Annotated in this window: 47 protein-coding genes (1 of these 47 running past the window's edge); 27 read left to right on the forward strand and 20 right to left on the reverse strand. The window is 40.6% G+C overall.

Annotated elements, in window-relative coordinates; translation table 11 throughout:
• Positions 1 to 88 precede the first annotated feature (88 nt).
• From GARC_RS13010 to yaaA, 3 genes are all read right to left on the reverse strand, one after another.
• Positions 89 to 484 (reverse strand): DUF3718 domain-containing protein, encoded by a 396-nt coding sequence (locus GARC_RS13010; protein WP_007620787.1) that lies wholly within the window; start codon positions 482 to 484, stop codon positions 89 to 91.
• A 211-nt stretch (positions 485 to 695) separates the two neighbouring features.
• On the reverse strand, positions 696 to 1886 hold the full coding sequence (gene zapE / locus GARC_RS13015) for a cell division protein ZapE (RefSeq protein WP_007620789.1): 1191 nt from the start codon (positions 1884 to 1886) through the stop codon (positions 696 to 698).
• A 253-nt stretch (positions 1887 to 2139) separates the two neighbouring features.
• Positions 2140 to 2916: a peroxide stress protein YaaA gene (gene yaaA / locus GARC_RS13020; protein WP_007620790.1), complete on the reverse strand. Its 777-nt coding sequence runs from the start codon at positions 2914 to 2916 to the stop codon at positions 2140 to 2142.
• Positions 2917 to 3135: 219 nt separating this feature from the next.
• On the opposite strand from yaaA, the gene GARC_RS13025 reads away from it, so the two are divergent.
• The 4 genes from GARC_RS13025 (at position 3136) to GARC_RS26385 (ending at position 7753) form a co-directional block, all read left to right on the forward strand.
• Positions 3136 to 3696 carry a DUF2799 domain-containing protein gene (locus GARC_RS13025; protein WP_226989154.1) on the forward strand — a complete coding sequence of 187 codons (561 nt, stop codon included), beginning with the start codon at positions 3136 to 3138 and terminating at the stop codon, positions 3694 to 3696.
• A 355-nt stretch (positions 3697 to 4051) separates the two neighbouring features.
• Positions 4052 to 5005 carry a transaldolase gene (tal, locus tag GARC_RS13030; protein WP_007620794.1) on the forward strand — a complete coding sequence of 318 codons (954 nt, stop codon included), beginning with the start codon at positions 4052 to 4054 and terminating at the stop codon, positions 5003 to 5005.
• 353 nt (positions 5006 to 5358) lie between these two features.
• On the forward strand, positions 5359 to 7002 hold the full coding sequence (gene pgi, locus GARC_RS13035; RefSeq protein WP_007620796.1) for a glucose-6-phosphate isomerase: 1644 nt from the start codon (positions 5359 to 5361) through the stop codon (positions 7000 to 7002).
• A 580-nt stretch (positions 7003 to 7582) separates the two neighbouring features.
• Complete coding sequence (locus GARC_RS26385) at positions 7583 to 7753, forward strand: DUF3545 family protein (RefSeq protein ID WP_007620798.1); 171 nt, start codon at positions 7583 to 7585, stop codon at positions 7751 to 7753.
• A 330-nt stretch (positions 7754 to 8083) separates the two neighbouring features.
• On the opposite strand, the gene GARC_RS13040 is transcribed toward GARC_RS26385, so the two are convergent.
• The 5 genes from GARC_RS13040 to thrA all read right to left on the reverse strand — a co-directional run bounded on the left by GARC_RS13040 (position 8084) and on the right by thrA (position 15366).
• The gene (locus tag GARC_RS13040) at positions 8084 to 9721 is read right to left on the reverse strand and encodes an FMN-binding glutamate synthase family protein (protein WP_007620801.1); all 1638 of its coding nucleotides are present in this window, start codon (positions 9719 to 9721) and stop codon (positions 8084 to 8086) included.
• Positions 9722 to 9868: 147 nt separating this feature from the next.
• On the reverse strand, positions 9869 to 10528 hold the full coding sequence (gene ung / locus GARC_RS13045) for a uracil-DNA glycosylase (protein WP_007620804.1): 660 nt from the start codon (positions 10526 to 10528) through the stop codon (positions 9869 to 9871).
• 9 nt (positions 10529 to 10537) lie between these two features.
• On the reverse strand, positions 10538 to 11821 hold the full coding sequence (gene thrC / locus GARC_RS13050; protein ID WP_007620806.1) for a threonine synthase: 1284 nt from the start codon (positions 11819 to 11821) through the stop codon (positions 10538 to 10540).
• 87 nt (positions 11822 to 11908) lie between these two features.
• Complete coding sequence (gene thrB / locus GARC_RS13055; RefSeq protein ID WP_007620808.1) at positions 11909 to 12904, reverse strand: homoserine kinase; 996 nt, start codon at positions 12902 to 12904, stop codon at positions 11909 to 11911.
• Positions 12904 to 15366 carry a bifunctional aspartate kinase/homoserine dehydrogenase I gene (thrA, locus tag GARC_RS13060; RefSeq protein WP_007620810.1) on the reverse strand — a complete coding sequence of 821 codons (2463 nt, stop codon included), beginning with the start codon at positions 15364 to 15366 and terminating at the stop codon, positions 12904 to 12906. Before thrA ends, thrB begins: the two co-directional genes overlap by 1 nt.
• Positions 15367 to 15872: 506 nt before the next feature.
• On the opposite strand from thrA, the gene GARC_RS13065 reads away from it, so the two are divergent.
• Both GARC_RS13065 and GARC_RS13070 read left to right on the forward strand, forming a co-directional pair.
• On the forward strand, positions 15873 to 17354 hold the full coding sequence (locus GARC_RS13065) for a methyl-accepting chemotaxis protein (protein ID WP_007620812.1): 1482 nt from the start codon (positions 15873 to 15875) through the stop codon (positions 17352 to 17354).
• A 3-nt stretch (positions 17355 to 17357) separates the two neighbouring features.
• On the forward strand, positions 17358 to 17891 hold the full coding sequence (locus GARC_RS13070) for a DUF6436 domain-containing protein (protein WP_007620814.1): 534 nt from the start codon (positions 17358 to 17360) through the stop codon (positions 17889 to 17891).
• Here the strand turns inward: GARC_RS13070 and soxR are convergent.
• Entirely contained in the window at positions 17874 to 18317 is a 444-nt protein-coding gene (soxR, locus tag GARC_RS13075) for a redox-sensitive transcriptional activator SoxR (RefSeq protein WP_007620816.1), read from the reverse strand. The genes GARC_RS13070 and soxR overlap by 18 nt on opposite strands.
• Positions 18318 to 18541: 224 nt before the next feature.
• On the reverse strand, positions 18542 to 18928 hold the full coding sequence (locus tag GARC_RS13080; RefSeq protein WP_007620817.1) for an MAPEG family protein: 387 nt from the start codon (positions 18926 to 18928) through the stop codon (positions 18542 to 18544).
• Positions 18929 to 19002: 74 nt separating this feature from the next.
• Here GARC_RS13080 and GARC_RS13085 point away from each other — a divergent pair, with 74 nt between their 5' ends.
• From GARC_RS13085 to GARC_RS13115, 7 genes are all read left to right on the forward strand, one after another.
• Positions 19003 to 19920, forward strand: coding sequence for a 1-aminocyclopropane-1-carboxylate deaminase/D-cysteine desulfhydrase (locus GARC_RS13085; protein WP_007620819.1), 918 nt, complete (start codon positions 19003 to 19005; stop codon positions 19918 to 19920).
• Positions 19921 to 20093: 173 nt separating this feature from the next.
• A complete protein-coding gene (gene pnuC, locus GARC_RS13090) occupies positions 20094 to 20714 on the forward strand; it encodes a nicotinamide riboside transporter PnuC (protein WP_007620821.1) in 621 nt (206 codons plus the stop codon).
• Positions 20711 to 21256, forward strand: coding sequence for an AAA family ATPase (locus GARC_RS13095; protein ID WP_007620823.1), 546 nt, complete (start codon positions 20711 to 20713; stop codon positions 21254 to 21256). The genes pnuC and GARC_RS13095 overlap by 4 nt, the downstream gene beginning before the upstream one ends.
• Positions 21257 to 21355: 99 nt before the next feature.
• The gene (locus tag GARC_RS13100; RefSeq protein ID WP_007620825.1) at positions 21356 to 22558 is read left to right on the forward strand and encodes a saccharopine dehydrogenase family protein; all 1203 of its coding nucleotides are present in this window, start codon (positions 21356 to 21358) and stop codon (positions 22556 to 22558) included.
• Between the two features lie 233 nt (positions 22559 to 22791).
• Positions 22792 to 23931, forward strand: a complete 1140-nt coding sequence (gene nspC / locus GARC_RS13105) for a carboxynorspermidine decarboxylase (protein WP_007620827.1) — start codon at positions 22792 to 22794, stop codon at positions 23929 to 23931.
• Between the two features lie 111 nt (positions 23932 to 24042).
• Positions 24043 to 24456 (forward strand): hypothetical protein, encoded by a 414-nt coding sequence (locus GARC_RS13110; protein WP_007620829.1) that lies wholly within the window; start codon positions 24043 to 24045, stop codon positions 24454 to 24456.
• On the forward strand, positions 24453 to 24653 hold the full coding sequence (locus GARC_RS13115; protein WP_007620830.1) for a helix-turn-helix transcriptional regulator: 201 nt from the start codon (positions 24453 to 24455) through the stop codon (positions 24651 to 24653). Before GARC_RS13110 ends, GARC_RS13115 begins: the two co-directional genes overlap by 4 nt.
• 77 nt (positions 24654 to 24730) lie before the next feature.
• Here the strand turns inward: GARC_RS13115 and GARC_RS13120 are convergent, their stop codons facing one another.
• Positions 24731 to 26587 (reverse strand): serine hydrolase, encoded by a 1857-nt coding sequence (locus GARC_RS13120; RefSeq protein WP_007620831.1) that lies wholly within the window; start codon positions 26585 to 26587, stop codon positions 24731 to 24733.
• A gap of 149 nt (positions 26588 to 26736) precedes the next feature.
• On the opposite strand from GARC_RS13120, the gene GARC_RS13125 reads away from it, so the two are divergent.
• From GARC_RS13125 to GARC_RS13135, 3 genes are all read left to right on the forward strand, one after another.
• On the forward strand, positions 26737 to 28488 hold the full coding sequence (locus GARC_RS13125; RefSeq protein WP_007620832.1) for a histidine kinase: 1752 nt from the start codon (positions 26737 to 26739) through the stop codon (positions 28486 to 28488).
• Entirely contained in the window at positions 28485 to 29177 is a 693-nt protein-coding gene (locus GARC_RS13130) for a LytR/AlgR family response regulator transcription factor (protein ID WP_007620833.1), read from the forward strand. Before GARC_RS13125 ends, GARC_RS13130 begins: the two co-directional genes overlap by 4 nt.
• A gap of 115 nt (positions 29178 to 29292) precedes the next feature.
• Positions 29293 to 30699 (forward strand): M20/M25/M40 family metallo-hydrolase, encoded by a 1407-nt coding sequence (locus tag GARC_RS13135; RefSeq protein ID WP_007620834.1) that lies wholly within the window; start codon positions 29293 to 29295, stop codon positions 30697 to 30699.
• Positions 30700 to 30916: 217 nt separating this feature from the next.
• Here GARC_RS13135 and GARC_RS26940 read toward each other — a convergent pair whose 3' ends face one another.
• Entirely contained in the window at positions 30917 to 31096 is a 180-nt protein-coding gene (locus tag GARC_RS26940) for a hypothetical protein (protein WP_007620835.1), read from the reverse strand.
• A gap of 357 nt (positions 31097 to 31453) precedes the next feature.
• On the opposite strand from GARC_RS26940, the gene GARC_RS27320 reads away from it, so the two are divergent.
• The 8 genes from GARC_RS27320 to sodC all read left to right on the forward strand — a co-directional run bounded on the left by GARC_RS27320 (position 31454) and on the right by sodC (position 41703).
• On the forward strand, positions 31454 to 32194 hold the full coding sequence (locus GARC_RS27320) for a PEP-CTERM sorting domain-containing protein (RefSeq protein WP_007620836.1): 741 nt from the start codon (positions 31454 to 31456) through the stop codon (positions 32192 to 32194).
• A 400-nt stretch (positions 32195 to 32594) separates the two neighbouring features.
• Positions 32595 to 33746: an iron-containing alcohol dehydrogenase gene (locus tag GARC_RS13150; RefSeq protein WP_007620837.1), complete on the forward strand. Its 1152-nt coding sequence runs from the start codon at positions 32595 to 32597 to the stop codon at positions 33744 to 33746.
• Positions 33747 to 33777: 31 nt separating this feature from the next.
• Positions 33778 to 35160 (forward strand): hypothetical protein, encoded by a 1383-nt coding sequence (locus GARC_RS13155; protein WP_007620838.1) that lies wholly within the window; start codon positions 33778 to 33780, stop codon positions 35158 to 35160.
• Complete coding sequence (locus GARC_RS13160; RefSeq protein WP_007620839.1) at positions 35157 to 36533, forward strand: sigma-54 interaction domain-containing protein; 1377 nt, start codon at positions 35157 to 35159, stop codon at positions 36531 to 36533. Before GARC_RS13155 ends, GARC_RS13160 begins: the two co-directional genes overlap by 4 nt.
• A complete protein-coding gene (locus GARC_RS13165; protein ID WP_007620840.1) occupies positions 36530 to 37975 on the forward strand; it encodes an NAD-dependent succinate-semialdehyde dehydrogenase in 1446 nt (481 codons plus the stop codon). Before GARC_RS13160 ends, GARC_RS13165 begins: the two co-directional genes overlap by 4 nt.
• 85 nt (positions 37976 to 38060) lie before the next feature.
• Complete coding sequence (locus GARC_RS13170) at positions 38061 to 39119, forward strand: cyclase family protein (protein ID WP_007620842.1); 1059 nt, start codon at positions 38061 to 38063, stop codon at positions 39117 to 39119.
• Between the two features lie 167 nt (positions 39120 to 39286).
• A complete protein-coding gene (locus GARC_RS13175; protein ID WP_007620844.1) occupies positions 39287 to 40450 on the forward strand; it encodes a porin family protein in 1164 nt (387 codons plus the stop codon).
• A gap of 716 nt (positions 40451 to 41166) precedes the next feature.
• On the forward strand, positions 41167 to 41703 hold the full coding sequence (gene sodC, locus GARC_RS13185; RefSeq protein ID WP_007620849.1) for a superoxide dismutase family protein: 537 nt from the start codon (positions 41167 to 41169) through the stop codon (positions 41701 to 41703).
• Between the two features lie 264 nt (positions 41704 to 41967).
• Here the strand turns inward: sodC and GARC_RS25970 are convergent, their stop codons facing one another.
• The 6 genes from GARC_RS25970 to GARC_RS13215 form a co-directional block, all read right to left on the reverse strand.
• Positions 41968 to 43458: a pentapeptide repeat-containing protein gene (locus tag GARC_RS25970; protein ID WP_052151506.1), complete on the reverse strand. Its 1491-nt coding sequence runs from the start codon at positions 43456 to 43458 to the stop codon at positions 41968 to 41970.
• Between the two features lie 315 nt (positions 43459 to 43773).
• Positions 43774 to 45072, reverse strand: coding sequence for a ribonuclease J (locus tag GARC_RS13195; RefSeq protein WP_007620862.1), 1299 nt, complete (start codon positions 45070 to 45072; stop codon positions 43774 to 43776).
• A gap of 146 nt (positions 45073 to 45218) precedes the next feature.
• On the reverse strand, positions 45219 to 45698 hold the full coding sequence (locus GARC_RS13200) for a thioredoxin domain-containing protein (RefSeq protein ID WP_007620865.1): 480 nt from the start codon (positions 45696 to 45698) through the stop codon (positions 45219 to 45221).
• Between the two features lie 165 nt (positions 45699 to 45863).
• Complete coding sequence (locus tag GARC_RS13205; RefSeq protein ID WP_007620867.1) at positions 45864 to 46277, reverse strand: VOC family protein; 414 nt, start codon at positions 46275 to 46277, stop codon at positions 45864 to 45866.
• Between the two features lie 30 nt (positions 46278 to 46307).
• Entirely contained in the window at positions 46308 to 47129 is an 822-nt protein-coding gene (locus GARC_RS13210) for an MBL fold metallo-hydrolase (RefSeq protein WP_007620870.1), read from the reverse strand.
• 11 nt (positions 47130 to 47140) lie between these two features.
• Positions 47141 to 49813 (reverse strand): ATP-binding protein, encoded by a 2673-nt coding sequence (locus GARC_RS13215; RefSeq protein WP_007620872.1) that lies wholly within the window; start codon positions 49811 to 49813, stop codon positions 47141 to 47143.
• A gap of 338 nt (positions 49814 to 50151) precedes the next feature.
• On the opposite strand from GARC_RS13215, the gene GARC_RS13220 reads away from it, so the two are divergent.
• The 3 genes from GARC_RS13220 (at position 50152) to GARC_RS13230 (ending at position 56058) form a co-directional block, all read left to right on the forward strand.
• Positions 50152 to 51630, forward strand: coding sequence for a metallophosphoesterase family protein (locus GARC_RS13220; RefSeq protein WP_007620874.1), 1479 nt, complete (start codon positions 50152 to 50154; stop codon positions 51628 to 51630).
• A 133-nt stretch (positions 51631 to 51763) separates the two neighbouring features.
• A complete protein-coding gene (locus GARC_RS13225) occupies positions 51764 to 52876 on the forward strand; it encodes an efflux RND transporter periplasmic adaptor subunit (RefSeq protein ID WP_007620876.1) in 1113 nt (370 codons plus the stop codon).
• A 14-nt stretch (positions 52877 to 52890) separates the two neighbouring features.
• Positions 52891 to 56058: an efflux RND transporter permease subunit gene (locus GARC_RS13230; protein ID WP_007620878.1), complete on the forward strand. Its 3168-nt coding sequence runs from the start codon at positions 52891 to 52893 to the stop codon at positions 56056 to 56058.
• A 53-nt stretch (positions 56059 to 56111) separates the two neighbouring features.
• On the opposite strand, the gene GARC_RS25975 is transcribed toward GARC_RS13230, so the two are convergent.
• Together GARC_RS25975 and GARC_RS13240 are read right to left on the reverse strand one after the other, a co-directional pair.
• Positions 56112 to 57233 (reverse strand): pectin acetylesterase-family hydrolase, encoded by a 1122-nt coding sequence (locus GARC_RS25975; RefSeq protein ID WP_007620881.1) that lies wholly within the window; start codon positions 57231 to 57233, stop codon positions 56112 to 56114.
• Between the two features lies 1 nt (position 57234).
• A protein-coding gene (locus GARC_RS13240) for a MarR family winged helix-turn-helix transcriptional regulator (RefSeq protein ID WP_161603932.1) crosses the window boundary here: on the reverse strand, positions 57235 to 57671 show its 3' portion. Its footprint extends 10 nt past the window's final position; 437 of the gene's 447 nt are visible here — the last part of the coding sequence; the start codon falls outside the window, past its right edge; it ends in the stop codon at positions 57235 to 57237.

A 57671-nucleotide genomic window follows, 5' to 3' on the forward strand; every position in this document is an offset into this window, starting at 1 on the left:
TTTTATGGGGGATAGCATTCTAAATCAAGACTACTACTCACCTTTCCATGTTGAACTGGTGGTTCGTTAGGAACAATTTTTTATATACTTAAATTCTATCTTTAAGTGCAGTAACAATTGGTGAGGCATCTAATCCATTTTCTGAAGCCCAAGCAATAACTGTTTTGCCGTCTTGCTCAGGTGCGCCTAAGTCACCTTTAGACATTTTCTTAACCATTAAGGTGCCGGTTTCAATAGCATTGTTAAGCATAGCCGTGCGGATAAGACTGTTGCCGCCACATGATATACCTGGATAATAATCTTTAAGCTTAAGTTTAAAATCAGATTCAACAAGTTTCATTTTTTTACGTAACTCGCCTTTATCATCCGCTTTAACGATAGTACAAATATTTTGTAGTGCTTCGTTTACATCGGCTTGCGCATTGCCCACAGTGAATAAAGAGATAGTAGCGATGGCGAGTGTGGTTTTTACTAATTTCAACATTGTTTAATTCCTAAGAGTAATATTCGAGCAAGGGGGTAGAAACGGTTTTATTTCGATAATGACTATTAGATAGCAGTTTGTGTGCTCAAAAAACCTTCATAGTGATACTTAGGTATGAGATCCGATAACTTTTTTGTTGATATTATTTAAAACATCTTGTGTTGAAGGTTTAAATCTAAAACATAAACTCACAACTTCCATGCTAACTCACTTAGTTGTGACTCATTTCAATTAAACGACTATACGTGCGCCGAAATTCAAATATCAGTGCGCCTTCTAGATAAAGTTCTGCTATTGGTACATCACTGCCTAAATACAGCCTAACTTTTTGATCATATAACTCATCGATTAGGCTGATAAAACGTCTAGCCATATCATCGTTAACCGCATAGGATAAAGTACGCTCTCCAGTGACTGTAGCTTGGTTATCACCTACCCCATCCTCGGTTCCACGTGCCTTGATCCATCCCCTTATTTGACCACCTAATTGCGGTACACCACTTAATATTATGATGTTAAAGCTAGTGGCAATCTCCATGTAGTCGAGTTGCGAACGCGGGCCCTCGCACAAATCGTAGAAGTCGAACCATACAACTGAGTTTGAGATGTTGATGTCAGTGGCGCTGATCACCTTGATGTCTCGGTGGCAAATTTTTATACTGGAAGTATTGATTTTTTCTGGGTTAGTAACCTGCGTTTGCTCTGCAAAAATAGCCGCAAAATCCATGTCTAAGGTATTGCCTACATACTTAGATGCAGCAATAAATGCTGTTTCATTTTGATCTGCAAGTAAATGATGTAGACGATGATCTTGCTCACCTGAAAGATGCAAAAGTTGCGTATGTTGTTGTAGTAAGGCAATACAAGGCAAAAACTTATGTCGAGCTAAGCCATTTTCGTATAGGCGCTCGATTGGAATATTCGAAGTTGCCACTAACACTACGCCTTGTTCAAATAAACATGCAAACAAACCTGCCAGTATCATGGCATCGCCAATATCGGAGACAAAAAACTCATCAAAACACAAAATACGACATTCTTTCGCTAAGTCTTTAGCAACAATCACTAAGGGATCCTGTTGACCTGATTGCTCTTTAAGGGCGTGATGAATACGCGCCATAAAACGATGAAAATGTAATCTCAATTTACCTTTTTGCGGTAAACAATCGTAAAACAAATCCATTAAAAATGTTTTACCGCGCCCCACGTCACCCCATAAATAAAGCCCTTTGATTGGCTCAGATGAGATTGTATTTTGCCTAGATAATTTCCAAAACAATGTATCCAAAGCCATTATTGCTTGTAGTTGAGAGGGATCTTCAACAAGCTTACTGCCCAATTGCGATTGATATACAGCAAGAGGAGAATTAAGTTTTGGTGTATGGTTTAACCCATCAGGCATAGATAATATTTTCAACAAAGGACTAAATTTAGACCAGAACTTTAGCTATTTTTAACGTCACAGCCAAATCTAATTTGCGATTGACGCAGATTTACCTTTCCCAAACCTGCTTATTTTATAAACTAGAAGCATAGCGAATCTTATAAGTGCAACCATAACGTTTTCCGATTTGCCCCCTGTGTTAAAAGGTTTACTTTTTACCTAGAGTTGCAAAAGGCAAGTCCCACAGCAAGATGTAGTTTGAGATAGAAACCTAAGTTAGCTCTTCACGCGTAAACACCAACTCATTCCCCTTACTTTGTTGTGCAGAAAATCTATATCCAGCCGTATCAAATTTTTGCAATTGGCAAATATCAGTCACACGATTTTGAATAATATATCTCGCCATCATTCCCCGCGCCTTTTTGGCAAAAAAACTAATCACTTTGTATTGGCCGTTTTTACAATCTCGAAACACCGGAGTATAAATTTCTGCATTTAAAAATTTAGGTTTTACGGCTTTAAAATATTCATTTGACGCAAGATTAACCAACACATTATCACCTTGTGAATCAATCGCTTCGTTTAACTTATGACTGATACGTTTATCCCAAAACTGATATAGGTTTTTGTCTTTGCCTGTGTCCAATTTGGTACCCATCTCCAATCGATACGCTTGCATCAAATCTAGGGGCCGTAACACACCATATAAGCCAGACAAAATACGTAAGTGTTGCTGTGCATAGTTGAAGTCATCTTGGCTGAATGAACTGGCATCTAGCCCTGTGTACACATCACCGTTAAAAGCCAATAGCGCTTGTTTGGCATTATTGGTATCAAATGGAGTGTGCCAACCAGCGTAACGGTCTGCATTGAGTCCAGCTAACTTATCGCTGATTTTCATTAACGAGCCAATTTGGGCAGGGCTTAACTTACGACAATGTTTAATTAAAGTTTTTGAATCTTCCAACATGTCTGGCTGAGTGAATGTGTCTGTTGCTGCTGGGGTATCATAATCGAGGTTTTTGGCTGGTGAGATAACAACTAACATTCAATAAGATCCTGTAATGATAAAAATAAAATAAAAAACTACTGCTGTGATATGTGGGATAGCTTACCAAATACAAGTTGGATTTTTATTTTCTTTGTATTTCAAAAACGCTTAAGCCAGAATTGAGCTACAAGAACCAATCTGCAGTTAAGGATAAATATGTACCTAAAAGTTTTAGGCTTCATTAGCATCATTTTATTGTTATCAAATTGCGCCAACATGAATAAATCAGATTGTTTGACAGCGAATTGGCAATTAATAGGTTTTGAAGACGGTAGTTTGGGTAAAAACGAATCTCAAATTTCACAGCACAGAAAAGAATGCTCTGAGCACGGTGTCACCCCAGATTTAAGTGCCTATCGCAAGGGCCACTTTGAGGGTTCGAAACTTTTTTGCACTACAAACAACGGTTTTACTCGAGGCAGTCAAGGCAAAGATTATGATCGTAGTTGTCCTCAACAATTTGAAGCAGCTTTTTTAATAGGGTTCTCCGAAGGTCAAACCCTGTATGGGCTAAAAAAGGTATTAAATCAAAGAGCTGCCGATCTTGAAAGCGCCTATAAAGAGTTAGATTGGCTTGAACACACTATTGCTGAAAAAAGTGAACTCATGATTGCCGATGGTCTTAACCGAAAGCAGCGAATAGTTGTTAGAGATGAAATTGCGCAATATCAGCAGCAGCAAGTTGAGTTGTATGATTTGTTACCGGAATTAAAATATGAATTTGAAAACGCTCATCAAGCTTATGAGCAAGGAAAAGATGCGTTTTCTGGCTATTAGCTAATTGAGTAGCAGTTCCATCAACATAAGGCATGTGAAAATTAAAGAGTATATAATCCGAGTTCAGGTTATTTAGGCAACTACTTTAGAATTGACCACAACATTTATACACTTTTAAGATCACCTTTTAGTTACGTGATTTCATATAGTCGTTATTTTTGTTAGCAAACTTGGCCTTTTACTGGCGTCTGCTATTTAACGGTTATATCCTGTAGCGATTCAATTTAATCAATTACAAGTAAGCATTAAGACATAAGATAGTCAGCTTACTTCTTTGAATTCCGATACATTTTTGCCAAGCTATACGTATTACAATGTGATAGCCAATACAGCGTCATTACTTACAGAGGATTATATGTCTAACCAATTACAAGCATTACGAGAAATCACCACAGTTGTGGCTGACACAGGCGATATTGAAGCCATTAAAAAATACCAACCGGTAGACGCTACCACTAATCCATCATTGTTGCTTAAAGCCGCAGAAATGCCTCAGTATAAGTCTCATCTTGAAGCGGCTGTGGCATGGGCTAAAGAACAATCATCTGACGCTGAACAACAAATCCTTGATGCTGGCGACAAATTATCTGTGACTATTGGTACTGACATAGTGAATATCGTACCTGGTCGCATTTCTACAGAAGTAGACGCACGTTTGTCATTTGACACCGCGGCTAGTATCGAAAAAGCCCACAAGTTGATCGCCCTTTACAAAGAAGCCGGGATCGATAAAAGCCGTATTTTAATTAAGTTGGCTTCTACTTGGGAAGGTATTCGAGCTGCAGAAGTGTTAGAAAAAGAAGGCATTAACTGTAATCTAACTTTATTGTTTGGTTTTGCTCAGGCTCAAGCATGTGCAGAAGCCGGTGCATTCTTAATTTCACCTTTTGTTGGACGTATTCTTGATTGGTTTAAGAAAAGCACTGGTAAAACTGACTACAGCTCTGCTGAAGATCCGGGTGTGGTATCTGTTACTAAAATTTATAACTACTACAAAGACCATGGTTATAAAACCGTTGTTATGGGTGCAAGCTTCCGCAACACAGGTGAAATTACAGAACTTGCCGGTTGTGACCGTTTAACTATTGGTCCTAGCTTATTAGAAGAATTATCACAAACTGATGCCCCTTTACCTATAAAACTAAAAGATAACGGCGCGACCAAAACACCGGGGGCTCCTTTAACAGAAGCTCAGTTCCGCTGGGATATGAATCAAGACGCCATGGCAACTGAAAAGTTATCTGAAGGTATCCGTAACTTCGCAGCCGACCAAGTTAAACTAGAAGCCATGTTAAGAAGCTATCTGTAAGCTAAGCTAATAGTTATACCCACACCACCTCAAAATGACGGATTCAGCGGGAGTTTAAAGCGATTTAGGCAAGGCGGACATTTGCAGGCTTAGCAATCTAAGTCAAAAATGGCCAACGCAGCATAAATCGCTTTAAAACCCGCCCACCAGGGAACGGCTGGGGCACTCCACTTCTGCGTTGCGCCAATTCAGAATGTGGTATATTGACGCGCCTTGAATTGAAGCGCCCCAGTCGTTCTGAAACGCGCATTTTGAGGTGGTATGGGTATATAAGCGTCGAATTCGGCGCTTTTTTATTTTATAACCCTTTTTTAAGGCCAGACCTAATCTTTACCCTACATTGAGAACCTATTATGACCGCACTAACTGCATCCCCCGCGTGGCAAAATCTTGAAAACTTAGCGACAAAAATAAAAACTCAACACATGCGTGACTGGTTTGCTGCAGACCCACAACGTGCTGAAAACTTTACCCAATCCGCCTGTGGTATTGAATTAGATTTTTCAAAAAACCTTATCACTGATGAAGTGATGCAAGCCTTACAAACACTTGCCAGTGAATGTCAGGTAAGTGAAAAAAGTCAGGCTATGTTTGCCGGCGAAATAATCAATCACACCGAAAAACGCGCAGTATTACATACCGCACTGCGTAACTTTTCAGGTAAACAAGTCTTGGTAGATGGTGAAGACGTGATGCCAGAAGTGTTGGCCTGTCAGAAAAAAATCCAAGACTTTGTTGCCAGCGTACACAGCGGTGAGCGTAAAGGTTATACCGGAAAACCATTAACCCAAATTATTGCCATTGGTATTGGCGGCTCTTTTCTTGGTCCTAAAATCATGTCAGAAGCTCTTAAACCTTATTGGTTTGAAGGAGTGAAAGTGCATTATGTAGCCAACGTTGATGGCTGTCATATTCAAGATGTATTAGCCAGTGTTGACCATCAAGAAACCTTAGTAGTCATGTCATCTAAATCGTTCACGACACAAGAGACCCTACAAAATACCCTTACAGCTAAAGCTTGGTTTTTGGGGGCCGGTGGTTCACAACAAGACATTGCTAAACACTTTATTGCCGTTTCTTCTAATATTAAAGCCGCCACTGAATTTGGTATGGCGGAAGACAATATATTTCCTTTATGGGATTGGGTGGGTGGGCGTTATTCACTTTGGTCAGCAATTGGTTTACCTATTGCACTAACAATAGGTTACGAAAACTACCGTGAATTATTGCAAGGTGCATTTGAAATGGATGAACATTTCCAAACAGCACCCATAGAGCAAAACTTGCCGATGATCTTGGCCTTGTTAGGCGTATGGTATGTGAACTTCTTTGGTGCACAAAGCCATGTGTTATTACCTTACTATCACTATTTACGTGGTTTTCCAGCTTATGTACAACAGCTAGATATGGAAAGTAACGGTAAACGTATCTCAGGTTCTGACACAGCAGTAGACTATGCCACTGGACCTATTATATGGGGCAGCGAAGGGACTAATGGTCAACATTCATTCCACCAGCTTATCCATCAAGGTACAGTGTTAGTACCCGCTGACTTTATGTTACCTCTTAAGGTACCGAATCAAGATAATACTCATCACGCCATGTTGGCCTCGAACTGTTTTGGCCAAACTCAAGCCTTAATGCAAGGTAAAACCTTTGCAGAATGCAAAGCGGACTTAGCTGCAAAAGGCTTAGACGATGCCACGCTTGAGTCACTTGCCACCCATAAAACTATGCCAGGTAATAAGCCAAGCAATACCTTGCTGTTTAAGCAAGTTGATCCTAAAACCTTAGGTGCGTTAGTTGCTATGTACGAACATAAAGTATTCGTGCAAGGAGCCATATGGGGCGTGAACTCCTTCGATCAATGGGGAGTGGAACTAGGCAAAGAGTTAGGTAATCAAGTACTAGATAAACTTGTTAACACCGATGCGGACTTAAATTTTGATGCATCAACCAATCAGCTAATCAGTAAATTTAGACAAGCAAACGGATAAACCTTTTAGCCAGTTGTATAGCAACTGGCTTTTTAAATTCCAAATTTGTAAATCAGCACATTAAAGATTTTGAACCACAGAGGTCACAGAGCGCTTCGCTGCACAGAGAAATAGATTGTTAAGAATTCAGTCTTTACTCTGTGCTCCCCTTTTTCCTCTGTGGTGATAAGCTTTTGATTTTTGTTTAGCTACGAGCTACGAGCTACGAGCTACGAGCTACGAGCTACGAGCTACGAGCTACGAGCTACGAGCTACGAGCTACGAGCTACGAGCTACGAGCTACGCAAGTATCGTTGTCCCCTAACTTTTATTGTCAATCAAAAAGGGGGTCATTTTAATCAAATGACACCCTTTTTTTATCATTCCTCGAAGCTCGCTGCTCGATGCTTGTAGCTCGTAGCCGCTTGTTCTGTGTCACAAAATGTTCATATTTTGTTAATAAATAGTACAAATATTTATTCTATTTTAGGTGTTCCTATGGTACATAGTCATTAAGCTATTGTTTTATTGTAGAAAATCACAAAAGCTTAAAGAGTATCGTTGTAATCAGTGCGCTAAAAAAATAATAAAGGAGATCAACATGGATAAGTCCGAATTATTGTCTACCTTAGATTCAGAAACCAAGTCATCTAAAAGCAAAGCAAACAAACGTAAATGGCGAGAGATTGAAGCCATCCACGACAGACACCGACTCAAACAAGAATTACGCGATCTGGGAATGTCACCCGAAGATGCATTAGAGTTTTTGTAAATGTAAAAGCCCTGTAGATTCAGGGCTTTTTTATGTGTGTACATAAGACAGATCTAATTGTCATTTGATTGGCAAGGCAGCTTCGAGCTTCGTAAAATGAGAGGCCTTTAAGCCAGTTGTATATCAACTGGCTTTTTAATTCCAAATTTGGAAATAAACACATTAAAGAATTTGGACCACAGAGGCACAGAGCGCTTCGCTGCACAGAGGAATACATTGTTAAGAATTAAGTCTTTTTCTCTGTGCTCTCATTTTCCTCTGTGGTGATAAGCTTTTGATTTTTCTTTTGTTTTTCTAGTAACTCGTAGCTAGTAACTCTTCTTGGCCAAGTTAACTCGCTACTTTTTCTAATCCAGATTGCCCTTCGACTACATACTGTTTGGGCATAAAACTTTCAGCTGATGATTCTTTCATTTCTTGGGCAAAAAGATCAGACTGACAATTTTCTTGTAATAAACAACCCCCGCTTAAATTCGGATAGATTTCGTCATAACGTTTTATTTCAGTTTGACTCACTCTTCTGTAGATATGAGAACGATTTAACTGGTTTGGATTTGATAAGCCAGCAGAAGATACCAAATCAAACGTAGAGAACACTGTCTCTTTATGAAAACGAGCTATACGTGTTGCTTTATCGCCCACCACCAAGCCAGAAGCTAAGGCTGGGTTTTGAGTAGCAATACCTGTTGGGCACTCATTGGTATGGCAAATTAGAGACTGAATACAACCAAGAGCCACCATCATGCCTCTAGCGCTATTACACATATCAGCACCCAAAGCTAAATTTTTAACTAAGTGAAAACCAGTAAAGGTTTTACCACTAGCAATCACTCTAATGTCTTTTTTCAAACCAAAACCGACCAGTACATCAACCACAAATACCAGCGCTTCGCGAAGAGGCATACCCACTGAGTTAGAATATTCTAAAGGCGCTGCACCTGTACCACCCTCCCCACCATCAACAGTGATAAAATCGGGTTGTATTTTGGTTTCTACCATTGCCTTACACAGAGCAATAAATTCACTTTTTCGACCAATACATAATTTAAAACCTATTGGTTTGCCACCTGACAACCCTCTAAGTTGCTTAATAAAATGCATCATTTCCAACGGAGTAGAAAATGCTGAATGTACTGGTGGTGAATCAACTCGAGTGCCAGGCTCTACCTGCCGGATTTGAGCGATCTCTATGGTATTTTTATCAGCGGGTAAAATCCCCCCATGGCCAGGCTTTGCACCTTGAGATAATTTAATTTCAATCATCTTAATATTATCTTTTATCGCAGTTTTGGCGAAACTATCGCCATCAAATCCGCCATCTGCTGTTCGGCAACCAAAATAACCTGTTCCTATCTGCCAAACCAAATCGCCGCCATGTTTTAAATGCGATGGGCTAACACTACCTTCACCAGTGTTGTGGTAAAAACCGCCTTTTTTGGCACCTTTGTTTAGTGCTTCGATGGCATTACCACTTAACGAGCCGTAACTCATAGCTGATATATTAAAAACACTGGCAGAGTATGGCTTAAGACAATCAGGACCACCCACGTCGATACGCTGTCTTGGCGTCTCTTTATTTGCATGAATAGCGGCCAATGAATGACCAATCCATTCATAGCCTACTGCCTGGGTATCGAGCTTAGTACCATATGGTACGGCATCCTGTGCGCCTTTAGCCCGCTGATAAATTACCGATCTGAACATACGGCTGACGGGTACGCCATCGGTTTCAGACTCGAAAAAGTACTGACGCAGAAATGGCCGGAGATATTCCATTACCCAGCGTCCACGACCTACAAAAGGAAAGTTTCGCCTAATAGCATGTTTAGTTTGATTCATGTCGTATAAACCAACTAAGGAAATCGGAAGGAGCAATAGACTGAACCAAATAATATTCGGCCATTTAAAACTTAGTAATAACATCACTACCCAAGCTGTGACATTCACTATGACAAAAATGTTTCTCATTTCATGACCTTATTTAGATGAATAACAAATACGTTTTCAAACATTGGTTGCTAGCCTCATAAGAACAACATAGCCACCGATCTCTTTCAATATAAATATGGATAGTCTGGAGATCATTAAAAGATATTCAGTTAAACGCTTGGAAAATCAAAGCTGCCAATTAATTGGGCTTTTATTCTGTAGTTTTAAAAGGTCATTGGTTTGAGTGAAATGTTTACAACCCAAAAAACCTCTATACGCTGACAGCGGAGAAGGATGAGGTGCACTAAGCAGATGATGTTTTTTGGTATCGATCACCGCGCCTTTTTTCTGAGCGTGGCTGCCCCACAGCAAAAACACCAATCCATTACAATGGTCACTCAGTTGTTGAATAACAGTATCGGTAAATTGTTCCCAGCCTATTTTTGCATGAGAGTGAGCTTGGGCTTGTTCGACAGTAAGTACGGTATTAAGCAACAATACCCCCTGTTCTGCCCAGCTTTGTAAAAAACCATGTTGTGGGATAATAAAATCGGGAATATCAATGGCTAACTCTTTGTATATGTTAACTAATGAGGGTGGCGTTTTAATCTTAGGTAATACCGAAAAACATAAACCGTGAGCTTGGTTAGGCCCGTGATAAGGATCTTGACCTAATATCACCACCTTAACGTTATCCAGTTTAGTTAAATTGAAGGCATTAAACACATCTTGACTAGGTGGGTAAATCGTCTTGCCAGCAGCTCTCTCACTTTCAACAAATTGCATCATTCGTTGAAAGTAAGGCAGCTGTTTTTCTTGACCTAAAAGATCTTCCCAAGTGGTCATCAAGTATCTTTAGCTTAATATACTAAATAAGTGCGCTTTTAACGCTTGATAATCACAAGGTAATTCCGCTGACAATCCCTCTTTACCGGCGCAATCTGCCAAAGGTTTAGGTAAACTGATGGGTTGCCCTAAGACATTTTCCACAGTTTCCCGAAATTTAGCTGGGTGAGCAGTACCTAGGAAAATACCTGTTTGCCCTTCTTCCATTTTTCTCACCAATGCTTTGTAAGCAATGGCAGCGTGGGGCTCACTTACGTAGCCTAACTGGGCCAATTGACGCATGGAAACTTGAGTATACTCTTCGTCAACTGTATCGCCTGAAATAACAGACTTATCGACTAGGCCTAGCTCAATCATTGCTTCAATACGCGGCCAGTTGTTTGGTTGACTCACATCCATTGCATTAGATAACGTTGCTACTGTATCGTGAGGTATCCACTCGCCAGTTTTTAAATAACGAGGCACAGTATCGTTTAAGTTAGTGGCGGCAACAAAATGTTTGACTGGTAGGCCCATCACTTTTGCAATTAAACCCGCGGTTAAATTACCAAAGTTACCGCTGGGTACTGAAATCACTAAGTCTTCACGCTCTGCTGGTGTCAACTGCGACACGGCTTCAAAGTAATAACACACTTGGGCAGCTAAACGACTGATATTAATAGAGTTTGCAGAATTTAGGTGTAAGCCGTCACGTACATCAGGATCATCAAAAGCACTTTTAACTAATTGCTGACAAGCATCAAAATCATCTTCAATGGCGACTGTATGGATATTGTCACCCAGAGTGGTAAATAATTTCTCTTGTAGCAGGCTGATTTTACCTTTTGGATACAAGATCACCACATTGATATTTTCAATACCATGAAATGCATGAGCAACTGCAGCACCAGTATCACCGGATGTAGCGGTCAAAATAGTGATAGGTTGGCCATCGGAGATTGCAACTAAGCACTGGGCCATAAAACGGCCACCAAAATCTTTAAATGCTAATGTAGGGCCATGGAACAGCTCCAAGGTATACACATTATCTGTAACTTTGGCCAAAGGCGCGCCAAACACAAAAGCACGTTCAACTATGCCAGCAACAGTTTCACGAGGTAACTCATCACCAATTAAGGTGCTTAAAATCTCTACGCTTCGCTCAACAAAAGGCATAGCTAATATTGATTCTACATCATCAAACTTGGGTATTTTTTTAGGAAAAAACAAACCTTGGTTTTTGCCTAAACCTTTTTTTACCGCTTCCGCAAACGTTACTTGCTCAGAGGCGTCTTTTAAATTAACAAGTTCCACTTTACTACCTTTTTAATACTATAAATTTTGCGCTAGTTACAGGCCGTGATAGCCCTAGATTACTAGCTCCTATGAAAGCGTCTGCTTTCAAGAGTGGCTTACGGATGCACCACTCGTGTCTAACTGACAAATATGACTAAAACCCGTGTCATTTTGAATATAGTTATCAGTTAACCATTGATTAATTATTTTAGCATTTTCTAAATTATCGCATACTGCAAACACTGTTGGGCCAGAGCCTGAAATACCAAAAGCCAGTGCTCCATGTTGTTCTGAGAACGTACGCGATTCATCAAATTTTGGCAACAGTGACTTGCGGTAAGGTTCAGCAATGACATCTAACATCATGGCTGCTGCAAGTTTTTCATCCTTTCGGTACAAAGCATCAACAAACACAGCCAACTGACGACCAAACTGAATGGTGTTAGGCATAGCAACCTGTTTCGGTAAAATATCCCGCGCAGCTGCTGTAGATACGTTTATGCCAGAATAACAAGACACCCAATACCAGTTTTCAAACATAGGCAATTGTAATGCTATTTGCTCTTTATGTTCGGCCATTAAGGTTAGACCACCTAGGAAACATGGCGCAACATTATCGTAATGCACACTACCACTTATTTGCCCTTCAAGCTCTCCCATAACCAACAACAACTCATTATCGGTAAATGGAGCTTTGCCAAAGTACTCAGCAAAAAATTGATTCAGACCAAACAATGCTGCCACGATAGAGCTAGCACTAGATCCTAATCCACTGCCTATAGGTAAATGTTTATGCAGTGTCATTTTAAGAGCTGGGATAGCATTTTTTGGATGCCCTTGTTTTTCCAATTCGGCAATAAAATGCTGGTAACAACGTGTGACTATATTACTGTCTGCATCAGGCGGCAATTTGTCAGCAAAACGTCCTTTGACGACTAAACTAAATTGCTCTGCAATTTCGATATCAACTTCATCGCCTAATAAACTACCGTCTATTGGTTTTAATGCTGCGCCAAGTAAATCAAAACCTAAACTGACATTACCAATAGAGGCAGGTGCATAGGCTCTTAGGATAGAATTTTTCATATTAACATCTGACATTAGATAGATTGTTTCCATGGCATAGTGCGCATAACGTCGGCGAATACGCCTGCCGCAGTCACCGCAGCTCCTGCACCATAACCTCGAATAACATAAGGTATAGGTTGGTAATAGTGACTGTGAATAGCCAAAGCATTTTCACCCTCTTTTACCATATATAGTGGGTGCGACTCATTAACAGCTTCGATACTGACTACACATTTACCATGTTCAATCGAACCGACATAACGTAACACTTTACCTTCGTCTTTCGCAGCAGCTACTTTCTGGGCATAGAGACTATCTAATTCAGGCAAACGCGCCATAAAGTCTTCGATACTGCCACTGGCATCAAAAGATGAGGGTAATATTGGTTCTATAGTGATATCGGCTAACTCTAGGGTTAAACCAGACTCACGAGCCATAATCAGTAGTTTTCTGGCTACATCCATGCCACTCAAATCATCACGAGGATCAGGTTCAGTAAAACCATTCTTTTTAGCAATTTCAGTTGCTTCAGATAAGCTCAAACCTTCATCTAACTTGCCAAACACAAAAGATAATGAGCCTGACAAAATGCCCTCAAACCGAACCAATTCATCGCCAGCATAAAACAAATTTTGTAGATTATCGATAACCGGCAAGCCTGCACCTACTGTAGTTTCGTACAAAAATTGGCGATTAGTCTGCTGAGCTGTATCTCTTAACAGCTTATAAAATTCAGTGCTCGCTGTATTAGCTTTTTTGTTCGGTGTAACAACATGAAAGCCATCTAGCATCATCTGAGGGTATTGTTCAGCAATTTGTGAGCTACTGGTACAATCGATAATAACCGGGTTAACCAAACTATTATTATGTACAAAATTTATCAAATTTTCGATAGATAGTTGTTTATCACTTTGGCCTAAGGCTTCTTGCCAATATGCATTCAAGTCTATGCCATTGGATTGCAGCAATAATTTCTTACTATTGGCAATGCCGTATACTTTTAAACTTATATTTTTTTCAAGTAAGGAAGCTTGTTGGCGAGCAATTTGAGCTAAAAGCTCTTTACCAACACTACCGCAACCTACTAAAAACACATCTATAGCATGTAAGTTAGAGAAAAAATTCTGATGCACTACTTTCACCGCTTTTTTAGCTTTATTGGATTCGATTACAGTGGAAATGGAACGTTCAGAGGAACCTTGAGCGATAGCTACGTTGTTCACTCTTGCTTGTGCCAAGGAGCTAAAGAATTTAGCGGCCAAACCTTTAGAATGACGCATGCCATCGCCGACTAAGGTTATAATGGCTAATTCATGGCGCACTTCAATAGGCTCAAGTAACTGGTTGCTTAGTTCTAGTGCAAATGAATCTTCTAATAAATCTTGTGCACGACTCGCATCTTTACTGTGAATACAAAAACTAATGCTGTATTCAGACGACGATTGAGTAATCAAGCTAATCGAAATATTCGCGTTAGACATAATTTCGAACACGCGGCTAGCCATACCAACCATGCCTTTCATACCAGGCCCTGCCACGTTAAACATGGTCATATCATCTAAATGCGATATGCCTTTTACGCTAGTCCACTTAGTACTGGCTTCGTTACTGATTAAGGTACCCGGAGCAGCTGGATTTAAAGTATTGCGAATTAAACATGGGATATGGTGCTGAGCAATGGGACCAATCGTTTTTGGATGTAACACTTTTGCACCAAAATAAGACAACTCCATAGCTTCTTGATAAGTTAACTTATCGAGTAATACTGCGCCTTCTACTTGGTTTGGATCGGCATTATAAACACCATCTACGTCCGTCCAAATTTCACAACACTGTGCATCAATACAAGCAGCCAATATAGCAGCGGAATAATCTGAACCATTACGACCTAAGGTGACTTTTTCACCGGCGTCATTTACAGCTACAAATCCAGGCATAATTAAGATTTGTTTACCTGAAATATCGACATCACTAAAGCGAGCTTTACTGGCAGATACATCGGCGATACTGTCTAAGTAGTCGCCTTCAGCGATAATATATTTAACCGGATCAATAATGCAGTTGGCATGCCCTAAAGTGCTTAGGATCTCACTGAAAATATTTACACTTATATATTCGCCAATACTCAACACTTTAGCGACAACTTGCTCAGGCGCACAACGTAACAATGCAAAACCTTCTAGATGCTGATTAAGGTCGTTTAACGTGTGTTGAATGTAGTCAGCTAGTTTAGTTTCAGAAAAGTTAGGTACGTTGATTTTTAAGTCATCCAAGATGCCAAACAACACCATATTTAATTTGGCAAACAACTCACCGTAATCTTTACCTGATGCTGCTTCATCACATAATAGTGATAAAGCATTGGTGACGCCTTTTGGAGCAGACAATACAACAGCAGCACCTGTTTCGGTGTGACATGCGATACAAATGTCTTTTACTCTTAAGTAACGTTCTGCATCAGCGAGAGACGATCCGCCAAACTTCAATACCTTCATTTTTTAATTCCTTAACAGTTTCGACACACTATGTTTATTACATTTATCATGTATTTTTTGAGCAACAAAAAAGCCCGCGGTGGTTGCGGGCTTTTTATGTGTAATACTTTTGCACTAGCCAGCGACCACCCTATTGAAGGTGATAATCATCATACCGGTGGTGATCGTAATTATTTTTTTCATGTGCGCAATTTGCCGTATAGACGTCTATATGTCAACCGACACTTAACGATGTTTTGTTATTTGATATATCAGCATGATTCAAACCATGTGATATGGTCATACTTATTATTCCCATCGGCCCGCTGTTTCTAACTCCTAATAGGGAAAACAAGAAAATTAAAGGCCCTAACACAATGACAACAAATACATTTGGTGAACAGATAAGAGTTAACAACAATAGAATATACAATGTTTGGAATTATTGAAAACTAAGACCCTTTGCCTATTCTAAAATTGCTTAAATGGTCGATAACACTTTTAGAAGTAAATAATTAGGAAAGCTTATGAATTATCCTTGGGTACAAAGCGCAAATAAAATTTTTAGGATCGCAATAATTGTTCAATGGCTAATATCACTAGGTATTGCTTTTTTTACATCAAGCTGGATTGAGCCATTTTTGTTAGGGCTGCCTATTTTAGCGCTGCCGATTATCCTAAGTTATACTCACGCATCTAAACCTATCAGTCGATATGCTTTCGCAATAGCTGTGCAACTTTTTGCGGCGCTGCATATTCAACAAGCTTATGGCATGACCGAGCTGCATTTTGAAATATTCGTCATGTTGGCATTTTTATCCTATTTTCGTGATTGGAAAACCATAGCCATTGGCACTGGCACTGTTGCAGTGCATCACATCCTTTTTTACTTCGTGCAAAGCAGTGGCGGAGGCCTAGTAATATTCGAAGAAGGTAAAGTAGCTTTTTACATATTAGCCATTCATGCAGCATTTGCTGTTATTGAAGGTGTCATACTTGGATTTATGGCCAAAAGCAGTTACAACGAGGCTAAAGGTGCGATCATACTAAATAAAGCAGTATCCGACATTATGCATCAAAAAGACGCTTTAGATTTGAAGGTTGAGATACCCAGTGATATTCCAAGCATTGAAGAGTTTAGAACCTTAATTGAGGCATTTAAGTCTTTAATTAAAGAATCGAATTCCCTAAGTAGCAACGTGTCAGCTGTAGCCCAAAGAGTTAATAACTCGTCAGGGACATTAAATACATCTGTGTCACTCAGTGCAGAGCAAGTGAAATTAATTTCTACTTCGATAGAAGAAATAAGTCACTCTATCGAAGATATCGCCACTCGTTCCAAAGAATCCAATGTTCACGCAGAGGAAGCAAAAAGTAGTACGGTGGAAACTAAAACCTCGATAGAAGGCTCCAGTGAGAATGTTTCTCAACTAAGGCAAACATTGACATTAGCATCAGGCGCAATCCAAACTTTAAGCGACAAATGCAATAATATTTCAGAGGTGATGCAATCAATCAAATCTGTTGCTGAACAAACTAACCTGTTAGCACTGAATGCCGCCATTGAATCTGCGAGAGCTGGCGAACATGGGCGTGGGTTTGCTGTGGTTGCCGACGAGGTCAGAAACTTAGCGATTAAATCCAAAGAGAGTGCTGAAGAAATAGAACAAATCACCGTGAGTTTAATAACCAGTGCAAATGCTTCAGTCACACAAATGAATGATTGTGTAACTATGGTTGACGAAGCCGTTAACTCGTCGAACGTCGCCATGCAGAATATGGACAGCGTTATCAATAGTTTCCAGCTGGTATCAGACAATATAACCACTGTTGCAACATCTGCTGATAAGCAGTCTACAAGTGTCAAATCCATAAATGATTCCACAAATTTATTACTTGAACTATCTGGAGAAGAACAAAACAACGTCAATATCGTTAAAAACGAAGCGATAGAATTGGCCGAGTTATGCAAAAAGCTTGAGCAACAGCTGCAACAATTTTCGGTGTAATCCTTGTCTGCTAAATGGATTGTTGGTGTGTGGTGTGCAAGCTGTCTAGCTGGATTGTTATTTCTGTCTTTCAGTCAGCTAGACGATTTCGATCCTGAATCGAAACTCTCTATGGCTATCACTGATATCGAATTTGAACAAAAATTCATTTCTCAATTACAAAAAAATCACAGCTCAATTGGTCAGTCAATAATACATTTTTCAGACAATGATTGTTTTTGTGAAACCATTGCACAAAATCACATCGCACGTTTATCTAACAACATGATCGCTAACGGCTTCCATAATATTCATATAAATATTAATACAGATCCAGAGTTTGCTCACTTTGTCCCTTCCACTCCAGCGGTTGCAATAGTAGGAGCACTAGAAGAGCTTATATACTTTGGTCCATATTCAGAAGGTTATGGCTGCTTAAGAGGTACCGGGCTTGTAGATGCGCTACTTCCTAAAATAAATAGCACTATAGTTGAAAACACAATTCTCATAACAGACGCAAAAGGTTGTTATTGTAAAACATCAACACTTTCGATCTAAAATAACCGGACCCGGTCCTTCAATCTCAAGGGCGTCTTCTGGGTTATAAATTGGGCAACTTTGCATAGATAAACAACCACAACCTATACAGCCATCCAATGAATCTCGAAGCTTAGTTAATGAATTAATTTGTTGATCAAGTTGTTGTTGCCAACGTTGTGACAATTGTGCCCAGTCTTTTTTATCTGGGGTGCGCTCATTAGGCATGCCTAAAAAGGTTTGATGAATACTTTGTAGACTGATCCCTAATCTTTGTGCCGCCTTTATCACGGAAATTCTGCGTAACACATCTCGTTTGTAACGCCTTTGATTACCTTGATTACGCCAACTTCTAATTAAGCCTTTTTGTTCATAAAAGTGCAGAGTGGAAACCTTCACTCCGGTGCGTTTAGCCACATAACCCACCGATAAATTTGCGTCTTCCATATCCTCGAGCTCTTATTGAATAATCATTTCAAATATAGAGAAAAAAGCGCTTTACCTCAAGTTAAGATGAGGTTTTATCATGCAACTATCGGAAACAAAATACATTTATCAAACGAGGTAAAAAATTATGAAAAATCTAATACCCACAGTCAAAAAAAATTTTAAACATTTCGTCAAAAGGTTCTTAGATATCTACAACGGCACTATGTATTTCAAGTAATAAATTATGGGATCGCCAACCAAACAAGTGCCAATGATGATATAAAACCAATGCCCCAGAAACTGCTGCGCAACACATGTTTGTCAAAATAGTATGCCAATAGATAAGCTACCCTTGACGCAACAAACGCAATAGCAAAATATTCTGCTAATTGCCCCGCATTATTTGTTACAAGTACTGCTAGGGCCCCAGGAGTAAACATAGCTAAGGCTTCAAAACAATTTTCATGAGCCGCTTTAGCTCTAGCACCAAAACCCGATAAAGATTTTTGTTGCTCACGGGGGTTTCGATTATCATAGCCACCAGCCTTATTCATAGCCAAAGCCAAAGGCGCTTTAGCCAGAATAGGCATTAATGTTGCGATGAATAAACAGATGATAATGATGGTCATAGTGGTTCCTTAAACTCAATTAAATCTTAATTTGTAGGCTAGTGTGCAAGCAAATAAGTGAAAACGGAAGTAGCTTGAAGACAAAAAATCTAACAACACTGTTGCAAATAGCCACCCCTTCAGTTGAAACAATAATCCAACCTGATTGGGCAGCTAAACACGGCATAACACTAACGGTAAAACGAGATGATTTGTTACACCCAGTCATTTCAGGTAATAAGTGGCGTAAGCTCAAATATGCATTATTAGCTGCTATTGAAGCCAACACTAAACATATCATCAGTTTTGGTGGCGGATTTTCAAATCACCTGCACGCATTAGGTTTTTGCTGCCAGCAACTCAATATTCAATTCACAGCGATCATCAGAGGAGATTATTCACAAAACCCTAGTCCTATGTTGCAAGATTTATTAAATTGGAATGCCAACATCCAATATGTTGACAGAAAGACATATCAACAACGAGCCGAACCTGATTACCTAAAAATGCTTCAGCAACAATACCCCAGCGCTCTACTTATTCCAGAAGGCGGCTCGCAGCTAGAAGCGTTACAAGGTGTAGCTGAAATTGTTGAAGAGTTAAGCCATTCCTATGACTATGTTTTAGCGCCTGTCGCCAGCGGCGGCACTCTTGCTGGATTAATTACCGGTATATCCAAGTACCTAGAACCAATCGACTGTAAAATATTAGGCATTGCCGTGCTTAAAGGTGAAGGCTACCTAGAACAGCTGGTTACAGATTTATTAGTAAAGCATGATCATTCAAAAAGCTGGCAAATCAATCATGATTATCATTTTGGTGGATATGCTAAGTCTAATGATAACCTCGCAGAATTTTGTCGCGACTTTTTTCAACAAACGGGAATAAAAATAGAACCTGTTTATAGCGGAAAGCTATTTTTTGCATTACGAGAACTGATTAATAAGGGTTATTTTCCTCAAAAAAGTCGTATTTTAGCTCTGCACACAGGAGGTTTGCAGGGGGCTAGGTAGGTCATCATTGCATTACTCATCCAAGATACTGTAAATTACTCATTATAAAGCCTCATATTAAAACCAATCTAAAGGAAAGGTTTATTGTTTACACAAATCACATTGTCATTTCACATCTATAACGCATTGCTAACGAGCACGGTAATCTATTTCAAAATTTTCTACACAATCTTATGAACTGGAATGAATGGCTACAGGGTTTTGCTGGAGCATCACCCATTGAATGGGTAGCTACAGTCTCTGGCTTTATCTGTGTTTATTTTATCATAAAGCGCAATATATGGTGTTTCGCTTTTGGTTTTGTGCAAGTCAGTATTTATGCTTGGATTTTTTATGATGTGAAACTGTATTCGGATATGGGTCTACACATTTTTTATATTGGTTTTCAGGTTTATGGTTGGCTGCTGTGGAGAAAAGCTCAAGACTCAAGCGGCCATGTGATAGTTAATCAAGGCACCACCAAAGAATATGCTTTATGGATTATCGCTATTGTTGTTAGCACTAGTTTGCTCGGTACAATAATGAACCATTATACTGATGCTAGTTTTCCCTATCCTGATGCCTTTACCACTTGTGCAAGCTTGGCAGCTCAATGGTTATTGTCACATAAAAAACTAATGAACTGGACGGTATGGATTGTCGTAGACATAGTGGCGATAGCGATATATTGGCAAAAAGGATTATTCCCAACATCCGCTCTGTACACTTGTTTCTTGGTAATGGCTATCATAGGTCAGTGGCAATGGTATAAACACTTTTCCCTAAATTCAAATAAAGGCCCGTGCATTTCGTGATCAAAAAAATTGTATTTTTAGGTGGCCCGTCTACCGGTAAAACCAGCTTGTGTGAAGCTCTAGCAAAAGAACTAGGCACTATCACAGTACCAGAGTATGGCCGCGAATATTGGATAACCCATCAAGTCGACCGACGACTAACCCCAGAACAACTATTGCATATCGCTAAAATCCAAAACCAATGGGAAGACCAAGCAGTATCCAAGGCTAATGAGTATCTATTTTGTGATACTAGTGCTTTTACCACTTGGCATTTTGCACTGCATTACCACCAAACAGCATTGCCAGAGTTAGAAAGGCTCGCAAAAACATGCTGGCAACGTTATGACTTAGTAGTGTTATGTGATGATGATATCCCTTACGACGATACATGGGAGCGTTCAGGTGACGCTAATCGCGGTGAATTTCAAGTATTTAACCGTCAATACCTTAAAAAACATAACATCAAACACATACTGGTATCAGGCAGCCTCAAACAAAGAAAACAAGCGGTTCTCACCGCACTTGGTATAACCTCAATGGAAATCTGTACTACTGATTAAGAACTCAGTGAGTGATTTTTCAATATTCAACTTGCACCTCAATAAATTACTGCTAGCATTCACGTTTTATTACATAACCCCGAATACTAGGAACTATCTATGTCCCGAGTTTTGATTATTGGCGCTGGCGGCGTGGCCGCAGTCACCATTAAAAAGTGTGCTCGTTTACCCGAGCTATTTGATGAAATTTACCTTGCAAGTCGCACAGTTTCAAAATGTGAAGCCCTTCAAAAAGAAGTAGGAATAGACAGAGTTAAAGGTGTATTTGCCGTTGATGCCGACCATGCCAGTGAAGTGGTCGCAGTTATCAACCAAGTTAAACCTGACTTAGTCATTAACTTGGCTTTGCCTTATCAAGACTTAGCGATAATGGATGCTTGTTTAGAAACAGGCGTCGACTATCTAGATACTGCCAACTACGAACCCAAAGATGTTGCAAAATTCGAATATTCTTGGCAGTGGGCTTACCAAGAAAAATTCCAAAAAGCCGGCTTGATGGCGTTATTAGGCAGCGGTTTTGATCCAGGTGTGACTAATGTTTATACCGCTTATGCAGCTAAACACTACTTCGATGAAATTCATTACCTCGATATTGTCGACTGTAATGGTGGTGATCATGGTCAAGCTTTCGCGACTAACTTCAACCCTGAAATCAACATTCGCGAAATTACTCAGCGTGGACGTTTTTACGAAAACGGCGAATGGAAAGAAACCGATCCATTAAGTGTGCGTGAAGATCTTGATTACCAAAATATAGGTGTTCGAGCTTCTTATTTGATGTTCCATGAAGAATTAGAGTCTATCGTTAAACACTTCCCGACTCTGAAACGTGCACGTTTTTGGATGACCTTTGGTGACGCTTATTTAACGCACTTAAAGGTACTCGAAGGCATTGGCATGACCAGCATCGAGCCAATTAACTTCCAAGGCCAACAAATTGTACCTTTAGAGTTTTTGAAAGCCGTATTACCTGATCCTGGTTCATTAGCGGAGGGATACACAGGTCAAACATGTATCGGAACTTACATAACAGGTCTCAAAGATGGCCAAGAAAAAACCATCTTTATCTACAACAATTGTGAACACGCTAAGTGTCATGAAGAAGTAGGTGCTCAGGCAGTGTCTTATACAACAGGTGTTCCCGCTATGATTGGTGCGTCATTAATGTTAAATGGCACATGGAAAAAACCAGGGGTATGGAATATGGAACAGTTTGATCCTGATCCCTTTATGGATATGCTGAATATTCACGGTTTGCCTTGGCATGTGATCGAATGTGATTCGAGCCCGTTTAAGAAGTAATAGCTAGAAACGAAGAAATCGAACCACAGAGAGCACAGAGGTAAAAAACTTTATTTCTCTGTGTAGCGCAGCGCTCTGTGTTCTCTGTGGTGATAAGTTTGTATTTTTTAGTTCCCAGTTAAAATTATCTAAAGGCTTTGTTTATTTAGTGAAGTCCTTTTACTTTAATTCTCAAATTGGCAAAGCCAGTCAGTGGCAGTCAGTTTATACTGTAACCAAAAGTAGCCTTTTTTATGCAAGATCCTATGTTAAACCCAGCCATCCCCTCACCTTGTTATGTATGCGAAGAGGCCAAACTAGAAGCTAACTTGCAACTGATGCAATATGTGCAGCAACAAAGTGGTGTCGAAATTATTTTGGCCCTCAAAGGTTTTTCTATGTGGTCAACCTTTGGCTTAGTTAAGCAATATTTGCAAGGTTCGACTGCTAGTGCGGTGTGGGAAGCAAGGTTAGGAAAAGAAGAAATAGGCAAACAAGTACATGCTTACTCTCCTGCGTTTAAGCCCAATGATATCAATGAGTTAACCAGTTTAGTTAATCACATATCTTTTAATAGTTTAGGCCAATGGAATAGATACAAAGATCAAATTTTACAAGCAGGAGTGTCTGCAGGATTAAGAGTTAATCCTGAACATAGTGAAACAGAAACCGCACTCTATGATCCTAGCGCACCAGGGTCTCGATTAGGTATCAGAGCCAAAGACTTAGTAGGTGAGGATTTAACGGGCATTGAAGGATTTCATATTCATAACCTATGCGAGTGTGATTCTTTTGCCACCGAACGCACCATTAAAGCAGTAGAACAAAAATTTGCAGACTGGTTGCCAACTTTAAAATGGGTGAATTTTGGTGGTGGGCACCTTATGACCAAAGAGGGTTATGACGTGGAACACCTAATAGAAACCTTAAAGGCATTTAAGCAACGTCACCCACATCTTAACGTCATCCTTGAACCCGGTTCAGCTGTCGCATGGCAAACGGGTACCTTAGTCACTGAAGTGGTTGATATAGTTGAAAATGGCGACCAAATAGCGATATTGGATATGTCTGCCACAGCTCATATGCCAGATGTATTGGAAATGCCCTATCGTCCAGAAGTACGTGGTGCAGCTAAAGCAGGTGAAAAACCTTTTACTTATAGGTTTGGTGGTAATTCCTGTTTAGCCGGTGATGCCATAGATTTATATAGCTTCGATCACAAATTGCAAATAGGTGAACGCATTATTTTCGAAGATATGATCCACTACACTATGGTCAAAACTACTTTTTTTAACGGAGTTGAACACCCCTCCATCGGCATTATTCGCAAAGATGGTAGCTTTGAGTTAGTGCGTAAGTTTGAGTACCAAGATTTTAAAAATAAGTTATCCTAACTGTCATGTAAGACTTTCTTTTTGTAAAACAGACTTGACACCGATTATTTAAAAGTTACACTTGGTCATAAAGTAAAGTCTATTTTACTTTATGACCAAGGAGTTTGACTTATGAATAAACACAATGAATCAATCTGTAGCCAACAGAAAAGTAACATTACATCTCTAGCTTTATGGACACTGGCTTGGGTTATTAGCACTGCATTTTTGAGATTTGGTGCAGAATACATTTGGGACTATCAACCCGCTTATTCCATTATTGCCCTAATTACTCATCTAGCGCTGGGTTTGACCATGATCATGGTCAACGTTAAGCACTTAGCCAATCTTGACGAATTACAACGTAAAATCACTTTAGATGCCATGGGTATAACCTTAGGTGTCGGTTTGATAGCGGGTATTGCATATGAGCAACTGGAAGATATAAAACTGATAAGCTTCGAGCCAGAAATCAGCCACCTAATAATGCTCATGGCCTTCACGTACATCCTCAGTATTTTAATCGGCAATAGGAAATACCAATGAAAAACCGATTAAAAGTCCTTCGCGCCGAACGAGACTGGACCCAAGCTGATTTAGCTAATGCTTTGGCGGTATCAAGACAAACCGCCAATGCCATCGAAAAGGGTAAGTTTGATCCCAGCTTACCCTTGGCATTTAAAATCGCTCGGCTATTCAACTTAACTGTTGAAGAGATATTTATTGATGATGAGCAGACATAATCAAGGAAGGTTTAGCATCTCAATAAAATTAGAGCTTTAGGCAAAGTTAAAACCTAAGGCTCTGTTCATAAATACAATTAAAGAGCTTTTTCAGCATTCAATTTTTTCAACATATCTTTGGCATTTTGATTATCAGCATTTAACCCTAAGGATTTTTTATAATTATCCACTGCCAACTGTATATCTCCTTTCGTCATATAGGCTTCGGCTAAACTATCAAAAGCGTTAGCATCATCAGGATATAAAGCCCCGTAGACACTTAAGTAATTAATCGCCGCTTGAAAGTCCTTTTTAGCAAGCGCCATGTAACCTGCGTTGTTTAGTGCATTGGACGACAGTAATCTAGAAGCGGGATACTGCTTTTTCCACACCGAATATGCCTTAATACTTTGCTCGACACCTTGATTTTCTGCGACTTCAAAAGGTAGTTGTTCACCTTGCTGCAACTTACGCATGGCATGGTCTTTCAACGATGTACCAGTGCGGAAAAGAGTCAAATATACTTGGTTATCAACTGGGTTTAGCTCAAGTCCCAAAACATTTGCGTGGGCATCTAAAGCAAATCTATTGTCTTTTAAATAATGCAACTCACCTGAAAATTGTCCACCGCCTATTTGCAAAGGATTGTGATAAATCAGTTTGTTTTGCTCTTGAGTGATGTTCACAATTTGGTCGAAAGGTGACAGATACCTACCGATCATTTTGTCGCCCTGTCCTTTAGGTAAAAGTTGCTGACTAGGTACAAAAGGTTGAGTCCACTGCAAATTCTTTATGACACTATCAATCAACATAGTAATGGCTGGATTTCGAGTTTGAGTGGTCGCATTAATAAATAACATAATGCCTTTGCCATCTTGCATCGTTGCCATTACATGGCCACCAGTACCTGTATTTGAGCCTCCGTGAGAAAACCAGTCTAGATTACCTTGCGCTTCAAAGCGCATCCAACCAGCACTCCATCCACCTGTGACTTTGAGGGTTTGCACCTCAGTCGTTTGTTGCGCCACCCAAGTAGAAATGACCTCTGTTGGTTTACCTGCCAATGCTTTTTGATACTCGATTGTAAACTTGGCCATATCCAATGGCGTACTCCACATGCCAGAAGGCGCGACTTGGGGACAAATAGGAATACCATCGCGGATCACTTGCTGATCTAAATCATGCACTTTAGCAACGTTAGTTAAAAACTTAGCTTGGTCATTTTGATACATAGTAGTGTGTTGCATATTTAAAGGTGTAAATAACATTTCCTCAGCTAATTGCGCCAAAGGTTTACCGGTCAAATCTTCAATGGCCACTTGCACAATGACATAACCTCCACCGCTATAATTCCATTTCGTTTCAGGTTCAAACTCCACTGAAATAGGTGTTTTATAACGAGGCAATTTTTGTCCATTCAGACTTTCAACTAACGTTGGAATATCATCACCTAGATGAAAATCAGCAAATCCTCCCTGAGACATACCGGCGGTATGGGACAATAATTGCCTGAGTGTGATGGGATTATCCTTTGTAAAATCTGACTCTGGCATTGTCCAACGTTTTAGATAAGTACTAACAGGTACATCTAAATTGAGCTTTCCTTGCTCAGCCAGCATCATAACTACAGTAGCGGTAACAGGTTTTGAAATAGACGCGGTCGAGAACGCTGTGTTGCTGTCTATTTTATGCTGTGTACCACTTTCTTTTAGGCCAGCAGTTTCACTAAACACCACTTTAAAATCGTCCACAACAGCGATACTTAGTCCAGTTACTCGGGCTTGTTCAATAAAATCTTGATAACTGAGTTGGGTGTTATCAGTCAATCTCACTTTAGACAACTGTTTGCCATAATCGTTATTTAAAGCAGTTGCTTGTATAGTATTTATAGAGGCGCCAAATAGAAGCCCAATACTGCAGAAACGGATCAACATTCTTTTAGTAGGAGTATTCATAGAGTTTTCCATCAGTGTATAAAGTAATCTCATACTGATTGAATTCCATATCTTAGTGACCTACTTTTGCACTAACTGCTCATCTAATACGTGAACGACTCGGACGCCACCTTTACACCTTGTTATGATAGATAAAAGGGAGAAATACTGTGCGTTTTCATTTATTTATTACACTGCTGATATATAGCTTTATTGTTCAGTCTGCCAATTCCAAAGAACCTGACTTAATCATCAGTGATACCTATTACTTAATGCTTGATGATCATCCAGACTATGCAAAACCAGTGTTGGATCGTAGCCAATGGCAAACTTATAACTTTAGCGGTATACCTTTATCCGATGAAAATTTCTGGGTGCAAGTCGACTTTGAAATTGACACACCTTCGACTCAACCTTTAGGTGTATTGGTTAGCATATTAGGTTCTTTTGATGCTTATTGGGATGGTGAGTTCATCGCTAGTAATGGTGTGGTTGGCCAAGATAAAAACAGCGAAACGCCTGGGTTAATAGACAAAATAATGCTTTTGCCTACACATTTAACTCAAGTCGGCACACACACTCTCAGTATGCGGGTATCCGCTCATCACAACGCACCGACTCTTTTACACGGCTCATTTTGGAGCTTAGTGACCGATTATGAAAGCCTAGTGCAAATACCTTACAGACAAGCTAGTCGCCCTATGGTGATGTCAGGTGCATTGTTGTTGATTGCTCTTTATTCATTTCTTGTTTATTTCAAGTCATTTAGACAACCCAGCTATCCCATTTTTAGCTTGTTATGTTTATCTATTTTAGCGCTCACTTTTGCCGAATCTTGGCGGGGATTGTGGCCTTACACTTATGACTGGCAAATACCAAGATTAATAGTGGTTTTAGCACTGTCTTGTTTTATATCGTTATTACTCAGCTTATTTTTTGCGTGGTTTTTTCACTTCAAGGGAATTGAACGCATCGCGTGGATAAGCCTAGCTTTGTTAGCTCAATTCGGTGTCATCATTTTCATGGACGGATATGATAATCGCAGCCTATATGTATTTTTAATAGGAGTGACCATTAGTGGCGGCATTTGTTTGCACGCATTAATACAAAAGCAAGAAAACGCACTATTAATGTTAGGCGGTATGTTGTTATTTATTGCACCTATTTCAATCAATACCTATTCGTACATGGATCAGTACTTTTTTGTGTCATTTGCCGCCTTAATTGGCTTAATGTTATATACCCTAGCGAAAACAATGCGCAGTAAACAGCAACAACTACTGCAAAGCCAGATTAACGCTAGCCGTCTAGAACTCGAATTAGTGAAACGTAATTTACAACCCCACTTTATATTAAACACCTTAACTGCAATAGAAGAATGGATAGAAGATTCACCCAAAACAGCGGTTAAGTTTATTCAAGCTCTAGCTGACGAATTTCGCTATATGGCGCATATGTCAGCACAAAGGATTATACAAATAAAAGACGAAATCGGACTGTGTCAGTCCCACTTAAAAGTGATGGGTTATCGCACCAACATTGAGTTTTCAATGGTTTGTGATATTGAATATAATGAAGCCAGTATACCACCGGGTATATTGCTCACTTTGTTAGAAAATGCGTTATCCCATAACCTGTATCAACAAGGTGACGTTGTTTTTACTTTGAAGCAAAGCATTTTTGCAGAACAATCTTCACAACAACTAATCTTCATTGCCCCTATTACCCAAAAATCATCAGACAAAGGCATTAACCTGGGCATAGGTAGCCAGTATATTGAAGCGCGTTTAACAGAAAGTTATGCAGATAAATGGGACATGAAAAGTTGCCTTAATGATAATAATTGGCAAGTAACCCTGACCTTTCCACTTTCAAACGTTGCACCAAAAACTCTTGATTCATTAGAGGTAAACCAAGCATGACTAACATTGTCATAGTCGAAGATGAATATATGGTGGCAAAACGCCTAAAACGTTTTGTAGAACAGGCTTTTGGTGAACAACACATTAAAATTAAAATGTGCCATTCATTAGATGATGCCGCTGATTATTTAGCGGAGTATCCGATTGACCTGTTATTTTTAGACTTAAACCTTCAGGGCCAAGATGGCTTTACACTACTCAAACAACAACTCAGTCAAAGCTTTCATACCATAGTGGTTTCTGCCAATTCTGACCGCGCAATCGAAGCTTTTGATATAGGTATACTCGATTTTGTTGCCAAACCTTTTACCCAAGAACGCATCCAAAAAGCAGTGGATAGACTCCACCAGCAGCAACAAGGACAAAGCAAATATTTAACCTACAAACGATTGGGTAAAATAGAAATGTTAGCCATCAGTGAAGTGTTATACCTAAAAGCTGATGGCCATTATTGTGAAGTGCATCAAGATAACCAACAACACTTTTTACATGACAAAAGTTTAGACAAACTACTCAACCTATTGCCTGATGACTTTATCCGCATCCACCGCTCCTATGCTGTGTCTATTGCTGCTATACAATCCCTAGAAGCAGAAGAAGGAAGTAAGTACTGGCTAACTTTAACAACAGGAATTCGCCTACCTCTAGGACGCACAAAAGTACGAGAAGTTAAAGCGAGATTAATATAATACTCATCATCAATAGTAAGCTCATACATAGAGCAAAATCCGAGTGAGCGATATTGAGTGACTGATAGCAAGTGAATAACGTATCATCTTAAGAAAATCGTCAAAAGGAGTTCCAATGAACCAGATCAAAATAGTGGCCTTAGTCGCATTTATACTCACCGCACCAACATTTGCTAGCAACAGCCTTATCCCTGTTTCTAAAGAAACCAAAGAAATGGCAGTCAGCCTGCGTGATAAGGCCATCAAAGATGATAGCGCTTACGAAATATTAAAATCACTCACCACAGAAGTTGGCGCGCGCCACCCCGGAACACCTGGAGAAAAAGCAGGTATTGAATGGGGTATTAACAAATTAAAAGCTCTAGGGTTTGATAAAGTTTATACCGAAGACGTAAAAATGAATGGCTGGGTTCGCGGCATTGAAACAGCCGAAGTCCTCATCCCTTCTTATCAAAAATTGACGATTACCGCCTTAGGCCGTTCGAAATCAACACCTGAAGGTGGCTTAGAAGCACAAATCGTGCATTTTGAAAGCTACGCAGATCTTGAAAAAGCCGCAGACGGTAGTTTAAAAGGTAAGATTGCTTTTATCAGTAATCGTATGGAACGCTTTAAGAACGGCGCTGGATATGGCCGCGCAAACATTGCCCGCTCTAAAGGCCACGAGTTAGCAGCTAAAAAAGGCGCTGAAGCCTTACTAATCCGTTCTATTGGTACAGATGACCACCGCAACCCGCACACGGGTGCCACCAACGTCGCTATGGGTTATACCATGGTGCCAGCTGTCGCTCTATCTAACCCTGATGCTGATCAGTTAGTACGTTTAATAGGCTACGGACACAGCCCTAAAATTCGCCTCAATATTCAAACTAAAGACTTAGGTGCTATTGTCACTAAAAATGTTATCGGCGAAATGACCGGACGTGAGCTACCTAATGAAGTAGTGGTAATTGGCGGCCATTTGGATAGCTGGGATTTAGGTACAGGCGCTGTTGATGATGGTGCAGGGGTAGCCATCGCCATGGCAACAGCTACATTGATAAAAAACAACACTGAAATGCGCCCTCGTCGCACCATACGTGTCATCCTCTGGGGTGCCGAAGAACTAGGATTAATTGGTGCCCGCGCTTATGCCAAAGCACGAGAAGCAGATGGCACTATTGCTAATCATGTCATTGGCTCAGAATCTGACTTTGGTGCAGGCCCAGTTTACGGCTTACAGTCTTCAGATAATATTTCAGAAAATGCGATGCACGTAGTGGATACCATGGCAGGACTGATGGGTGAACTTGGTGTCACACGTCGCAGTGGCAATACTAGCGGCGGTCCAGATATGATGCCCTTAGCCGCACTGGGTGTGCCAGCGTTAAACCTGATGCAAGACGGTACTGACTATTTTGACTTACACCATACTCCAGACGATACCTTTGATAAGGTTAATCCCGAACATATGCGTCAAAACGTAGCGGCTTGGACAGTCTTCGCATTTATCGCAGCTGAATGGCCTGGATCGTTCAAGTAAAAACTTTAGATATCTACCTAATGGCCCCCTAAAACTAACAATTAGTTTTAGGGGGCCATTTCACTTAAGCTAATTTTGAATGGTTTAATACCAATCCGCACAAAGAAGTGACCTCTCAGCGAGATTTTAAAAGGGCTTAATCAAGGCGCTTGAATGAAGTAATAGTTATTCTATTGCGAATTCGAGCAACGCAGAGTAAGCCCTTTTAAAACTCGCCCTAAAGGGAAAGCACCAGCCATTCTTGCACTTCGTTCTCACTATTTGAAAGGGCTTGCCATTCCTGCATAGTGACGCCTTGTGCAAAAATGGCTGGTGATTTCTGAGTGGTCACTTCTTTATGCGCAATGGTATAAGATCGCAGTAAGCGAGCTGTGAGGTTAGCATCATTTATTTCCACTTTAAGCCATCAACAGACATTTATCTCCAGCTATTTAAAGCATTAAATTTCCCCTAGCAATGTATCAATACTTAGTCATTTAAATAAAAAATCAAAAATTCATCAAAATCTTCCAGCCTCACAACCCAAAGCACTGTCTATTTAAAAGATTGACCGAAAAGTACAAACATTTGTGGATACAGTGCAAATAGTTTTACCGAGTATATGCCACCCTATGCAACAACATCTATGAGGCAACCTGTAGCGTCATATGATGAAAAATGACAATTTTTGCTAACTATATTCAAGTTGCCTGTTCCAGTTATTGATGAATGACTACCTTTCCAAAATTGGAGAGTGTATAAAAGGAGAATAAAATTGAAAATAAAAACTAATATAATTAAAGTCGCAATAAGCCTGATTATTTCATGTTTATGTCATACTGCCACAGCGAAATTAATCACTTTTGATGATAATATTATTGGCGATAAATATGCCAATAATTCGTTTATTAGTGGGAGTTTTGACATCAACTCCTACTTAACTGGAGATGACTTCAATTACCCATACGCTATTAATAATATATCCCTAACATTTAACTTTCGCGATGACGATGATGATTTCACTAGCCAATTAATACAGACTCAATACACTTTTTGGTTCGATACGCCCGAATACTCTGCATTCTACAGAAGACTATACACACAGCACTACGACGCGATTGAGCATTTCCACGTATGGGACACGACAAATAATTCTTGGAAGACCGCGACATCAAATTCTTATACTACGGGCCAGGTGTTCAATACAACCGCATGGGACGGAAATGTTGGCAATGACTGGTACGCCACGGCATCTTATACCGATGAATATAAAGGTTACGGCGGGTCCCGGACGACTTCAACTGGCGTCTCTGCGGATCAAGCTCAAACGTTACGAACAACAGGAATTTTAAACTACCATACCTACATAGAAGGAGATGGTTATCTAGTGTCAGCTAAAATGATACTAGACGTTGAACCGAATCCGGCTGTAGACGTACCAGAACCATCAACACTTACTATTTTTGCATTAGGAATGATTGGTTTAGCATCACGTCGATTTAAGAAACAATCGTAATAATTTTAATTTGTTTTTTCTAAAAAGCATCAATTGTAATGATTGGTGTTTTTTTTAGCTATGAAAATATCACCAAGACAATATGATTTAAGCACCCAGTGTAATCTTTGCTACAAAGCGATCCGGCTTTTATCACACTGTTGACAAAGACTGACTTCTGGCCACCCCTTAAGTTCTTTAGAGCTATTTAAACACGCACATATCGATTCCAATATTAATCACTTTGATTCCAAATCGAATCAACTTATCATTCCTTTAAGTATTAACAAAGTGATAACGGTAGAGACAAGCCCCGTTAACATTGGTTTTACATGTTTATTTTGATGTTGGCATCTGTTTTGCTTTACACCACTTAAATCGTCACTTCCGTGATTAAATATTTAATGAGGAATCGCATCCCATGCAAATTTCATCCTTCAAAAGCGCCCATACACTGATTACCGGTCAAGGATGTTCCTCTACTCTAAGTGAACATCTTGACAGTTTGAACATTAACTATCCCCTTATTGTCACCGACAAAGGGGTCAGAAATTCAGGCACATTAGATCTCATCACGGCTCAACTCGCATCACGTAAGTATTCTATATTTGACGATGTAGCCGCTGAACCAGACAACAACGTTGTTGAGCATTGTTTTGCTGTATATAACGCCCAACCACACGATGCCATTATTAGTGTCGGCGGCGGCAGTGCCATTGATATTGCCAAATGTGTGGCCGTGTTAGCAGGTAACAATCAGACTTTAAGTGCCATGTTTGGTGAAAACAACGTTGTAAAACGCGGCATCCCGCACATTGCCATACCCACAACCGCAGGGACAGGCTCAGAAGTTACTAATATAGCTATATTGTCGGTGCCTTCCGAGCAAACTAAGAAAGGCGTGGTGAGTGATTTTTTATTGCCTGATTTAGCCATTGTTGCGCCAGAAATGACGCTAAGTTGCCCTCAACATATTACCGCAGCAAGTGGTGTAGACGCGTTAGTGCATGCCATAGAAGCTTATTTATCACATTTCTCTAGTCCTATTACAGACGCACTTGCGATCAAAGCCATGGGCATGATTATCAATCATTTACCAACTGCGTATCGCTCACCTCAAGATATTGATGCGCGCGAGAATATGGCAACAGCCAGCTTAATGGCTGGTTTGGCGTTTGGTAATGCTGGTGTGGGAGCCGTTCATGCTCTGGCTTACCCTTTGGGAGGGCGCTACCATATTTCCCATGGTGTGAGTAACGCGTTATTGCTGCCCTATGTTATGGAATGGAACAAGAGTGAGTGTTTGACACGATTTACTCATATAGCAACTGCATTGTCTACCCCAGTAACCCCCCATGACGATGCTGAAACTATGGCCAACAAGGTAATCCAACAACTGCATGATTTATGTGAAGAAGTGGGTATTCCGCGAGGCATGCGCACACTAGGAATTAAAAAGGAAGATATTCCTGAACTCGCTAAAGAAGCCATTAAAGTAGAGCGTTTGCTTAAAAACAACCCTAGAAAATTGTCCCTGTCTGATATTGAAAACATATATTACGCGGCCTATTAATTTCCCCTATTATAATTTGGAACACTAACCCATGAAATGGAAAAACCACCAATACGGAACTGAAACTACTTTTTTCCCTTTGGGCCCGTTTAAAGTACGTTTACCTTTTTTGCATTACCGATTCGAGTGGCCTGATTATTTGCAGGGGCTGCTAATGTGCGCAGTTGATCTCGCGGCTATTCCACTAATGGTGGAATTGTTAGGGATGCCATTTGAAGCGGCTATTGCGATTGTCATGATAAATGGTTTTTTGTATTTGTTTCACCATATTCTAGGCGATCCCGTGGTACCAGGTTGGATAACACCAGCGGTGCCTTTACTGATTGCATACGTGCAAACCTTTGATCCTGGAGCCGATAGAGTACATGCATTAATTGCGTTTCAAATTATGCTTGGATTATTGGCCATCGTTCTCGGCCAAACCAAATTGGCTTCAAAGGTGGTCACCCTGATCCCTTCAGCAATCAAATCAGGGATAATAATAGGTGCAGGCTTAGCCGCTATTGTGGTGGTATTTAAAGAAGGTGGGCGGTTTGAGCAATTTCCAATCACCATCACAATTGCCGTAGGCTTAGCATTTTATTTAATATTTTCCCCTCATTTTGCACAACTGAAGCAACACAATGCCTTTTGGTCCAATTTAGGTAAGTTGGGGATCTTCCCTATCATTATTTTGGCCGTCATTGTAGCGCCTTTAGTGTCGGAAGCTAGTTGGCCCGATATTGAATGGGGCATTACCAGCCCCAATTTCGCACTGATGTTCAATGAATACACTGTCTTCGGTGTTGGGTTACCGGATGCTTCAATGTTTTTAACGGCACTACCCACTGCGCTAGCGGCTTACATAGTGTTGTTTGGTGATGTGTTGCAAACAAAAGCCATTTTAGATGAAGCGGACGAAAAACGCCCAGATGAAAAAATTGATTATGATCCTAATCGCTCTCACCTGATTTTTGGTGGTAGAAATGTATTGATGAGCATATTTGGTCCTGATGTTGTGATGTGCGGGCCCCTATGGGCGGCTATGCATGTAGTTATTGTTGAACGTTACAAACAAGGCCGAGAAGCTATGCAATCTATTTTCGGCGGCTCAGGATCATTCCGATGGGGCACCAATACAGGTTTGCTGTTGCTGCCAGTCGTGAGTTTAGTGCAGCCTATTCTTGGTGTTGCCCTTGCATTAACACTGTTAATACAAGGATTTGTGAGTTTTAGGATTGGCATTATGGAAGCAAAAAGTCAGCGAGATTTGGGCATTGCAGGCATTATCGCTGCAATTTTAGTAATTAAAGGTGCCGCCTGGGCCTTTGCTGTAGGCATCTTATTAGTGCTTTTGATTTACGGTAAAAACTTCTTCAAAGGTGATCCAGACAACAATTTTAATCCAACTAATACGAATGATGGTGACCAATGAAATCACTTAATTCTAAGCTTTTGCAACCCGTCTTAGACGCACTACCCGACGGTGTTTACATTACCGATGCTGAAGGTATTACCATAACGGTGAATAAAGCTTACGAAAAAATCACCGGTTTGCAACGTCATCGTGTGTTGGGTAAACACATGAAAGACTTAGTCACCGACGGCTATATTTCTAAATCAGTATCACTAGAAGTAATTCGTGAACAACAACCTATCACTCGCGTACAAACACTCAAAGGCGACCGAAAAATAGTGGTCAGTGGTAATCCGATGTTCGACGAAGATGGCAAACTGGAATTTGTGATTAGTTCGGTACGTGACGTTACCGCTTTGTTACGTGCTAAACATGCCGAAGAACAGTTAGAGCAAATATTAACCGTTAGAAAAGAATACGGTATAGATGTAGATGTTCACACAGACAAAGCTGGCGTACTAACCGGCACCAATACACGTTTATGTTATAAATTGGCTGAAAAAGTAGCGCCTACAGACGTTAAAATCTTAATTCAAGGCGAAACCGGTACCGGAAAAACACTATTGGCGCAGTTTATTCATGACAATAGTCTTCGTGCTGAGGCGCCTTTTATTTCTTTAAATTGCGCCGCTATGCCTGAAGGTTTAATAGAAGCGGAATTGTTTGGCTACACCTCAGGAGCTTTTACAGGGGCGTCGGTAAGAGGAAAGGAAGGATTACTTGATATTGCAAATGGTGGCACACTTTTTCTTGATGAAATTGGTGATTTACCCTTGTCGTTGCAAGCTAAATTATTAAAAGTCATTGAAGAAAATAAATTTTTGCCGTTAGGGGCGACACGCTTTAAAACGACCAATATAAGACTGATTACCGCGACCCATCATGACCTTAAAGTAGCCATTGCTGAAGGCCGTTTTAGAGAAGATTTATATTATCGACTACAAATTATGCCCCTTGATTTACCACCCTTGCGTCAACGTCAAGATGAAATTTTATCGCTACTCGAGCATTATTTAACTCATTATGCCAAACGTTATAACACGCAAAAAACCTTGCACCCGGAAACCTCCGAAGTGCTTCTACACTATAAGTGGCCGGGAAATATTCGCGAATTAATGAACCTTGCAGAACGCTTGGTTTTAATTACTGAGCATACTGAAATATTGCCTAACGATTTACCCGAGTCTATCAGACCCTTAATGACACATTGCGACCCTTACAGCTCGGAAAGTCTGAAGCAACAAGTGTCAAATTTGGAACGAGAATTGATAAATAATGCCCTTAGTTTGTATGGCTCCACCCGAGCGGCAGCTGCGTCATTAGGAATTAACCAATCTACGCTTGTGAAAAAACGACAAAGCCTTCTTGCCACAAGGAATGATAAATCATGATGCTGGAAACCTTATCCATATTTAAAAATAAATGTTTGATCAATGGACAGTGGCTATCCCATGCGTCATTGGTTGATGTGACTAATCCGGCCGATGGTTCGCTATTAACTCACGTACCTTTTATGGGGGCCGCTGAAACCACTTTAGCAATTGATGCAGCACAACAGGCTTTAGGATCATGGAAGTTACTAAGTAGCGCAACACGCGCAGACATATTGCTCAAATGGCACGATCTTATTGTTAAGAATGTACATGACCTAGCTAAAATAATGACCCTTGAACAAGGTAAACCTTTACATGAAGCGCAAGGTGAAGTGCTTTATGCGGCCAGTTATATTAAATGGTACGCAGAAGAAGCAAGACGGGTTTACGGTGACATTATTCCCAGCGACGACGCCACTAAAAAGATTCATGTCAGTAAAGAGCCTGTGGGGGTGTGCGTGGCAATTACACCCTGGAACTTTCCTGCGGCAATGATTACCCGAAAAGTGGCTCCTGCTCTAGCTGCTGGGTGCACTATTATTGTAAAACCCGCGTTAGAAACACCTTTAACCGCATTTGCTTTGATAGGTTTAGCACAAGATGCTGGGGTACCGAATGGGGTTATCAATGTGCTAAGTGGTGATGCTCGAAAAATTGGTGTACAAATGACGGCTAGCCCCCTTGTCAGAAAATTAAGCTTTACAGGCTCTACTGCAGTAGGCGCCCAATTAATGGCGGCTTGCGCGCCATCCATTAAAAAGTTATCCCTTGAGCTGGGCGGCAATGCCCCATTTATCATTTGTGAAGACGCAGATCTTCAACTAGCAGCCACCGAATTAATCAAAAGTAAATTTAGAAATGCAGGGCAAACCTGCGTGTGTGCTAATCGTATTTATGTTCACCAGAATGTCTACGACACATTTGCTCAGATATTTTTAGAAAAGGTTGCGCAATTAAAGGTGGGCAATGGTCTTGAACCAAGCACCGATATTGGCCCTTTAATAGATGAAAAAGCCACACGTAAGGTCATTGAACATATCAATGATGCGCTGTCTAAAGGCGCTTCGATTGCCATTGGTGGCGAAGTGCTAGAGCTAGGGGAAAACTGGTTTGCTCCCACTGTATTACTTAATGTCACGCAAAATATGCTTTGTACAAAAGAAGAAACCTTCGGGCCGTTAGCGCCACTCATACCCTTCTCTACTATTGCTGATGTCATCGCGATGGCAAATGACACTCAATTTGGTCTTGCGGCTTATTTGTTCAGTGAAAATCACCGCACTATTGAACGCATTAGTAGTCAGTTGGAAGTGGGTATGGTGGGCGTCAATACAGGCATTATTTCAACGGCCGTAGCGCCATTTGGCGGCATTAAAACCAGCGGTATGGGCCGCGAGGGCGGCCGTATAGGATTAGACGAATACTTAGAAACAAAATACGTCTGCTATGACATGCGATGAGCGTCATGGGTAGGCAGTACCTCTTTGTGCATAAGTACAAAGAAAACATATCGCCAATAAAGGCATAACAAGAAAAAGGTGAAACATGTCACATAAAACGAAAAAAACATCACTAAAAACAACCATTTCAACTCTGTTTGTCGGGATTTCATTTGCTTGCGCATCTTTTACTCCACTTGCTGCTGACGAAACTTACATTGAAAAATTGTTAGCCGATGCACCTAATAATTGGGGTAAGTGGGGCAAGGAAGATCAAATTGGCGCCTTAAATTATTTAGACGAGACACAAGTTAAACGAGGCGTGAAAGCCATTAAATCAGGCGAACGCTTTACGCTACAACTTCCGATGATCCACGGAGTAGGACCGGTATTTCCAGGTCGTGTACCTGTGATGCATTTTATGGCTCAAGATGAAGGTATTTATTCCTCGAATAAATCTAAACCTTTAAATGGCGGCATGAAATATTCCGACGATGCTGTTTTCATGTACTTACAAGGCACTACTCATATGGATGCCTTGGGTCATGCTTGGTATTCTGACAAAGTCTATAACGGCAAATCAGCCGACACCACAGTGCATGGTCACGACTTCGTAGATATTGCTCAACTAGGTGACGTGGGTGTGGCTGGACGTGGTGTGTTAGTTGATGTCGGCCGTTTTCGTGGCGATAAAAAACATCGCTTAGCCCCAGGTAGTTGTGTGACTTTAGATGACATAAAAGACACTGCAAAAGATCAAAAACTGACCATTGAAAAAAGAGACATTTTAATGATTAGGACTGGGTCTATGGGCCGCTTCTACGACGAAAGTGATAAACAAAATTGGACTGCGTTAGATGAACCCGGCCTTTGTTATAGTGCTGAATTAGTTAAATGGATCGACGACATGGAAATCCCTGTCATCGCAGCCGATAATTTAGCCATTGAATTAGCTTCGCAAGATGTCAATGGTACCAATATGATTATTCCATTACATGGCGCATTAATTAGAAATTTAGGTGTGGTATTAACAGAGTTATATTGGTTAGACGATTTAGCAGAAGATTCTGCAGAAGATGGTCAATATAGTTTCTTCTTCACTGTTGCGCCTTTAAAAATGAAAGGTGGAACCGGTTCACCTGTAAACCCAATGGTCATTAAATAGTCAGTCAGTAAATCGACGGGGCAAGTCTGCCCCGCACATAATTAATCATCGCATTTTGAATAGGCTAAACGCCTGTTCAGGGTTCTTTGTGCCTAAAATTTATGATTTAGCACACAGTTTGGCTTGATAAAAGACGATGAAAGCACTTATAAAATTAAGGTAAACACATGAATAATATGAATAAATTTAAAATATCGGTACTTACAAGCGCTATATTTTCAATCGCTGCTGCACAGGCAGTAGAAATTGAAAGTAAAGGGTATACGTTTGGGTTTAACGGCTACGTAAATACCCATCTTGTGTCTGTTAACTGTGATGATAATCCTGATAACGTGGCCGGCAATGCATTGTTATGCAGCGGCGACGACGCGACATCTGTTTCTAATGGTTATAGTCCCGCTAGTTTTCAATTTAGCGCCGCCACTCAAAAAAATGGTGTGGATATTAAAGCCGTATTTGCTTACGAGCCGGGTAATACTGATAACAGCGCGTTTAATGGTGGCGGTGACAATAAAGCGTATCGCGCGTTTTTCACGGTCGGGAACAGCGACATAGGGACCTTTAAAGCGGGTCGTGATTACGGTGTTTTTGGGATAGACATTGTTTTACAAGATATATCCTTAGGAGGCGTGGGAGCCCCTGCCTTAGTGACTACACCATTAAATACCAGTTTAGGTGGCGCAGGATACGGTTATATCTTTACCGACCGTTTATCACAACTCACTTATTCCTTTGCTAAAGACGGCATTAGTGCCGCAATTGGTGTTTTTCAACCTCTTGATCCTGTCACCTTCGGTGGTAATGGTTTTGTCGGCGATAGTGGCTCTAAAACGCCTGGTGTCCATGGTAAATTAAGGTACGATTTTGACAGTGGATTTGTGTCGACTACCTTTTTGTCACAAAGTGTAGACACCGCATTAAACGACTACAATGCTAGTGGTGTAGACCTTACTCTTGTTTACAATATCGGCGATACTAGTTTGTTAGCATCAGGGTTTTCAGCCGATGGTTTAGGATACTACGGGCTGTTAATTGACGGTTCTGACAGTGCGGCTAATCCAAGAGACAGCGATGGATATTTTCTACAAGCTACGCATAAATGGGATAATACTAAGTTAGGTATTAATTATGGTATTTCTAATGTTGAATTAGCCCCACAAGACACCTCCATTCAAGTGAAACAACAAAGTAAAGTTACAGTTGGTGTGTACCACACATTGTGGAGCATGGTGACACTATCAGCAGAGTATTCGAACATTAATGCTGAAAACCACGAAGGTGGGGAGATTAAAAATCAGGCTATTAGTGTAGGTGCAGCACTAAGTTTTTAACAAGATGATGTTGCCCTAAACGACATGACGAGTTAATTTTATTGGGTCGACTAACGCGCTTTGATCATCAAGGCGCGTTTTTTTTATCGCTCACTTACGATGTTTGTGAACTGCGCCATTTACTCGCTGTAAGTAATATTGGCCACAGTTTAATAGTAAAGCCAGTATCTTCTTGTACCCATTCATTAGCCAATGACTCAATCTCAAAGAGCAACTTTACGTATTCAGAGCTAAAGATGCCCAAATTTTGAAAAAGTAGCAAAACTCTGCTGATATTGGGTATTTTAATATTTTGGGTGTCTAGATAAGAGGGTGACAATGTTTTTAAAAGATAACGTTGTATTATCAAGACAACTCGATAAACCCTAACTGGTTTACTCTACTATATCAGTAACTTAGCACCACCTATAGAGAACTAAATTTGAAGTCGGTTTGAACAATTTACCAAGCTGAGTAAGAATTGGGTTGTGCCTGCGATATTTTGTTACAGGCTATGGGTAATAATTACACTCTTAAAAATTTAAACACTCTTTATCTATAAAATACCGAGAGGAATTTCATTCAAAAACTCTTTGTCAGCCCAATGAAAATATCATTCTAGGACCAATAAATCACACTCGCTCCTTTTGGTGCGCTTTATGCTTCTTATAAATCGACAAAGTTTTTTATCACCCTAAGTTCGCGGTGTAACGATCGCAACGACTACGGAGAACATTATGAATAAATATTTAGTAACTGCATTTCTAGGCTCAATTTCTTTGGCATTAAGCGCAGTAAGTTTTGCGAGTGACAAAGGACAAACAGTGACGATGAACGACCTGCAAAGTGGTCAAAGCATTGGCAGTATTATGGTCAGTGATTATGACGATGATGGTGTGGTGTTCACACCAAATCTATCAGGTTTAACACCAGGCATTCATGGCTTTCATATACATCAGAATGGAGATTGTTCTGCTGCCATCAAAGACGGTAAAAATGTTTTAGGCGGTGCTGCGGGCGGGCATTTTGACCCAGAAAATACCGGTAAACACAGTGTGCCTTGGTCTGAAGAAGGCCACGAAGGGGATTTACCGACTTTGTTTGTAGATGAGAATGGCAAAGCGACTCAAGCGTTTTTTGCTCCTGAGATTGAACTTGACGATATTAAAGGCCGGGCGATTATGATCCACGCTGGTGGTGATAACTATTCAGATTCGCCTAAACCATTGGGCGGTGGTGGCGATCGAGTAGCATGCGGTGTTATTCATAAGTAACATGTCACGCTAAGTTAATTTAAGTAGCGGTACTTGTAACACTGCCAAATCAATATGAAAAAGCGGCAATTTAGTCGCTTTTGTTGTTTTAAATTTTTGGTGTTGTGCATAGATTCACTACCTACTGCGGTACTGAAATGTTGTTCGAACTCTGTAGTTAACGACCTCTGCTTAGACACCCATAGTTATAAAATATCCAATTAGAATCCAAGCCGTGTTTTTGCTACTTTTTTAAAATGGGTGTTTTCTTTAGTTTTTCTGAAATCAAATTCTAAAGCGATTACGCAGTCCCAAGCCAATTAAAAAAAGCAAAATAGCAGATACAATACCCTGCAGCATCATTATTGCGTAAATCGGCGCTAGCGCGTTTTGCCCAACGAAAATTTGTTTCATTCCATTTTCACTAGCTTTTCGAGCTGAGGTTAGAGCGGGTAGACTGTTGGCAGCAGAAAAAAACATCATTTCAGAATTGTAATTCACAGAAAATTCAAGTGAGTCAGACTGTAAAGTATATGGCACGGTAAAAATCACCATAAATGATAATAAAAGAACAAATGGCCGTAAAATACTTTGACCATAATTACACATAGCAGAAAAGGTCATGTCCAGTAGTGATGCGGCTTTACTCATATCATGCCAGCGTCTGGCTCTTTGCTCGTCTGCGTTGTATCGTAAGGCTTGTTGATGTTGTTTATTGATTTCCGCCAATTCTTTTAATCTATTTAGACGTTCAGCGTCACCTGCATCAGTAGCTATTTTAAAGACTAACCAATAGCGCTCCCTGCAGAGTATGATTTTCAAATTTTGCAAGGATATCTGGTGTGATAGTTTTGTATTTACTAAATCCAATACTCCACAAAATGAAACATTAGCTATACTGACAGCACCGGAAAATGTAGCATTTCGAAAATCGACATTAACAATTCCGTGCACATCAGTGAAAGAAAACATACCAGTAGAGATTATGCTTGTAAATAACACTAACCCGCTATCAAATGATGCCTCATCAAAGTAAACGTTCCCTTCCCCAAAGTTGGCACGATTAAAATTCAAGTTGCGCCCTTGAAACGTAGTATTGACAAAGGACACGTTTCCTTTTCCAAATTTGGTATTCTCAAAGGATATATTCACTTTATCGAATATAGCAGAACTAAAGTCTACGTCCCCCTCCCCAAAATTGACGCCGCTAAAATCAACATTTCCTGTTCCAAATCGGCCACCCAAAAATGACACTCCACCCACCCCAAAGTTGGTTTTATTAAAAGTAACGATTCCTTTCCCGAAATTAGCTTTGTCAAAACACACCTTCCCCCCAAAGGTAGCTATATTGAAATCCACCACCCCGTTTTCGAAGGTGGCATTAGTAAAATTCACTTCAGTTTTCCCGAAGATGGCATTTTCAAAGCGCACATCCCCCTCACCGAATTTAGCGCCTACAAAGAGCACTTCCCCATCCCCGAAGGTGGCACAATCAAAATACACGTCCCCCTTCCCGAATTTGGTGCCAATAAAGTACGTCTTTCCTTGTCCGAATTTGGCTAAACTGAAGGAAACATTTCCGACAGGAAAAAGAAATTGTGAAAAATCTACTTTTGACTCGTCTCCATCTCTATATTGTGCAAAATCCACTTGTGAAAAATCTACGTCGGCTATTGGATTGTTCTCAACCCACTTATTCCAGATATCTTTTCCCTTCTGCCAAAGTTCAATGGCCTGATCGCCCTCTAAACAAAGTTTACCCTCTTTATTAGCCACGACAGTCTGCGATCCTTGTAAGTAATTAATCTCTAGTGATAGTGTACAATGCGGATGGGAAAGGCAAGTTTTGATGGGGGAAGTTGTCAAAGATGTTGTATTCTTTGTATCCGCATTTGTTTAGATTTTCAGTTAATTGTCGGTGTCATCTTTGGTTCAAATTCTTTTGCTTTTAGCTACTCCCGCTACAAAAAGAGTGATTCCAGTTTAAAAAAACTTCCTGAATAAGGGGTGTTAGCACAAATTTGTCATAGTTACTCACGCCTAAAATCGCGTTTTTGCAGAAAAGTTTCCCTAGAAAATGAATCACTACATCTAAGATTGCTGCAAAGCAATTCTTCCTGTCCGCACAGCCTGTTTAACTAAGGCTACTTCTGGTGCCAACTTAAACAGGTCGCCGTTTAATCCCGTAAGACTACTAGGCACATGACTCAAACGGGCTATTTCTGCGTTAGCTTCTAGATGCTCGGCTTCTCCGTGAGTAGGCACAGCAATTTGTGGCTGCACCCATTGGTACATCTGTTTGAGCTCTTCCTGACATGGGTGGCCTGAAGCATGGATAGGGAGTTCTGACTCGTGAGCCATTAAGGTATGAATTTTACGGCCTTTGTAGGCTTTAAGCAGGTTTTCGATCGACTCTTCGTTACCGGGGATAACAATAGAGCTGAATATCACTAGGTCCCCCTCATCTAACGAAACATTGCGATAGCTGTCTTTTGCTAATTGATTTAATGCGGCTCTGGGCTCGCCTTGACTACCTGTTGCTACCGCCAACACTTCTTGTGGTAATAAATATCCACAATTAAAAGCATCAAGCACTGGCAAATCATCTGGCCAATGCCCAGTCGCTTTGGCGGCGCCTACTGTGTTTTGTAACGAACGACCAAATAACGCAAAGTAGCGCCCCGTTTCCTTAGCTATTTTTGCTAAGGTAATTAAGCGAGCAATATTACTGCTAAAACATCCCACTACTACTCGGCCTTTTGCGTTGGCGACGGCTTGTTTTAATCCCTTATAACATTGTTGCTCGGATACTGAGTGTCCTTCACGATTAGCATTGGTGGAGTCACACACCATAGCTAAGATGTTTTCCTTAGCCAATGATTTAAATGCATCCGCATTGAAAGGTTTATCTGTCACTGGGGCTAGGTCAATTTTCCAGTCTGCAGTGTGAAAAACGTTGCCTGCAGGCGTTCTGATCACAAAAGCGTGAGGCTCAGGTAAAGAATGGGTAATCAGCATCCATTCCACATTAAACACGCCAATATCGACGCGCTCGCCACTGTCTATTTCGATAATAGGTATGTTGTCACCTTGACCATCACGAGCAAGCTTGCGACGCAAAATTTCAGCAGTGTATTTGGTAGTGTAAACAGGGCATTTAAAGCGACGCCATAAATAAGGCAAGGCTCCTAGATGGTCTTCGTGAGCGTGAGTAATCACTATGCCCGCTAACTTTTCTTTGCGCTGGCTGATAAAAGCAGGATCAGCAGCCACAACATCATGTTTATGCAACCCTGAAGTTTTTGCTTCAGCTTCGCTACAAAGTGGACTGTTAAAGGTAATACCACAATCTATCATCAACCACTGCCCAGAATGACCATACAGATTCATGTTCATGCCTATTTCGCCGGTTCCACCTAAGGGCAGAAACCAAAGATCTTTAGCGCTAGGTGTGAGTGACTGAATAATAAATTCCTAATTTAGATAAATAGACAATGAAATGGAGCACTGCTTCTTACAGGACAAAAGTTGCTTGATTACTCAGCAACAAAACCAGCTAAATCCTCACCCAAACTGGCCACTGGCTTTTCAACTATACGACCTAATTCATTTTCACCTTGCAATAGAATAATAGTTGGTGAGTACTTTAGAACATATTGCTGATGCAAATCATTAGGTTCTTGTTTGTTATAATTTACCCCGTGTAACGATAAGCTTTGTAACTCAACGCCAGACAAATCCAATAGTTTTAATAGTCTAGGTACTTCACGCTCACTGTCGTGACACCAAGTACCAAATAATACGATGAGAGATTTTCCTGATAAAGATTTTACCGCTGCCATCTCTTCTGAGCTAGGTTGGTATTGCTCATAAGCGGCACGAAATTGTGGATACTCTGCAATCAATTGACTCGCCGAAATCACGCCGGTAAAAGGCTCAGATTTTGCTATGGGCTGTTCTGTCGAATTACAGCTTACCGACACTATCACCAAAAGAGCCAAAAAAAGCGACTTCATATTTATATCCTAGTATTTTTTGAAGGCACTAGACTACCTAAGAATGGGATAAATAAGAATACACAAACGCCATTATATCTAGTTAATCTGAGTTCTGGATAGCTAACTTGAAATCGGGTTAGTTAGCTATTTTTCTTTGCGGTTTGCTCGCAATAGTAATAATAACTACACAGTTTTCATCACATTTAACATCCATTGAATGCCAAATTTGTCGGTCAACATACCAAATCGTGCATCCCAAAATGTTTGTTGTAGAGGCATAGTAACGGAACCATTCTCAGACAATTTTTCGAACAACACACTTTGTTCCTCAACAGAATCTAACTGCACATTAAGATGCATATTATTACCCTTAGTAAAATCACCACCTACTTGTCCATCAGAGGCCATAAAAAGCAAACCATCGGTTTTAAATTCGGCGTGCATCACTTTATCTCGCATCTCTTTTGGCATCTCTTCCCCCCTGGTATCAGCAAAGGTTTGAATAGATAATTCTGCATTTCCAAAACAACTTTGATAAAAATGTAATGCATCTTGGCACTGTCCGTTAAAGTTAAGATAGGGGACTAACTGCTTCATTTGTGGATTTGCCTTTTGTTATTTCTATATTTAATGCCTATGGGAACCTTCAAGTATGCGGATTTCACCGGGCTTGGAAAAATAATCCTCTTCGCTAGATTTAAGTTGATTGGGAATTTCAACAGGCACATGGATACCAATACTATTTTTTATGTTGAGGATATCAGTCAAAATATCCCTACCCTCGGCAGAAAAATAGAACCAGTAAGGTGGTAATGCAGTATCACTTATACGTTTTTGCCAATGGTCTTTGTAAGGTAGAAAGTGTGCATCATCCGGATCGGCATCGCCCAAGTGCATCACAGTGACAGACGAGTCTTGATTTTTTAAGGTCACTCTAAAAACTAAATTCTCAACTTCTGCGCGGCTAGGCCAACCAGCATGAGGAATACGCACCGCATCAATCAGTAAACCAGCAACTTCTATCGTTTTAGGTTGCTGATTAAAGGCTAATTGAATACCAGTTACTTGAGGGTGTATTCGCTCTGCTCCAGCCAATGCCATAAGTTCTTTCACCGCTTGTTCTGGCGCTATTAATTGGGTTGTTGGGTATTTTTGCAAATATTTCAACACCTCATCAGCGGCGAAATGATCACCGTGTGCATGGCTGATAATAATAGCGGTTAAATTATCAAAAGGTGGCGCTGCGCTAAAAATGGCCTGTTTTATGTCTTCAGGCACTAGCTGGTAGGTACCAAAAGCTTGATGAAAAAACGGGTCGAACAACACTTTTTTATCCGCGCTTGTTATTAATACTGCTTCATTTGCAACATAGGTAAGAGAACTTTGATGCGCCAATGCGAAAGGTTGCCCACTTAGAATGAACCACACACAAAAAACCAGCTGTTTCATAACTCTTCCTTTTAGGCTGTTTTTGAATTGGGCTGCTCGGTTTCGCGATACAGCTGCTGCATACATGCTTGCATAGAAGCAAGGTATTCCTTGGCTTCTTTGAGGTTACCTACATCAATATGTTCTTCCACCAAAATAGCAAAATCGCTGAGTTCTTGAAAGCCGTAGCTTCCTGCCGAACCTTTTAATTTGTGCATAAGCGATTTAATTTGATTCCAGTTTTTTTGTTCAATAGCGTCTTGTATATCAGTCAATTTGTCTTTGAAACTCAACCGATAGTTTTGAATTAATTGTGCAAACTCAGAACCTGTATTGTGAGGTTTGCTTTGAGACACATTATCGCCAACTATATCGTGTTTTGTTTCAATTGCGATTCCCTTACCTAAGTACTCAGCCAACATGATATAGAAACGTCCACTATCTATAGGTTTAGGAAAATGGGCACTGGCGCCTGCTGCCAACATCTTGTTTTTACTGTTTGAATCAACATTAGCCGTCAGCATGATAATTGGCCCTTGAAAGCCTCGTTGCTTAAGAATAGTTGTTGCTTGTAAGCCATCCATTTCAGGCATTTGCATATCCATCAAGACTAAATCAAATGTGATATTTTTAGTTGCATTTAGAGCCTGCTGTCCGTCTTCTACTAAGGTAAGTTGCACACCTGTTTTAGCCAACAAATACGCCACCAGTTGACGATTATCTTCATTATCGTCGGCACATAAAATATGCCCTGTTAATTCAGGTATAGCGACATCTGGTTTAGCGTCTCTGAGTAATACTGCATCTGCCTGATTTTGGTTAATCATGACTTGTTTATTGGATGCTTCTACATAAGGCATATACACCGCAAACTGACTTCCTTGACCTTCTTGGCTGGTGACTTTGATATGCCCACCGAGCATTTCTGTTAGTTGTTTACTAATATACAAACCTAAGCCTGTGCCGCCGTATTTTCGACTAGTTGATTGGTTACCTTGAGAAAAAGCAGTAAACAAACGCAATTGTTGTTCATCGCTCATACCCGGGCCAGTATCCGATACTACAAAAATAAAACGCTTCCTATAATTGTCCCAATGAACCTGCAAATCGACCTGCCCTTGATGGGTAAACTTAATAGCGTTATTACACAAATTCAGCAGAATTTGTTTGAGCCTAGTGGGGTCTGAATTAAATTCATAGGGTAAAGGAAAGTTAAGTTTAAGATTAAAGCTTAGATGTTTTTCTCTAGCGAACCCCTCCATGTAAGCCGTTACTTCTTGCAACAAGCCAACCAAACTGATGTTGGCTTTTTCAAGTTGAATTTTACCCGCCTCAATTTTCGATAAATCTAATACATCATTAACAATATTGAGCAAATATTGCCCGCCATTATGAACTGCCAAGATGGCTTTGGCTTTATCATCTTCACTGGCATACACATCACTTAAAATTTCTGAATAACCAATAATAGAATTCAGAGGAGTGCGAATTTCGTGGCTGACATTGGCCAGAAAACGGCTTTTGGCATCTGTCGCTGATGCAGCAAGTTGTTGCTCTTTTTGGGCAATTTCTACTTGATATTTAATAGTGTTTGTTTGGCGAATTTCTTCAGCTTGATCTTTTATTTTTTGCTCACGCTCCATAACAGCACTTTGCATACTGCTGAATTCCCGGGCTAATTCACCCAACTCACTTTTTTCAGATACTTCAATTTGGTCAGTATAACTGCCACTTGCCACCAATTTAGCAGCTTGTAACAAACGTCCTACTGGCCGCGTGATACTGCGAGCAATAAAAAATGAGCCCAACAACGCCAGTAATATGCCTACTATAAAAAAGGGTAATAACTCCAACATAAAAACATTGCGACTTTTTAACCAATCGCTGATTGAATCTTGCAGCACCACAACAAAATGCTGCTCTTGGTTATTAAAAATACTAAAAGGTAAGGCGACCCAATCTTCTGAGCCCATAATATGCATATCAATTGTTGCGCCTTGAGCAACAAAACGCCCTGTCACTTGTTGCAGCTCTTGTTGAACCGTTACACTATTGTTTAGGGTCGATAAAAGTAGTTGATTTTGATTGCCGCTTACCACCAAAAAATTGATGTCCAGTGAAATCAGGGACTTTATTCTATCTAGAAAAGCAAGATCCAATTTCTTGCCCATCAACAGCCAACCTATAGTAGCCGGTGCTTTGATTGGCTCAGCCGACATCATAAAAGGTTCGTTTCCAACCATAGCAATCCATGGCTTATTTTGTTGTTTGGTATCTAAATTTTGAGCCAAAAACCTGTCTACGGTGAGATCTTCTCCGCCATATTGGGCAATCAACATAAAGGTTTTATCCAACACTAAAGCTATATCAGCATTGATACGCTTGCCATGATTAAACAACACACTTTTAATCGACTCAGCATCCTCCCCCTGCCCTATTGCACTGCGCAGCGCCCAGTCTTTGGCGATGGTTTCTACGCTTGAATCCAGATGTTGTTTAGCGATAACCACTTCATTCATAAATACATTTTTGCCCACGTTTAAGCGAGCAACAAATTCACGTTCGGCTTGGTTATAGGCTGCCTGATAGATACTGACTAAGGTCAAAGAAAATACCAAAGTAAACAAACTCACCACCAGCAAAAATATCTTTCTTTGCAGTGGAGTCCAAATTAGTTGTTTACCTTTGTGTAAGCGTGATTTCACAAAATATTCTCGATTTACGGAGGAAGTGTTAATTACTAATGCCAGAAGGTCTACAGTCACCAAATCAAAACCGGTGGTTCAAGCAAACCTGAGGCTAGCACATTTAGGTGATTTTTAGCATTTTCGACTATTCAGTTTAAAGTATAAATCTCTAGCTAAATGTATTTGCTCACATTTTTATCACTTTAATAGGCAGTGCTTCAAAACTAATGAACTTAAGGGTAATCGTTTTAGCCGCACATTATAAGCTTCCCTAAATTCGTCAAAGATATTAAAAACTACCAAAACCAAAATCACCTTCTATGCTTAATTGATTTCTACAAAACATGGATAGCTATATGAATATCGTTGATTTTACAACCAACACCTCAACCTGGAGTCTGGTAATTCACAAGGTCACTCAAACATCAGTGGTACTTTGGGCGGGTACTTTGTTTGGAACATTGCGAAAACCTCAATTAGCGAGGTTAATTGTGAGCTTAGATGGCAATGAAATCAGTCGAGAAGATATCACGCTAGACCAATGGCAACGTCCTTTCAGTAGGTTAAGTCAGCGTTTTTATGACACCCGTTTGATATCAGGCCTACAAGCTGGGCAAAGCTACACTGTGGAATTTTATCAACGCTTAGAAGGCAAAGAGCATGAAGGTCAAAATCAATGGCAACGGTTACGCAGTGGTACATTTTCGACTTTACCTTCAGGGCTACCAACTAATAAAAACAAGGCCTTTACTGTGGCGCTGAGTAGTTGTTTTTACGAGCATCGCGATTGTGGTCAGGCTGCTCGTGCATTTAAAGCTTTGTACGAACGTGGCGATGAATCAGTTAGGCCTGACATTAAATTTATGGTGGGCGATCAAGTGTATTTAGATATAGGACTAGATTCACTGTCACCACTGACTAATGAAGTACGTCAGCGAGTGGCGGAAGACTACGCCAAACATTGGCAAGTACTAGGTAGTATATTAGCCCGAGGCGGCACCTGGATGTTGCCAGATGACCATGAGTTTTGGAATGATTATCCGTTTTACGACGGCTTGTTACCTACTCTGTTCATGTTAAAAATAAAAAAAATTCGCAATGCCTGGAAAGGCGCATCCCGTGATGGCGTGTTAAAGGTACAACAAAGTAGCAAGGTTGATACTTTTGAAATCGGCACCGACCTTTCTTTTTGTGTAGCTGATTTACGCTCATATCGCAGTAAAACGCAATTTATCGATAAACAAGGCTTTGATACAATGCTTAGCTGGACAGAAGGATTAGATAAACCTGGGGTGTTGGTGATCCCACAAGTATTACTAGCAGAAAAAAATAAGCTGGAACGCAATCTCTTGAGTTTCAAAAAACAATATTCACAGCTGATTACTGCCATGGCCAGTTCAGGCCATGACATAGTAGTTATGTCGGGTGACGTGCATTTTGGTCGCATTGCGCAGGTTAAAATGGGGGCTCAAGGCGGCAGATTGATTGAAGTAGTGTCGTCGCCTATGTCGAACTTAACTGGGTTAAACAGTTTGGCTTCTGATAAAGCCAAAACCACTCCTAAACACTTTCCTGACCCAGCAGTCATCGACATCCCAGAATTTGAACCACAAGCTGTGCAATACGATAAAAACTTTAATGTACATACCAGAAAAGGTTTCCCTTTATCGGCCTACTGGAAAGAACGCACGCGCGAACATTTTATGACAGTAAGTTTTCACAAAAATACAGCAAGCGTAGGCATGTCAGTGCAAGCATGGCGTATTCGACAACAAGACAGTGAGCGACTGCCTGTTAAAGACTTTAAACAGGCTTTTACGATGACTTTAAAATAATAAGTTATAAGGATTAGAACGTGTTTGGCGAAAGATTTACCGATACAATACGTTCTATACCTCGTTGCTTGTTCTTCCAAGCATAATAGTTACTTTCTTTCCGTTTTTTAAAATAATTTAAGGACCTCATGTGATGCGCTTAATTACGCCTAGCCATTTACTTTTTCTATCAATTTTAATATTAACTGGCTGCTCTGATCCTGAATTGCAAATGCAACAAAAACCAGCGCCTGAAGTAGATATTAGTCATCCCATTCAAACAGTCATCACTCAGTGGGACGAATACACCGGCAGATTTGCCGCGGTTAACCATGTGGAAATACGGGCACGAGTCAGTGGATATTTACAAAAAACCAATTTTAAAGACGGTCAAGCCGTCAAAAAAGACGAAGTGTTATATGTGATAGACCAACGTTCATTCAAAATTGCCCTTAAAAGCGCGGAGTCTAGGTTCGAATTAGCCAAAAAAGAATTGGAAAGAGGTAAAGACTTACGTAGCAAAAATTCGCTGTCGCAAGAAGAAGTAGATCGCAGGGTCAATGAATTTGATCTCGCTTGGGCAGCCCTTGAAAATGCCAAACTGGATATGGAGTTCACTGAGATTAAATCACCTATAGATGGGGTCGTTTCAAGGGATTTTGTGAACGTGGGTAATCTTGTAACAGGTGGCGCATCAGGCGCAACATTGCTTACCACAGTTGTATCAGTGGATCCTATTCACTTCTATTTTGATGCGGGAGAAAGGGATCTTTTAAAATATATACGCTTAAGTCAGTCTGACAAACGTGAAAGCTCACGTACAAAATCCAATCCTGTGCAAGTGCGCTTGCAAGATGAAGAAGAGTTTAGGCATTTAGGTGTCATGGACTTTGTTGATAACCAGATAGACTCAGGCACAGGTACTATACAAGGTAGAGCTATTTTAGATAATCCAGGTGGCTTTATTTTGCCCGGTTTTTTTGGTCGTATGCGTTTGTTATCTCAAGAAAATGTTTCAGTTATCTTAGTACCTGATACCAGTATCGGTACAGATCAGTCACGTAAATTTGTGTACGTTGTGAATAGTGAAAATAAAATTGACAGAAAATTTGTCTCATTAGGTGAATTATACACTCAAGAGTTACGAATTATTACTGAAGGTTTAAGCGCCGAAGACAATGTAATAGTGAATGGCATGATGCGAGCCAGACCAGGTGCTTTAGTGTCACCAAAACAAGTCGACCTTACTAGCCAATACAGCTACTAACTGGAAATAGCCAAATGAACTTCTCGCAGTTTTTTATATCTAGACCCAAATTTGCTTCTGTTTTAGCCATAATAGTACTGATAATAGGTAGTCTTGCGTACCAAATATTACCTATTGAACAATACCCACAAGTTGCACCGCCTACTATACAAGTAACAGCTTCCTATCCAGGCGCCAATGCCGAAATAGCCGCACAAACAGTGGCCACGCCACTGGAACAACAGATAAATGGCGTGGAAAACATGCTGTATATCTCTTCGCAATCTACTGCAGACGGTAATGTCACTATCACAGTTACCTTTAAATTAGGTACCGATTTAGACACGGCTCAAGTGCAAGTGCAAAACCGCGTCGCTATAGCTGAACCACGCCTACCAGAGCCAGTTCGACGCATTGGTGTCACTACTATTAAAAATTCACCTGACTTGATGTTAGTGGTGAATATGTTTTCGCCAAATGGCACCTACGATCAAACCTACATTGCTAACTATGTGACCTTACAAGTGCGTGACCAATTAGCACGTGTTCAAGGTGTAGGTAACATTTTAGTATTTGGAGCCAGTCAGTATTCTATGCGGGTTTGGCTTGATCCAGATCGTGTCGCCTCTATCGGTATGACCGCAGGTGAAGTGATTAGCGCGTTACAAGGTCAAAATATCCAAGTCGCCAGTGGAACCCTAAATAAGTCACCTATCACCCAAGGTCAGACTGCATTTGAATTAAGTGTACAAACTAAAGGTCGCTTAATTGAGCCAGAACAATTTAATAATGTCATTATTAAAAATACCGAAGGCAGAATAGTACGCTTTAAAGACGTAGGTAGAGTTGAGCTAGGGGCCGAGAGTTATGCTACTAGAGGCTATTTAGGTGATAAAAAAGCCGTGGCAATGCCTATATTTCAGCGCCCCGGTACTAATGCCTTAGAAACGGCAGCAACCATTCGTAGCATTATGGAAGAGTTATCTGCCAGTTTCCCACCAGATTTGGCCTACGACATAGCTTACAATCCTACTGAGTTTATTAGTCAATCAATTGATGCGGTTGAAGTCACCATCTACGAAGCTATAGGCTTAGTGGTATTAGTGATCCTAGTATTTTTACAAAACTGGCGAGCGGCCGTTATTCCCATTTTCGCTATACCGGTTTCACTAATAGGTACATTTGCAGTGATGAGTGCACTAGGCTTTTCACTGAATAACCTTACCTTATTTGGTTTAGTGCTAGCCATAGGCATAGTGGTTGATGACGCCATAGTGGTAGTGGAAAACATGGAGCGTCTGTTATCCCAAGGCCAGAAGCCGATGCAAGCTGCGCGAGAAACTATGCGCGAAGTGGGTGGCGCAGTTATGGCCATTGGTTTGGTGTTGGTCGCAGTATTTTTGCCCACCGCTTTTGTGGGCGGTATTTCAGGGCAATTTTATAGCCAATTTGGTATCACCATAGCCGTAGCCACAATTATTTCTGTGGCGGTATCCTTAATCCTAAGTCCCGCCCTATCAGCTGTGTTGCTTAAGCCCCATAAACCAGCAAAGGATAAACCGGGTTTATTAACGCGACTAGGTGATGCTTTTAACCGCTTGATGGACAAAACGTCTCAGTTATACGGAAGATTAACTACCCAGTTAATTCGATTAGGTGCGTTGATGTCTTTAGTCTATGTAGGGCTAATGGTTTTGGCTGGGTATTTATTCACTTCTGTGCCCCAAGGTTTTATACCAGCGCAAGATCAAGGCTACTTAATTGTTAGTATTCAATTGCCCGCTGGCGCCTCTTTGTCGCGCACCGATGATGTAGTAAAAGATGCTGTAGGCAGGTTATTAAAAATTGACGGCATTCGAACCTCTGTAGGTTTTGCAGGATTTTCTGGTGCTACTTTTACTAATGCGTCTAATTCTGCTGCCATATTCACTATGATGGACTACTTTGACGATCGCTCAGCGAAAGGTTTAACTTTCGAGCAAATATTAGCTGAAGTCCGCAATCAAATGGCACAAATCAAAGAAGCCTTTGTAGTGGTCATTCCACCTCCAGCAGTGCGTGGTATTGGTAATGGTGGAGGCTTTAAAATGATGATAGAAGACAGAGCCGGTCGTGGCCTACCTGTTTTAGAACAAGCTATGTGGCAATTGGCAGGTGCAGCCAATCAAGCCCCTGCGACTCAATCTGTTTTTAGTTTATTTGAAACCAATACACCACAACTTTATGTGGATATAGACCGAGAGCGCGTTGAACGTTTAGGGGTGCCAGTATCAGAGGTATTTAGTGCCTTAGAAATCTATTTAGGTAGCGCTTTTGTTAATGATTTTAGTTACCTAGGAAGAACCTTTAGAGTAACAGCCCAAGCCGATTCGCCTTTTAGAATGACACCTGATGATATTGGCCGCATTCGAGTGAAGAACTTCTCTGGTGATATGGTGCCTCTTAGCTCAGTGGTGACTTTCAAGTACCAATCAGGTCCGTCACGAGTGCCTAGATACAATTTATATCCCGCCGCTGACTTATTGGGTACCGCCGCACCTGGATTTAGCTCAGGTGAAGCTATTGCCAGTATGGAAAAGCTCGCTGCAGAAATATTACCTGATGGTATTAGCTTTGAATGGACAGAACTGGCCTACCAACAGCAAATAGCCGGTAACTCAGCGATCATTGCCTTTGTCATGGCAGTGGTATTTGTGTTCTTGTTATTAGTTGCATTATACGAAAGCTGGACCTTACCTTTGGCGGTTATATTAATAGTACCCATGTGTCTGCTCAGCGCGATTACAGGTGTGTGGCTAATGGGTATGGATAATAATATTCTGACTCAAGTGGGCTTGATTGTTTTAGTGGGGCTTGCCAGCAAAAATGCGATTTTAATTGTTGAGTTTGCCCGCCATCTAGAGCAACAAGGCAGCCCTCTTTACGAGGCTGCGGTTGAAGCTGCAAAACTAAGACTACGCCCTATTCTTATGACGTCTTTCGCCTTTATTCTTGGTGTTATCCCACTCGCTATCGCCACAGGCGCGGGTGCAGAAATGCGTCAAGCATTAGGCGTAACAGTTTTTAGTGGCATGTTAGGAGTGACTTTCTTTGGCCTGCTATTTACCCCAGTTTTTTACGTACTCTGTAGAAGATTATCAATGTTCGTCAAGGGCCAAAAGCTTGATGAAAATGGATGTGTACCGGTAAAAGTCGCTGAATAGTGTAATCTGATCAAGATAAAAGTGGCTGTTTGATACAGCCACTTTTTTATTCTTTATGGTTTCGTAACAGTATCAGCCTGACACTTTTCAGGTGAAACACGACAATCAACAACATCGGGAAAACGACTATTTAACAGCTTGTTAAACCAGTCCACAAACCTTATTCCATCTATTTCTGTCGAATAAAAATGCTTAAAGCGCAGAATAGTATGTATATCCCCACTTGCTAAATAATAAGTCAATGGTGCAACCTGACTGCTTAATGACTTGTATGTTTGGCCAATAGCATCAACAAGTACATCAGTGTCTCCTAACATTTTTTTAAACATAACCTGGACTTTATCTTCAGCGCTATCATAAAGTGCAAAACTGATCTTAGGATGATGTTTGTCTTCAACCCCATAAAACGAATAGAAACTCTTTAATTCTTTCTGAAAACCAGCGTATTTGTTTTTATCTAAAGGACTAAAAACCGACCATTGTTCTAAAATTTTCGGCACTTGGTCTGACCGGTATCCTGCCGCGCCGTCAGCAAAGCTAAGCACTTCTGCATTGGGAAACATGGTAGCGGCACGTCCAGCATATATTGGTGCAGCCAAAGCACCGGCGCTAGCCCCTGCAATCACCACTTTTTCTGGTGACATGTTGTCCTCGATCCATTGTAAAACAGCTTGAGTGTTTGCCGCACCCGCATGTTGTATGTCGAATTCATGTTTATCAGCGGCGACATATTTACGTTCTGCTGAGCCTAAATGCACATCACCGGTACAATAAGGGGCAAAAACCATGCTCCAATCTTTAACGGGGTTTTCGGGGTTATCTAGGTCGAAAATACCGTTATGCTGGCTGGGATCATTATGTGCAACGTCAGCTCTAGGAACATAAGCTTTTCTTTCTGCTCGGGCGTCACAGGTTTGTGCATTCCAACACGCCCCACCACCATTTAGAAAAACAAAAAGTTTGTCTGTTTTACCTGGCTTAACATGAAATTTATAGGGACTACCATCAGAACACTGCGTATCCCCACCAGGCTCAACTACCTGCCAAGTAGATCCAGCTTTAGTCTTGGTTGTTTTGTCCAGCGCCTCGGCAGAAAAAGCAGAGAAACTGTGTAAAGACAAGGTTAAACAAAAGCAACTCAAGAGTGCTACTCGTCGAAAATTTAGTAAAAACATATTAGGATTCCCATTCATCGTGTTCAATTCGTTGTTCGGCAAAAAAAGTATCAATTTTATCTAGAGCTAAATACAATCCATCTCGTTCTTTTTTTGTCAGGCAAGACTCTATTTCTTCGGCAAAACGTTTACGTTCAGGTGACAAGGCATCATGAGTATCGGCACCTTTTTGTGTCAACACTATGAGTTGAGTCCGACGATCACGCTTTGAGCGTCTCACGTCAATTAACCCAACATTCTTTAAATGTTTTACTGCGCGAGAAATAGTCGTAGAATCTAGGCCAATTTCATTGGCTAACTCCTTATTAGTTTTTGGTCCAGTGGCAGCAAGAAGGGCTAAAGTTCTCCAGTCTCGCATACTGACCGAGATATCGTTAACCTCAACTTTACCGCGAAATGCAAGATCCCGAGTAAGCTTAAAAACACGATATGGTAAAT

It is taken from the genome of Paraglaciecola arctica BSs20135, from assembly GCF_000314995.1.
GTDB lineage: Bacteria > Pseudomonadota > Gammaproteobacteria > Enterobacterales > Alteromonadaceae > Paraglaciecola > Paraglaciecola arctica.

Coding starts and splice junctions, on each gene's coding strand:
- GARC_RS13010 (WP_007620787.1), bottom strand. CDS start 484: ATGTTGAAATTAGTAAAAACCACACTCGCCATCGCTACTATCTCTTTA.
- zapE (WP_007620789.1), bottom strand. CDS start 1,886: ATGCCTGATGGGTTAAACCATACACCAAAACTTAATTCTCCTCTTGCT.
- yaaA (WP_007620790.1), bottom strand. CDS start 2,916: ATGTTAGTTGTTATCTCACCAGCCAAAAACCTCGATTATGATACCCCA.
- GARC_RS13025 (WP_226989154.1), top strand. CDS start 3,136: ATGAATAAATCAGATTGTTTGACAGCGAATTGGCAATTAATAGGTTTT.
- tal (WP_007620794.1), top strand. CDS start 4,052: ATGTCTAACCAATTACAAGCATTACGAGAAATCACCACAGTTGTGGCT.
- pgi (WP_007620796.1), top strand. CDS start 5,359: ATGACCGCACTAACTGCATCCCCCGCGTGGCAAAATCTTGAAAACTTA.
- GARC_RS26385 (WP_007620798.1), top strand. CDS start 7,583: ATGGATAAGTCCGAATTATTGTCTACCTTAGATTCAGAAACCAAGTCA.
- GARC_RS13040 (WP_007620801.1), bottom strand. CDS start 9,721: ATGAGAAACATTTTTGTCATAGTGAATGTCACAGCTTGGGTAGTGATG.
- ung (WP_007620804.1), bottom strand. CDS start 10,528: ATGACCACTTGGGAAGATCTTTTAGGTCAAGAAAAACAGCTGCCTTAC.
- thrB (WP_007620808.1), bottom strand. CDS start 12,904: ATGTCAGATGTTAATATGAAAAATTCTATCCTAAGAGCCTATGCACCT.
- thrA (WP_007620810.1), bottom strand. CDS start 15,366: ATGAAGGTATTGAAGTTTGGCGGATCGTCTCTCGCTGATGCAGAACGT.
- GARC_RS13065 (WP_007620812.1), top strand. CDS start 15,873: ATGAATTATCCTTGGGTACAAAGCGCAAATAAAATTTTTAGGATCGCA.
- soxR (WP_007620816.1), bottom strand. CDS start 18,317: ATGGAAGACGCAAATTTATCGGTGGGTTATGTGGCTAAACGCACCGGA.
- GARC_RS13080 (WP_007620817.1), bottom strand. CDS start 18,928: ATGACCATCATTATCATCTGTTTATTCATCGCAACATTAATGCCTATT.
- pnuC (WP_007620821.1), top strand. CDS start 20,094: ATGAACTGGAATGAATGGCTACAGGGTTTTGCTGGAGCATCACCCATT.
- GARC_RS13100 (WP_007620825.1), top strand. CDS start 21,356: ATGTCCCGAGTTTTGATTATTGGCGCTGGCGGCGTGGCCGCAGTCACC.
- nspC (WP_007620827.1), top strand. CDS start 22,792: ATGCAAGATCCTATGTTAAACCCAGCCATCCCCTCACCTTGTTATGTA.
- GARC_RS13110 (WP_007620829.1), top strand. CDS start 24,043: ATGAATAAACACAATGAATCAATCTGTAGCCAACAGAAAAGTAACATT.
- GARC_RS13115 (WP_007620830.1), top strand. CDS start 24,453: ATGAAAAACCGATTAAAAGTCCTTCGCGCCGAACGAGACTGGACCCAA.
- GARC_RS13120 (WP_007620831.1), bottom strand. CDS start 26,587: ATGAATACTCCTACTAAAAGAATGTTGATCCGTTTCTGCAGTATTGGG.
- GARC_RS13130 (WP_007620833.1), top strand. CDS start 28,485: ATGACTAACATTGTCATAGTCGAAGATGAATATATGGTGGCAAAACGC.
- GARC_RS13135 (WP_007620834.1), top strand. CDS start 29,293: ATGAACCAGATCAAAATAGTGGCCTTAGTCGCATTTATACTCACCGCA.
- GARC_RS13150 (WP_007620837.1), top strand. CDS start 32,595: ATGCAAATTTCATCCTTCAAAAGCGCCCATACACTGATTACCGGTCAA.
- GARC_RS13155 (WP_007620838.1), top strand. CDS start 33,778: ATGAAATGGAAAAACCACCAATACGGAACTGAAACTACTTTTTTCCCT.
- GARC_RS13160 (WP_007620839.1), top strand. CDS start 35,157: ATGAAATCACTTAATTCTAAGCTTTTGCAACCCGTCTTAGACGCACTA.
- GARC_RS13165 (WP_007620840.1), top strand. CDS start 36,530: ATGATGCTGGAAACCTTATCCATATTTAAAAATAAATGTTTGATCAAT.
- GARC_RS13170 (WP_007620842.1), top strand. CDS start 38,061: ATGTCACATAAAACGAAAAAAACATCACTAAAAACAACCATTTCAACT.
- GARC_RS13175 (WP_007620844.1), top strand. CDS start 39,287: ATGAATAATATGAATAAATTTAAAATATCGGTACTTACAAGCGCTATA.
- sodC (WP_007620849.1), top strand. CDS start 41,167: ATGAATAAATATTTAGTAACTGCATTTCTAGGCTCAATTTCTTTGGCA.
- GARC_RS13195 (WP_007620862.1), bottom strand. CDS start 45,072: ATGAATCTGTATGGTCATTCTGGGCAGTGGTTGATGATAGATTGTGGT.
- GARC_RS13200 (WP_007620865.1), bottom strand. CDS start 45,698: ATGAAGTCGCTTTTTTTGGCTCTTTTGGTGATAGTGTCGGTAAGCTGT.
- GARC_RS13205 (WP_007620867.1), bottom strand. CDS start 46,277: ATGAAGCAGTTAGTCCCCTATCTTAACTTTAACGGACAGTGCCAAGAT.
- GARC_RS13210 (WP_007620870.1), bottom strand. CDS start 47,129: ATGAAACAGCTGGTTTTTTGTGTGTGGTTCATTCTAAGTGGGCAACCT.
- GARC_RS13220 (WP_007620874.1), top strand. CDS start 50,152: ATGAATATCGTTGATTTTACAACCAACACCTCAACCTGGAGTCTGGTA.
- GARC_RS13225 (WP_007620876.1), top strand. CDS start 51,764: ATGCGCTTAATTACGCCTAGCCATTTACTTTTTCTATCAATTTTAATA.
- GARC_RS13230 (WP_007620878.1), top strand. CDS start 52,891: ATGAACTTCTCGCAGTTTTTTATATCTAGACCCAAATTTGCTTCTGTT.
- GARC_RS25975 (WP_007620881.1), bottom strand. CDS start 57,233: ATGTTTTTACTAAATTTTCGACGAGTAGCACTCTTGAGTTGCTTTTGT.